This window comes from Candidatus Nitrospira neomarina (assembly GCF_032051675.1).
GTDB classification, from domain to species: Bacteria; Nitrospirota; Nitrospiria; order Nitrospirales; family UBA8639; genus Nitrospira_E; species Nitrospira_E neomarina.
On record NZ_CP116968.1, the window covers coordinates 2,074,989 to 2,132,659 of the forward strand.

Sequence of the window (57,671 nt, forward strand, 5' to 3'; positions counted from 1 at the left end):
CTGGGACAGACCTATGATTTCATCACAGCCACGGAAGTGGCCGAGCATCTTCACCATCCCGGACTGGAATTAGACCAGTTATGGGCCCGACTGAAGGTTGATGGCATCTTGGGAATCATGACCCAATTGGCGCCATCCGATCGACCGTTTCTCGATTGGTATTACATCAAAGACCCCACGCATGTTTGCTTTTTTTCACACGAGACCTGGGGATGGCTGAGTTCACGATGGGGAGCGGAAATCATCTACTTGCAAAAAAATGTCGTCTTGTTTCGTAAACCGTCGGACTCCCAATCCAGATAGATCCACACTCGCTCAAGACGTTGCCTATGCCTTCCGACATCGACATCGCCATTATCGGCGCAGGAGCAGCAGGGCTGGCAGCCGGCATTTTCGCGGCGGAGACAAACCCGCATCTCTCTATTGCCCTTCTGGACAGTGCCAAAACTATCGGTGCCAAGATCCTGGTGTCCGGAGGTGGACGCTGCAATGTCACCAATCAACGTGTCACCGCTTCCGACTTCCACGGGAACAGAAAGCTGATTGACCGGATCCTTCGACGCTTCGACGAACAGGCCACCATTCGATGGTTTAGTTCTTTGGGGATCCCGTTAAAAACCGAAGCCACGGAAAAACTGTTTCCCGTGACCAACAAAGCCCGAACCGTCCTTGATGGGCTCCTCAGACGTTGCGAGGCACTGGGCGTTTCCCTTTTAACTCAACATTTCGTTCAAGATCTGACCAGAAAAGGGGAAGATTTCTCGATCCAACATTCCCAGGGGACACTTCGGGCCAAACGAGTTATTCTCGCGACCGGTGGCCGGTCTCTCCCCAAAACCGGATCCGATGGATCAGGTTGGGATTTAGCCCAACGGTTGGGACATACCGTCACCCCCACCTATCCGGCCTTGGTGCCTTTGCTCCTTGAGCCCGCGTTTTTTCATGCCACCCTTTCGGGTATTTCTCATGACGTAATGCTCACCACTACCCTTGCGGGAAAAACCTTGGATCGATGCACCGGCAGCTTGTTGTGGACACATTTCGGCATCAGTGGGCCGGTGGTCTTGGATGCCAGTCGGGTTTGGGTTGGCGCAGCCGCGCAGGGAAAAGCTGTCCGCCTGCATCTCCATTGCTTCCCTCACCTCTCAAACCAGGATGTGGAGAAATGGCTCATGCAGGCCGCCACCCTCCCCGGGCGAAAACTTGTTTCCACACTGTTAGCCGAGCGGTTACCCACGCGTGTAGCTAGCATGCTGGCCAGCATCCAAGAACCCGGCCTTTCTGACACGCCGATTAACCTCTTGCCCAAAGAGGCTCGCCGGAATCTGATCCGGACACTCACCAATCTTGATCTTCCCGTCATTGGATCACGCGGATGGAACTTTGCCGAAGTCACGGCCGGGGGTGTCCCCCTGGAAGAAATATCTGTCCATTCCATGGGCTCTCGGCACATGCCTGGGCTCTATGTGATTGGAGAAATGTTGGATTGCGATGGCCGCATCGGCGGGTTTAACTTTCAATGGGCCTGGGCAACAGGGTATCTGGCAGGATGCCATGCGGCCCTGGATATCATGAAACAACCAGTAGCAGCAGAGGGACAGCGATGAATCAGTATATATTCGACAACAAATCAGAAGAGCGGGAATTTCAACGACTACAATTGGTTGAAGCCGCGAACGATCCCACTACCATCAGACTGTTGGAGGAAACGGGAATTCAACCGGGTTGGCATTGTCTGGAGGTGGGCGCAGGGGCAGGTTCCATCTTGCGTTGGATGGGAAGTCAGGTGGGACCGACAGGACTGGCGGTGGGTGTCGACAAGAAAATCGCGTATCTTCACAAGGTTGATTCTCCGCCTGTTCGGATATACAAGGGCTCTTTTCTTGATGTCCCCTTAGAACAATCCTTTGATCTCCTTCATAGCCGGTATGTTTTGATTCATAATCAAGAAGAGAGGGCCATACTGGAAAAAATGTATTCTCTCCTCAAGCCAGGAGGCTGGGCACTTTTTGAAGAACCGGACTTCACCTCGGCGACATTGCCAGAACCAGAGCATAAGACCCCCCAGGGAAGGGTGAACCGAGCCATGTGCCAGATGTTCATCAATCTCGGATTAGATCCGGCCTATGGCCTCCGGCTTCCGCACAAACTGCAAGATGCGGGATACCATATCGTCAGAGTTCAATCCCTCATGCATCTCTGTCCTGGAAATTCGCCAATGGCTAAGGTGATGGCGGAATCGGCGATGGTACTCGAACAGGAATATTCAAAGACCGGCCTATGCTCACCCGAAGACATTCAAGCGTATGTCCGACTCTCACAAGACTCCACTCATTGGGCATTGTACCATTCCACCACCTCCGTGATCGCTCAGAAGCCCATCATCTGATCCCACACGGCGTACCCATTCACACACGTGCAATGGACTCGAATACATTTTCTCCGGCTTCTCTGTCTGCTCCATTAGGATTAATGGCTACGATGGGTGCGCAGGTGAATCTTCTGTAGACATCTTCATTGACCGTCCCTTCTTCTTGGTCCTAAACACTCCAATCACTCTTTCCATTTTTCCTATTTATTTTCAGGACTGTTTTCCAAAAGAGTGCCCTATTCCCTTATCAGCCCATTAGGGCACATTGGTTGCAAGATACGGATGGTTATAAACGCTTGATACCATACAGATGAATTCAAAATGTTTCTTTGGGCAGAGATACCATTTCACTGCATACGAGGCTTCAAGGAGGATTGGCTATGAACACGAATTACGTATCAGACACGGCTCAACGAACCGCAGGCATGTTTTCCGGCCAGAGTTATCGGGGCGGAGTCCTGGTCATCGATGATGAAGCCGCCATTTGCAAAGTCGTTCGAATGGCCTTGGAAAAAGACGGCTACTATGTGGTGGACGCGGAAGACGGCGCGCAAGCCATCCGCATCCTCAACGAAGGAGAGCATCCAGTGGTCATTGATGTCATTATCACGGATATTCGGATGCCCAATATCAATGGCATAGAAGCCATAAAATACTTTCAACGGGAATATCCCAGCGTGCCGTTGATCGTATTAACCGGTTTTCCCGATATCGATCTGGCCACACAGCTCATGAAACAAGGAATAACCGATTATCTGGTCAAGCCGGTCGATCGGAAAAAATTACACACCGCTGTGGCCGATGCCATAGCCTCACGACACCTCGACTGGTTTGCTTAAGGATGTTTTTGCAACATTTTTGGTGTTCCCCAAGGAGAGTCTCCCCCTCACTCTTCTGGGCGGATCCAGGATTTCGGAGAGGACGCTTCTTGGCATGGTCTCTTCCTATCATTCTTTTACCAATTTAGCTTTATCCTTCCCGCGAATTCGGGCATAATGCGACATTCTTTATTCGTAACATTATGACCTTCCTTGATCACTTCTTTGATACCCTCCCTATCTTTCTTCCAATTTTATTGGTCCTCGCACTGGTCAGTACCGGGTTATGGGTGGCCCATTGGTTCTTCTTTCGCCGAAATGGCGGCCTGAAGGAGGAAGATCGATTTTCAGCCCGTGTGGGGATGTTACTACTAGTGGGAGCTGGGATTGTTCTCATTCTCCTGGCCCTTCCTGTCGACAAAGAAACTCACAAAGAACTTTTTCAGCTATTGGCGCTATTGATCACCGCCGTCATTACCCTTTCTTCCACGACCTTCGTCTCCAATGCCTTAGCGGGTTTTATGTTGCGGGGCATGCAAAGCTTTCGGTTAGGTGATTTTCTTCGCGTGGAAAATCAATTCGGGCGGGTCACAGAACGAGGATTGTTCCACACGGAAATTCAAACAGAAGAACGCGACCTCACGACTCTTCCTAACTTATTTTTAGTTTCTCACCCGATTACCGTGCTTCGTTCATCCGGCACGATTGTCTCCGCCACGGTGTCGTTAGGATATGACATCTCCCACAAGACCATTGAAAAACTCTTATCGGATGCCGCTCTTGCCGCCAAACTCAAAGACCCGTTTGTCCACATTATGGAACTCGGGGATTATTCCGTGACCTATCGAGTCTCCGGATTTTTAAGTGAGGTCAAACAATTGCTCAGTGCACGGTCGAACCTTCGCGCACAGATGCTCACCACGCTGCATAATGCGGGCATTGAAATTGTATCCCCTGTGGTCATGAATCAACGCCGGCTGGAGGATGGCATTCGAGTCTTGCCGCCCCAACTCTCCGAATTGCCGCATGAAGAAGAAAAGATCGTTGAGTGTAATCCTGAATCACTGATTTTTGACAAAGCCGACGCAATGGCACAGATAGAGGCGCTAAAAGAGCAGCGTGAAGCAATTCGAGAGGAAATTACTGTTTTGGAGGGTCAAGCCAAATCCAAAAAAGAACATATCGGCCCCTGGATTGAACAACGAATAACCCGCATTCGACAGGAAGAGGAGCGTCTCTCCCTCCAGATTCAACAAGCCGAAGCAGCAAAAATTGAGTAAGTTCGTTAGAAATCCCTCATCACCAGTAATCATTTCAGAGGTTTACTACTTTTCTGATTAGGGATGATCAAGCTCACCCATCCTCTTCAGCTATCTTGAGGTCCTTCGCTACTGTTTTAAAATAGGCCAAAAGGTCTCGCACCGATATGATACCGACAATGTCTCCTTTTTCTCCGGTGACGGCCAAGTGGCGAATCTTCCGATCGGCCATGAGATCCCGGGCATAATGAACAGACATATTCCTGTCCACGGTTATGATCGGGCTGGACATCAGCTCCTTCACCTTCAAGCGTTCAATTTGGGCAGGGTGTTCAGCTACTGCGCGCACGACATCCGTTTCCGTCACAATTCCGGAAAATTCAGACTCGTGCTTAACCAACAAGGAACCAATCCGCTGGTTATGCATATGTGTAGCCGCTTCCTGGATGCTGGCATCTTCAGTCACAAAGCTCAGATTCCGTGTCATGAATTGCCCGATCGTGGCCATGTCTCTTCCCTCCTGCTTCTAAATTGAAAAAATCTATTGTGGAGGAAATGCCGGAAAAGATCCAGATTAAAAACCTTTCCGTTTTCCATTAATCTTCAGCCATAACAAGTGAAGCGCTCGCCGCATCAGCGAATTCCACTCTCGTTTTTCTTAAATCCCCAGGCACGGGCCACTCCATTACGATAGCGAAGCCAAAGGAGAAGAGTTTTTTCGATCCCGGCCAGAATTTCATTTGATGGGAACGAGTGCCGTCATAGTGGACCACCATCGCATAGGCATCATGACGATGACCGGCCTCAACCCTTTGATGCGATCGGATAAAATCCAAGGTCTCGGGGATGCTCCTTGGTATCGCACACATAACACCTTTTAGGAAGAAACAATGGAGCCATCGTGCCTGCAAAATTTTCCAAGATGGTTTCCAGAGTTTCGCAGGCACGATCCGCATCCGAAGATTCCTGGAAAATTTACTTTCCTCAAGAATCAGTAACCAAGTACCCTTTTTCATATAGGCAAGCTTGAAAACGTTGATCTTCGGATTGTCCACTTTGATAAAGCGCACCCAATGCCCCAACCAAACCAATCACTTTCCCAACAGATTCTCCAGCTTGGGCTCCAGTGTTGTTATCAGCCTTGGTAACTAAATCAGACATGCTGCCAGCCTCTCGGCCTGCATCCCCAAAAGTCTCTCGGGATTGGTTAATCAGATCTAACGTCTCTTGCATGGACAGAGTTGTTTTTGCCCTACAATAGGCAACAGCCTCGTGCTCGCCCCCCTTAGGAGAATTCTCGGCAAGAGGCTTTACGACAGGGGGATGGCTACAACCCATTATTAGCCCCAGACTCATTGAGGAAATCCATCCCATAAGGAATTTCTTATTCCATGATATGTTAGTGCTGTTTCTCATGGCCGTCCCTCCTTGGTGAATGACCTTTTATCTCCTATAATAAATTTCAATTGCATAACAAATGCCCAGAAATGATGAGTCGAATTGCATGTTACAAAATCACTAATTTCCGTGTGATAAACATTAACAATTATGCGATTGTAAATATGAATAAAATCATTTTTGTGGGCAAAATCTGTAAATATGGAAACTTAGACAGTGTAGATAAAGTGTACATTTCACTCCGATTGGTATGCCAAGCCGGGGAGTTCAATGCGCGAATCTAGTAAAACTTGCGAACAATGGCCAAGATATTATGAAGGCGTGACTACCGTAACCATGATGCCGCCAACCTGAATTTGGAATTAATGATCGTCACGTTACCCAAAAATCTATTTATTTATGTGCGTGACGACAACAGATGATTGACGGAAATATGCAGAGGGAATTGGCGAACGAGAAGCCAGAGTATGGGGCCAGGCCAGAGAGAATCGGCAGGATCGAGGTAGATAAAAGTGTACCGACTATAGTACTCCTAAAGGTTGCTTCGGTTTAGACATAAGGACCAGCGATTCCGTTGCAATGTACAATTTCAAAGAACTCAATCGCAGCCAGGCTAACCTCCCAACCACCCAAACAAAAAATAGATCGATTTACCAATAGCGGGGTCCATAGGTTGAGTGGTTTTAGGGGCAATGCCAGCCTGTATATACGATTTTTCATACCTCACCGTTGTGTCAATCCGCAGGCACGGGCCACTCCATCACGATAGCGAAGCCAAAGGAGAAGTGTTTTTTTGATTGCGGCCAGAATTTCATCTTGATGGGAATGAGTGCCGGCATAGTGGATCACCATCGCATAGGCATCATGACGATGACCGGTCTCAACCATTTGATGCGCTCGGATAAGATCCATGGCTTGGTGCGAGACCCCATGATGCTGAACCAGGGGATGATGTGTAATCTTTTTCTGAATATGCCGGGGAGCTTTGGATTTAACCGGATGGAGGAGTTCCTGACGATCGTTGACGCTGCCTTCGACAAAAATTGTCAAAACGGCGGCGCTTAAGACCCAATCAGAACTATTAGAAATCCGGTCCAACCAGGACCGATAGCGCTGGGTAGCAGGCAATAACCGAATCTTTTCAAATTCGCGTGAGCGAAACCCTAAACCCTCCATCATTCTCATAAAGAGTTCAGGATGTGAAGTCCCCAATGACAGCATCCCGGTATCTTCCTCATAAATATTTTCGGCTAACATTTTTCGGACTTCTAACGGAGGATTTTGCCCGTGAATACGCGCCAGGAAAACGGGGAAGTCCCGGACATACACGGCGTACTCTTGTTGATAATGAATTTTGAGTTGCGCTTTGGAGATGGATGGCCCAACGAATTGAGGCCAGGCCCAATGATGCTTCTGAGTCATGAGATTCAGCAATTTCAGACGAAATTGCGCTGAAGATAATTTCTTGATGGACATCCTGTATTTCTTGTTAATGATTCGGTGAATTACTAATCCATCAATGCTCAAACCAAATTCAACTTACTAACCATTCGGAGTTCAATTGATTTTCTGGAGTCTTTAATGTTTTGCGGGAATTGATAACCACAAATTCAGCCGTTCAAGAATGATTTCTGGCTCATATGAAGATCTTGTCCAGACATTCAGAATAGCAGGATGACTTAAATACGCAACTTAAAGAAGAAATTAAAGAATTCTCTAGAAAGCACGAACACCCCTACCATAACAAAAACAAATAATTACAACTTAAACCGTATCATAATCAGCGTCATTACCCCCATCCTTTTTCTTTCTGGATCAAGGGAATCAAAGACCTAACATAATAAAAATAGCATAAAAAGAAACAAGATCGGAAAAATTTCCCCAGGCAACTATCAATGTGAGGCATCCACCAAAATGTGCCAATTCGCATCAGAACGGAAAGGCCCGTAAATATTTTATTCGTCGAAAAATTTTTTCACGTTCCTGGCGCTTCATCTCAGATGCACTCAAGCCCATCTTGATGTTTTACAATAAATGAATCCATCCGTGCTGATGTAAAAAACAGTGACCGTACTCAGCCATTTCAGGAATCGAGCATGCACAAGTTGGATATTCAGTGATGAAAATTCATTGAATCATCAAGCCTTTAGGTGTCAAATCCTGAGGAAAACGGAATGTGGCAACAGGTTTGCTTTTGTCCTATAAATTAACGGGCAATCGGATTAATGCATTGAAAGTATCAACCGTCAACACACGGAGGGATCAACCAATGATGTATGTGGATAGCCGGTACATAAATCTGGCTCGCAAAAGCGAATTATTACAACATGAGCACGCCATGAACCAATTACGCAGACAGGTGGCGCAACTCTCAAAAGCGGTTGCGTGGGAATTGGAACAACATCACTCTCATCTCATGGAACTTCAACAGGTGGAAGATACTCTTACTGGTAAAAACCAGCCCGCACCCGCTACTCAGCCGAACCCGGAGCCAGCTCCTCCTAGTACCGGCAGATGGACTAAACAGCGAAACCACAATCACCGGTCTTTTCGAAAACCAGTAGCCGAACTCGTCGGATAGTTTTTCCCCGCTCAATGTTCATCACTTGACCCACGGAATTTCCGTGGGTCATCTCTGTTTCTTCCTCAGGTTCCTCCCAAAGCATCATTGACAAAAACTTCAGCCATCCTCCTCACACAGCCCCTCAAACAAGTTATTGCCCACTTTCCCTCCCCTGACGACATGATGAGGTCTCTCGAAACCCCAATGCGCATATTTTCCCATAAGCAAGAGAACCAGAAAAATCCAACTCAATCGGGAGAACTCGGATTGTGCGAACGCAGATTGGGTATTCGCCTATCGCACTGCTGTGCACTAACTACCGGCAACTTCCTCTTTCCCAACGCACGACCTCCCTTTTTCTCAACCTCCAGCCTTTTGTCAAAAATTCAGCCTGTAACCCGGACAACTTGTCCTGATTGGACAAGCACATCCATCAACAACTGGAAACATCCTCGCGCACAATTTATCAAGTTCACCCAGATAAAAATTTACTAACTTGGCTCGCCAATTCATTTTTTCGATCAAATAAACCTGCTCTGTTGTCGCACTTGGCCATACCTGCAGCTTATGAAATCCATAAAACCTTCGTACATTTTTTGCACAATTGTATTTCGAAACACTTGGCTAGGGTGGCTTACGTTCCGTTATCACATGTCCATGCTCTTTTACACACAGACCGGGCCTTTCCATAAGCCAGCGACTTTTCTGGCATCTCTTCTCCAATCAAGAAAGGCCCTGACCTTTCCTCCTGCCGACCCTTGGTTGGGCGCTGATACCACACCTGGTAATTCGCAGCAAATCGAGAAATGGCGAAATCTGGGTCGCCTCCTTCAAAGCTTTCGCCCCCCCTACAAAACCACCCATATTGTCTTCCTGGCCACATTGACTTTTTTAGGCTGGGCGATACTTGAACTGAACACTTCCTGGCTGCAATCCCATCTATTTCATGCAATCTCCGCTCAACTAACATCCGAAGTAAAGCCGGGACCCTCCCCACTCACCGTGTTTCCATCTTCAGGCCCCCTGGACGAACGGCGCGGGTACACCCGACTCCCCGCTATCCTTTCAAAGCTCCCAAAAAAAGGATTTGTCATTCAGGCGCAAGCCCATCCCTCGACTGAACTCACAACTATCTCCAATCTGGGTATCCCTCCCATCTACCGGGTAAAGGCCCAGGGCGGGTTACACATTGTGGATAGTCATGGCCAGGATCTGTTTCTACATATTGACCCCAAGCGAGTATTTCCTAATTTTGAAGCGATTCCCCCTTTATTGGTCCAAACCCTCCTTTTTATTGAAAATCGAGAATTACTTGATCCCTGCTGTCCCTATGCCAATCCGGCCGTGGAATGGGACCGGTTAGGGCAAGCATTCCTCACGCAAGGCATCCGGTTGGTGAAAAACGACCAGAACGTTCCCGGGGGAAGCACTTTGGCCACGCAATTGGAGAAATTCCGGCATTCTCCCGGAGGCCAAACCTCCTCCCTGCTGGAAAAAGCCAAACAGGTAACGGCCGCCAGTCTCCGGATTTATCACGACGACATACGCACGCAAGAAGCTCAAAAACATTTGGTCCTGGATTATATGAATTCATTCCCGCTCGGCGCGTATCCTGGTGCCGGGGAGATCCATGGATTCGGTGATGGACTATCGGCCTGGTTTCACATGGACCTCAACCGGTTTGACCAGATTCTGGCTGACGCTGAAGCGGCATCTTTAGAAAAAATGGCCTTGGCGGCAGCCACCTACAAAAAAGGAGTTAGTCTCCTCCTAGCTCTCAGGCGACCTTCCTACTACCTCACACACATTGATGCCCTGAACGAAAAAACCAATACTTACCTTCGCCTCCTGACACATGCCGGTATTATTTCCCCTGCTTTGCGGGACCTGGCACTTATTTATCCCTTGGTTTTTGCGCCAGCATCATCAACGAATTCAAGCATCACCTCCTTTCAGGATCAAAAAGCCCCAAATTTCATACGCGCCAATTTACAAAATTTATTAGGGCTTCCAAGTCTGTATGCCTTGGATCATCTGGACGCTACCGTGGAAACTACCCTGGACCGCGATCTCCAATTCCGGGCGACCACCCTCCTACAACAACTGGCAGATCCCACCTTTGTGACAGACTCCCAACTGAGTCAACCTCATCTGCTTGCTCAAGGGAACCCGGCGGATATCATTTATAGCCTGACTCTGTATGAGCGAACTCCCCACGGCAATCTCCTTCGAGTTCAAACCGACACCCTCAATCAACCATTGGATATGAATCAGGGCTCAAAGATGGATCTGGGCTCCACGGCCAAACTTCGTACATTGGTCACATATCTGGAAGCCATTGAACGCCTCCATCACGCGTATGCCGGGCAATCCCCGCAAAAGCTCGTGGAGCTCAACCAGCAATCCCTGGACCCACTGAGCCGGTGGGCATTAACCTATCTGCAAACTTCTTCAGACCAATCCCTCTCTGGGATATTAAAAGCCGCCCTCGATCGACAGTATTCCGCGAGCCCAAGCGAACGGTTTTGGACTGGAGGCGGGCTCCACACCTTTGCCAATTTCAACAAAGCCGACAACGGGAAACTGTTTACCGTCCGGGAAGCTTTTCATCACTCAGTGAATTTAGTCTTTATCCGCTTAATGCGGGACCTCGTCCAGTATCACACTCTCGCCATACCCGGATCGACCGCGATGGTCCTCAAGGACCCTCTCAATCCCATACGCCGGCAATATTTACAAAAATTCGCCCAACAGGAAGGTCGGATCTTTCTCTATCGTTTCTACGACAAATACAAAGGACTTTCGCCGGAAGAAGCCTGGCAGCTGGTCCTTTCCCAGACTCGGCTCACACCGCTCCGACTGGCTGTCCTCCTGCGCTCGATCGAACCTGAGAAGGATGTCCGGGCCTTCACCACATCTCTGCGACAGACATTTCCAACCATCAAGCTCTCCCCCGAGCAAGCCGACCGGCTTTTTACACAGACTGATCCCCGCATGCTCAGCCTTGCTGATCGAGGCTATGTGGCCCGCATCCATCCACTCGAATTGTGGACGGTTGCATTCCTCCGGCAACACCCCGATTCCGGCAAATCCGAACTTGCCAACGCCAGTGAGCAGGAGTTGTTGGAGGTGTACGCCTGGTTATTTAAGACTCATCGCAAAGCCGCACAGGATAGTCGGATTCGACTTATTCTGGAACAAGAGGCATTCATGGAAATCCACAAAGCCTGGAAACGGGTTGGCTATCCCTTTGCAACATTAGTCCCGTCGTTAGCTACCGCAATTGGCAGCTCCGCCGACCGCCCGGCGGCTTTGACCGAACTCATGGGTATTCTGGTCAACGAGGGAAGAAAAATTCCCACGGTGACAATTCGACAACTGCACTTTGCGGAAGGAACTCCGTTTGAAACACTTGTCGCGCCTCAAGAACCAGACCAGGAACAAATTTTGAACCCGCTGGTCGCTCAAATTCTCCGTCAGGAACTTATCGAAGTGGTGGAACATGGAACAGCGATCGGCGCAAAAGGCGCCTTGTCACCCATAGAGGGTATGACCATCTCGATCGGTGGGAAAACCGGAACCGGGGATCATCGTCAAAAAGTGTATGAACGAGGCTATCGATTAATTGAATCCCGCCCCATCGCCCGAACAGCCACATTTGTGTTTCTCATTGACAACCGATTTTTTGGAACCATTACCGCCCAGGTATCAGGTCCGCATTCTGGCGATTTCAGCTTCACCAGCAGTTTACCCGTCCGCATCTTTCGCTTATTCGCACCGCATCTCCACGCGTATGTGATGCCTCATGCTTTAGAAGCCGAAGTCTCCCAGCCCTTTCAACCACGGAGTTGATCATTCCGGCCGTTACCTGTTATCAGACTGAACTTCATGCCCGCCTAAGCCTCTCCTCTCCTTCATCACTTGAAATTTTGGATAAGATCTTCGGTTAAAAAGGTGCCCTGTGTATGAGTCCAACGGGCCGCTTCTTCAATACATTGGACCTCTCCCTCAACCAACATCACACCCATCACAAAGCTTTTGTGGGTCCTGACAATTATTTGGTGCTTCGTTTACTGACTTCGTTTAAGAAACGCACGGACAAAGTTTCTTTTCTCAGACATGATGTCCATGGGCACTCACGCATGATTCAGCCCTTTTCCTGATTTTGCATGCAAAAATAGGTCTTTTAGCTGTTCATATTTCTCATCCTCGTCTTTTTGTGGTCACAATCCTTTGGCATCTTCTTTGCTCATTGAATCTCTACTTAAAGAAAAAGCCGCTCAGGAACAGGAAGGGAACGAAAGAACTCACGTCTCTCGTATCGGAAATGTCTTACCCAAACATTCCGCGGATACACCAACGCTGTGCTTTTCAGGCAAGTCAGTGGGATTCGTTAACGAGGGCATGGAATTCGCCCCTTTCACCAACCGTGGGCCAGGCTCGTACAACCATCACCAACGGGGAGGGAATCTCCTCTCTCAATCATAAAGGAGGAAATTGATAAACATGGGAAACGTGATTCAATCATTGAAAACGGGGACTCTCGTATTGCTATTCGGCACCATGCTTATGGCCTGCGCCGAAAAACCCATTCAAGGGACGGACTCGGCCTTGCAAGCCCTTCAGGCTGCCAAGCAAGCCGGTGCGGAGAAATATGCTCCTGAATCCTTGCGTGTTGCGGAGGACGAATATCAAAAAGCCCAGGAAGAAATTGCAGCGCAAGACGATACATTTGTCATGACGCGCAACTATGATACGGCAAATGCCATCTTAGTAAAGGTCGTAGCGGATGCCGAAAAAGCCAAAACCGAGGCCATCGCAAGCAGGCAATTGGTGAAAACCGAAGCGGAAGGAGCCGTGGTACTAGCCAAAACCTCATTAGATGAAGCCAAAAATCAGTTGGCTCAAGCGCCAACGGGCAAGGGAACCCAGGCCGATCTGCAAGCCTTACGTGGCGACCTCCAAGCTGCAGAAACCACATTTGCTGAGATTGACGCCATCATGGCCATGGAAGACTATATAGGAGTCAAGGCTAAAGCCGAATCTGTTCAAGCCTTAGCAGCCCGCGTGAATGAACAGGTCGCGCAGGCCATTCAGAAGACAGGAAAACACAAGAAGGCCTAACACATGCAAGGGTGGGGCTCTGGCCGACAACCAGCCAAACGACCAGCAGTTTGGCTGGCGGCTGGAGCTCTCATCATGCTTTCATTCCTGTTTGTTGCCTGGTGGAAGGCAGAACGCCTTCCCGAAATCTTCCCACCTCAGCTTGAATCGCTCGATCGCCAGGCTTGGAGCCACGGCGCGGAAGCCTATTTCCCGGAACGATATCGCACATTTCACCAGGACATCATCGATCTTCGAACGCAATGGCGGGGAGAACAAGCACGTTGGTGGACAACCACCGACACTTATACACTTCAAGCAACCTACCAACACCTGCTGCAAGAGGGCTCGACCCTTCTGAAGGCCTCCACACACCAAAAATTCACCCGGCACCAGCAACTGACAACCGTTCTGGAGTCTGAACGTCGCCAAGTCACCCGTCTCCGTGCATTAACCGGTATATTTGATGTTCGACGAAACCTACGGACCCTATCGGGAACAGAGGGGCTACTGAACCAGGCAGCATCTCGACTCGCACAAGACAGCGATAAGCAAGCCCTTATTCTCCTCAGACAGGCAAGAGAATCTCTTGTACCCGTCGAGGCTCAAGCCATTTCCCAAATGGAACGGTATGGGACCGTCTCACAACTGGCCACGTGGAACCATTGGGTCACCAACACCCTGGATTGGTCTTCAAAGACAGGTGGCACAGCTATCGTGGTCATTAAAGCCTCCCGCCACCTCGTCGTCTATCGGAATGGAAAACCGCTACGCCGTTTTTCTAGTGATCTCGGCTTTTCAGGACTTCAGGACAAGTTGCAGGAAGGGGATGGCGCGACGCCGGAGGGACAGTTTCGTATTCTGCAAAAGAAAGGACCGGGATCCACCAAATTCCATAAAGCCCTTTTACTCAATTATCCCACCGATGCCCATCGTCAACGCTTCCAGGAGGCCAAGAACAAGGGAGGCGTGGCGGCACACCGCGGCATCGGAGGCCTCATCGAAATTCATGGCCAACAACCCGATGGCAACAGCACAACGAATGGCTGCATCGCCCTCCATAATGCAGATATGGATGTCGTCTTTCATCTTGCGGAAGAAGGGACTCCGGTGACAATCGTCGGGGCCCTACAACCGGACAATTGGGTGGTAAAAACGCTTGGTGACATCACCAACCATGCGCGCCAATGAATTGGTCTCCCTACAGATTCCCTTACCGTCCGACACCGACACGATCATTCGAAGAAAACCTTTTAAGGTGGTGCATTCGACAGGGAATTGTCGGATGACCGCTGCACCCGCTTTATCAACATTTGGGGTTCTACCAGTTCCACATCATTGAGATCACGCAACTTTGCAATACTATTAAGCGCCGTGGCAATATTTCCGTCCCGGCTCCGAAGCCATGCGGCATGAGGTGCATAGGAAAGTGATTCACGAATGGAGAAGCCACACGCTTCAATTTCTTTTTGCCGAACCTCGACAGAAATCTGTGGCCGGAAACGAATAAACACATTGCCGGACGGCACTCCTTGCGGACCATTGGGCTCAAGACGATAGACCGGTGTCACTATCAGGTCGGATGGAAACTCCGACAAGGCCGAAATCTCACCTCGGCACACGTTGATGACCGGATCATTAAAAGAGTACAACACCGAAGTATTCAAGGCCGGAGGCACTGACCCATGAACCGCAAAGCAGTCAGATTCACGAACATAGACACGGGACAAGGCTTGGGCCTCTACCCTCATCCTGAGAGGAAAGGAAGAAAAGAGATCGTTCACAGCCATGAGCCATTCTACGAAGGAATGCGAAGCAAGTCCACGCATCATTGTGTAGTCAAACAGAAGGAGAACACCCATGCTGTCATTTCGTTATGGAGGACAAAACGGGAAAGCGTTCAAACTGAAAACCGATGAAGAGCTCGTGGTGGTGCGAACGGAGAGTCGTCGACCATTGGAAGCCGCCGCTCAGTCAACGCGAGCTCGGCAGGCACTGGACAATCTTGAGCCCGTGCACCGGTTTCACCATGCCGGCGTGGAAATCTTTCGATATCCCCAAGCCGTTCGACGCGCAAGCGCGCGAGGAGCCATCCGCACCACCATACAATCCGTAAAAGACGTCCAATTTGCCGGACGAGTCCTGGTCGACCCTCAATCAAAACAACCTGTTCTGTACACTGAAAATCTTTTCGCAAAATTTGATGATGACCTGGCGGAATCCACTTGTCGGAAAATCCTAAAAGCCTGCGGACTTAGAATCAAACGGGTGTTGGAATATGCTCGCAATACCTTCTTTATCGAAGCGCCAGAGGGCACAGGACAGAAAGTGTTTGCCATAGCCGAGAGTCTCTTGCAGCATAAACATGTGGAGCTCTGCCACCCTGAACTTGTCAGACAAATGGGATGGCGCACAGCGTTCCCACAACAATGGCATTTAAAAAAGACCACGATTGATGGAACGGTCTATGATGCCCATGCCAACGTGGAGGCAGCCTGGGCACTCAGTGAGGGAGAGAATATCACTATCGCAATCATTGATGACGGCATGGATCTTGATCACGAAGAGTTTGCCGGTTCAGGAAAACTTATCGCTCCTCGCGACGTAACTCGCGCCACGGACGATCCTCGACCCGGCAGCCGGGATAATCATGGAACCGCCTGTGCAGGCGTCGCCACCGGCAACGGTTTTCATGGTGCCTCCGGAGTCGCTCCCAAAGCCCGATTAATGGCCATCCGGTATGTATCTCCGTTAGGCTCACAAGCCGAGGCTGATGCATTTATCTGGGCCGCCCAACATGGCGCGGATGTCATTTCCTGTAGCTGGGGTCCGGAGGATGGCGCCTGGTGGGATCCGCGCGACCCGCTCCATCACACCGTCGTGCCCCTACCGGATTCCACTCGTCTTGCTATTGATTGGGCCGTCGCGAATGGACGCAACGGAAAAGGCTGTGTGATCACCTGGGCCGCCGGAAACGGCAACGAAAGTGTCGATAACGATGGTTATGCCAGTTATGAAAAAGTAATTGCCGTGGCCGCCTGCCACGCCAAAGGGAAAAGGAGTGCCTATAGTGATTTCGGCAAGGCAATTTGGTGTACCTTTCCCAGCAACGATACCATTCTCCCCATCCCGGGAATCTGGACCACCGATCGCTCAGCATCAGCAGGATATAATCCCGGACAAGTCAGTCGAGGCGATGCGGCAGGCAATTATGTCAACGATTTTGGCGGCACATCAAGCGCATGTCCCGGTGTCGCCGGGGTGGCCGCCCTCATTCTCGCTCGCAACCCTTCCCTGCGATGGGATGAGGTCAAAGATCTGCTCAAACGCTCGTGTGATCAAATTGATCCAAGCGCTGGCAGATATGACACCAACGGCCATAGCACCTTATATGGGTATGGCCGGATCAATGCCAAACGTGCGGTAGAATTGGCTGCACCGGCCATTCCAACTCCCACCACTGTGCATACCTCAACCGCCATCATTCCCATTCGCGACCTTCAAACGTCACAACTCTCTCTTCAAGTGGCCGAGACCACCCCCCTTACCTCCGTCAAGATCGGAGTGGATATCGAGCATTCGTATATTGGTGATTTGATCATTAAGGTGGTACCCCCCAATTCAACAGGAGTATCGTCCATTGTGCTCCATAATCGAATTGGAGGCGGCACAAATAATATTCACACCACCTATGATGTCACCACGACCCCTGACCTCCTGGCATTCGTCGGCAAAAATCCAAAGGGAAAATGGTCCCTGACGGTTCAGGATAAAGCAAAACTTGATACCGGGCGCATCTTACAGTTTTCAGTGACCCTGATTTTCTGATGGAGCCCTGGCCCGGCCAGTGGCAATAAACTTCGATCACTTTCTGGAGAGGTATTGCCCTTCTTTCAGACAAATTCCGTCTAATCAAGTCACGGGCTGCCGTCGCAAAATCACCCCGGCTATCCAGGCAATCGGGGAATAATGGACAATAGATCGCAAATTATTCGAAATGGGAGAGAGCATATCTTTACTGATTGAATGAGTTTCCCCCTCTATATACGGAGGGAATCTATGCGTCCCGGCTTCACACCCCACGAGCAAAAATTATTTGGTGTTCAAAAAAAGCCGCATTTTCCCTTGTGATTCCAGCCTTCAATACGTAAAATCCAGAGGAAACGAAACATTCACACTTGTGAGGGAATTTTCCTGGATGGAGACAGGAAGGGTTTCTTGGGCATTAATCACAAGTTGGTCTCAAGCCACTCCGGCATGTGAGTCCGGCGTTCCCTCTTAGCGAGCTTCTCCAAATTGTCAGTATTCCGTTGAAGAAATCGCAAAGAGGACTCCTTTGAAAAATATTTTCCTCCCACTTTCCAGCTTCTATCTTTCAAGCACATTCAGCGTTCTTCTGTTGACTGGCGTCCTTATAGCTCCTTACCAATCTTTAGGATTTGAAAAAGTGGAGTACGTCCAAGAATTTCGCGCGGGACTTCAAGAACCCGTCGACGTCGCCCTTGCCGTTAATGGCGATGTGTATGTGTTAGACAAAGAAGCTTCTAAGATCTTTGTCTTTGATGCTTCCGGGAAACCTAAATTCGACTTTGGGAGACCAGGTTCCGACCCCGGCCAATTGGACGAGCCCGAATCACTTGCCATTTCTCCAAAAGGCCAGGTGTTTGTGGCGGACACAGAAAATGACAGGATTCAGGCCTTCGATGCTTCTGGGAAATTTTTATTTCACTTCGGATCCTCCGGCAATCAACCGGGCCAGTTAAATAATCCATCCGGGTTGGCCATCGATCAATTTGGAATGGTCTTCGTAGCCGACCGAAAAAACCAACGGATTCAAAAGTTCAGCTATCGCGGCATTTTTTTGCAGGCCTTTCCACTAGACACTGCCCCAATAGACATTGCCATCGATCCAGAAGGAAATGTATTTGCCTTGGTGCCCGGCAAACCGGAAATTGTCAAAATTTATCCCCATACGCAAAAACGGGAATGGGTCTTTCAATCCGTCCAGAAGCCTGACTTCCTCAGTTCGGGAAGAGGCATGGCCGTAGACATAAAAGGAGATGTGTATATCAGCGAACGATCTGATCACAGCATTAAAAAAGTGGATACAAAAGGTAGCCTGCTGGTGACCTTTGGGTCAGGGGGTGAAGGACGGGGCCAATTCGATGACCCCAGCGGGTTGGCTGCTGATGAACAAGGGAATATCTATATCGCCGATTCCGACAACCATCGGGTGCAAGTGTTTCATGTGGCAGGAAGTCAGAAGCACACCATGATGGTTCAAACCCTATCTCCGCCGATTATCGAATTCGAGTCCCTACTCAAGGCTGAGGAGGCCATCACAGACCTCTTTTATGTCCCAACAAAAGGGCTGCATGTTCTCTCTCAGGAGCGGGATCATATTCTGCGAATCGGCTCCCCAAATCAGGTATACGGAAGGGAAGGAACTAAACCAGGGGAATTTGATGCTCCCATGGCTTTGACAGCCTCTGCAGATGGAATACTGGCGGTAGCGGATACCGGCAATGATCGTGTGCAACTACTCGATCCAGAAGGGGCCTCTTTAAACCATTTTGGCAAATCAGGAGAAAAAACAGGACAATTCGATGAACCGGCCGGCATTGCCATCAGCAAGAAAAATTTAATCTATGTGGCCGATACGGAAAACCATCGAATACAAATTTTTAATTCGGAGGGCATTTTTCTCACGAGTTTTGGCCAGGAAAGTGACAAAATTACACCACAGACACCGGAACATGGAAAATTTAATAATCCAACATCTCTGGCAATCAACTCACAACACCAGGTGTATGTGTTGGATGCCAACAATCACCGAGTGCAACTGTTCGAGGAAGAAGGACAGTTTATCAAGGTGATCGGATCAAAGGGCCGGAACCCAGGCCAATTCCTGGAACCCGTTGATATCACCGTGGACGAACAGGACCATCTCTACGTCGCCGATCGGGGAAATCATCGAATTCAAGTGTTTGATTCCCAAGGCCACCTTATTTTCATGTTTGGTACATCAGCAGCAAAGCAGATATTCGGGTTTTCATTTTGGGCGCATCCAGAGTCCCAACCAGGAAATTTCCCCACGTTGTCTTCGATTGCCGCGTTCCAAGAAAAGGTCTATGTAGCGGATTTTCATTCCGAGCATATCCAGGTTTTCCGGTTTTATCCAACCGGCTTGGTCAAGGAGGAGCGATTTTTTCTAACCAAGTCCGCTTTCCCTCCTCATGAGGGCTCCAAAGATGCGACAGAATCACAACGCTTAGCCCAGGAATCAGCTCTCCAGCAAGCCTTGGAGGAATTGACCGTGAAAACCGGACTAACGAAAATTCAACTAAAAAACGCTCTTCGCATTGAACGGATCGAATCACTTTCCACTGGAGCGATTCAAGTAACGGTCAGCGTACCAAAGCAATTCGTTAGTGGGGACCCGTCTAACAAACCTTCAGATCCGGAAAAAGAAGAGCCCACGAAATCTGAGGAGTTTATTCTGCAATAGGGACAACACTTCTAAACTCCACCTTCTCGGGCTAAGGAGCTGCAGAGAGGAAATGTTTTTCATTTTCCTGAAAAGCCTAAGCCCTAAATTTGGTATGGGAGAAAGTGATGAATAATCAAGGACGGATTGCCACTCGCATAATCGTTGGTCTCTTATTGGTGCTGTTTGGAAGTGGGTGCGGGTCAATAAAGGAGAGCTTCGATGGGGCCACCTCAACCCTCACGGAGGGGATAGACAATGCGACATCAGCAATTGGACTGGGGAATGACGAGGCTTATGAAGAAGGAAAAACTTATTTAGAAGCTCAAGCCTATGATCAGGCTATTTTGAAATTTGAGGAAGCACTAAAAGAGAACCCGGACGACACCAGGATTCAAACTGATTTGGCTCAAGCCAAATCCTTTGCCGCAGCCCAACACTTTGAACGGGGCAAAGCGCTCACAGAGAAGCACGAAATCAACGGGGCCTTAATCGCTTTCGAAAAAGCCACATCTTACCAACCGGCCAACACCACCTACGCCACACGATATCAACAAGAAAAGGAGAAATACGCCAAGTTAAAAGGAGAGATACTCCGGCTTGTCCAGGAAGGGGAGGAGTCGAAACAATGGGATCAGAGTATCAGGGGGCTGGAATCGATGAAACGATACGAGTCCTCATTTCCGGAATTGGCCACCCACATTCAGCATACCCGCCAACAAGCCTCCGAATACCATGAAGGTCGATCTGATGCACATCTTCATCAGCAAGCCTTTCAAGAGGCGGCCCAGGAAATTCAAAAAGCCGCTGAGTATGACCAAAATTCCTCTATCAGTCTCAAGAATAAGGCGCGACATCATTTGTTATTAGCTAAGCAAGCCTGGGACCAGAACAAGTATTTCCTGGGCTACGAAGAAATGCAGAAAAGTCTGGAATTTGAGCCACAGAACCCGGAAATTAAAAAATTCCACGCCCATCTGGTCGACCAGTGGACGGATATCCTTTACAACGAAGCGGTTCAAGATCAGAACACGGGAAACTTACAGGGGGCAAAGGACAAGCTTTCTCGGATTTCCAAGCTCAAGCCGGGATATCTCAATGTGGAATCGCTGTTATCGGAGTTGCAAGGAAATTTAGCGGCGACCTATTACACCAAGGCCGACTCGCTTATGCGGCAAGAGGATCGTACTCGTCTGGGATTGGCCCTAGCCAATTATTTAATCGTTCGTGAACAGCATGATTCCCAATACCAGGACCTAGAGGAGAAAATCGCCCTGGTCAAAAAAATGCTGTTGGAAGAAGTCCAACTGCGGATAGCCGTGCACTTTGACAATAAATCCTCCGAGTCTGGTGCCGGAGGGGTGGTCTACAATCAACTATTAGATCGCTTGCGAAACTCGGAAAGACTGAAAAATTTGACCCTGATTGACCGGGAAGTGATCGATCAAATTCTACAGGAGCAGGCTCTGGGACAGGGATTTTTGGATCCGTCCACCAGTCCACAGGTTAAAAAAATAAAGGGTGCGCATGGAGGAATTTTCGGCGAAGTCCTGAGGGCCAGAGTCAAAGAAACCGGGAGAGATCAACCGACATTCGGCAGCTCCACCTATGTCAGCGGGACCCGATTGGTCCCGAACCCAGAATATGAACCGAGAAGACAGGCAGTCGGCTCGGCTCGACAGGATATGGTCCTTGCCCAACAGGAATTGACCAACGCCGAAGTCCAATCCAAACAGAGTCAAGCCAACATGATGGCAACGCAGCAGCAACTGAACCAATCGCCAGGATCTCAAAAAAGTCAGGCCCCGATAGCCATTGGAAGCATTCTGCAGGGGCTGGGTTCGGTGGCCGGAGTGAAAGCGGCACGTTCGCGGCTTACGAATGCACAAAATCGATTACGATTTTCGGAGGATGAGCTTGCCCGCACCCCTCCCACACTTGAAGAAGAAATCACTGATAGTTTTCGCTATCCCATTTATGATCTCAAATTAGAGGGAGAGGTGATGCTAGCTTATCGCTTTGTGAATTTCACCACCTCTGAAGTGGGAGATTCTAAAACCATTACTAAAACCGATGAAATTTTAGACCGCTACGTACAGGGGGATCCCGGGAAAGGAGTCAATAGCGACCCCAATGAATTGCCCGCCAAAGAAGAATTTCTTCAGAAGCTCCTAGCCCAAGCCATTGAAGGGGCCGCTCAGGCCATCGAGGATAAAATGGCGAATTTTTCGGAGTCCTACTATGAAGAAGGGAAAAAAGCCGAAGAACATGGGTTGGAAGAGGAGGCTATTGAAAATTATATGCGGTATATGTATTCAACCTCCGATCTTAGCGCCTCAACCGTGCAACATGCCAATCAATATATTTATGACAAAATGGGTGTACTCATTATCCGTCGGAAAACGTAGTGGGGATATTCCGGTATGGGTAGAAAGACCAAATGGGTTTCTTCCATTAATGAAAACCCGAGGGACCCACACTCCATGACCGTACACGAACAATGGCATGAACAACCTTGGTCATCCATGAAAGGGATCGTGAGTCTCTCTGCTTTTGTGGTTTTGCTCTCTTTGTACGGGTTAGCCATGGGGGTTGAAACCGAGAAGCCTGGTGAATACACCATTTTGGATGCAGACCGGCACCTTAAGACGATACTAGGGGAATTGCCGATCTATGAACCCACCACCAACACATTTACTCCCGCAGTTCCCCCTTCATCAACGCTTAAACAGGCAGTCACCAATCTCGAACCCGAATGGAATCGACTGTATGACAACAGCGATCTGCACGATGTCCCGCCGCCCGGACGGGCTAACATACTCCAACGCTGTGACGATCTGAAGAAACATCTTACAGGGCCTATTCAGACCAAGCATACATTGGAGACTGAACGGCTCACACTCGAACAGCGGGAACGCTTCGTGGATAGTGCTCGCAAACAAGTCGAATTACGAAATTGGACGGAATTTGTCTTTGCCATGGGCAACCTGGGGAAGGAGGCGTTTAATTCTTTCAAAAAGATCCTTTCCCCTTCTCCGAAAGATGTGAAAAAGCTGTATGAAGCCCTTGCCCTTGTCAAAAAAATGATTCAGAGTGCAAGAAAGCCCACGGTCAAGAATCCCGGGGGCACGGCAATTAACTCGGCAGATGCTATAAAACTTGGCGAGAATGGGAACAAGTATTTTGTTGAAAAGCAAGCCGAGATCACTAAGAGAGTCAATGACTATATCATGAACCGCAAATTCACCGAGAAGGAATTACGAAACCCTGAGCAGATTCAAAAGGAAATTTTCATTCTTATCCGTGATTACCTCAAGTCTCTGGCAGTTGCTGAGCGCGGTGACCTTCGACTACGGATTCAACAAATCGATATAGAATTAAAAAAATACGCACAAATTACCTTGCCTGCGGGAGCCTTTAGTTTTGTTGAGTACGAACCCCTGTGTAAAAAGATTCGTGATCTCAAAGATTGGAATATTCGAACCATAGAAGGGTTGAGAATTGACCCGCCAAAAGTCCGGATCGAAGTAGGAGAAACAACAAAACAGTTTAAGGCCATTGGAAAATATTCTAGTGGAAAAGGAAGAGAGGTGGACGTCACCGACATGGTGAATTGGCCTAAAGGTCATTCCTTTACCGGAAACAAGCCAGGAAAGTTCACTTTAACAGCCGAATATCGGAGTCTCACGAGCACTGCTGAAATTATGGTCGTTCCCTCTACACAGCCGGTGCCTTCCGCAGCCCACCCCACAGGGAAATGTCCCGCGGGAAAAATCGAAGTGCCCTATGTCATACGAATGCAAAAGACGAATGCAGAAGGTGTTGTGAATGGCCTTGGTCTGCGCTTACCGGTCGTAGGGCAAGAGCCGAGCAACCATTTCAATCCTGGTGAGATCACGGACCAGGTTCCGTATGCAGGCGATTGTGTCGACCCGAATACGGAAATTAAGGTCAAACTTGCTTTGGAAGTACCTGACGCACCCGTAGGCCCATTCCGTGCGGAATTGAACTGCGGGAGAGCTATAGAAATAGAGGCCGGGGCTGAGCCTTCAAGGATATGTGGAATCGTCGTGCGGGGATGGAAGCCTGAGGGAAAGGTTTCTGTCACTGTAACACCGATTCCAAAGCGCAGTGGAATACGGATTTTCCCGGGAGACATGTCACAAGAAGCCTTCAATATGCATACCACCGGTCCCTCGGATTTTCATGACAGGTATATTTTCGAACAGCTCATCAGTGCGAAGGGGATTGCTCAGGAAGGAGTGACCACTATCGTTTTTGATGTGAGCCAGGAAGGGTACGGCCGAGTAAGCCTCCCTTTGAATATTTCGGTCTTACCAAGCGGACGGGCTCCAAGTCGCGGCGGAGGCGTGCGACCACCGGTTGAACCGGCAACGGGTTCTTCCGAAGGCCTCTATTGTGTCTGGCGATCCAAGTCATTCGGAGATGGTCCAAACTGCTTTGATATTAATCGCGCTCAATGTGACAATCCGAGGTATGCCGGAAACCCAAAGTATGAGCGGGTAGGTTCAGGCTTGACGCCCATTGAGTCAGCAGCCTTGGCTTCCCGGCTAAGCCCTTATAAAGGCGATGCCTATGGCTGCCGTAGCAACACCTCGGGCAATTCAGATCCAGAAGGAGGCCATGATCCCGGCGGAGGGGCAGGTACTGGTGAGGGACAAGGTGCGGGTGGGACATCAGGCTCTGGCAGTGACGGAGACACCGGAGAGGATGCGGGCACTGGAGACGGTGCAAGCATCGGAGAGGGTGAAGGCACTGGGGAAGGCGAAGGCACTGGAGACGGTGAAGATACCGAAGAGAACCAGGCAGCGAATGGAGGGGAAGAAGATAGCGATTTGTTAGCAGGATTTCCAGACGTACCAGGGGATGCACCACCGACTGATGATGGGCCGATAACCCCCGAACAGGCCGAAGCGGTGGAAGGGTTTGGAGAGAATGGCTCCACCAGTCACTTGCCCCCTTCTGACCCGGATCAGATGGTCAGCGATGATTCAGATGCCACGCCCCCCATGGATATCGCCGCAGTGGCCCAAGCCGACAAAGACCAAGACGAAGCCCGCAATCGCGACCGGGAAGGAATCCAGAGAGAGGCAGACCGACAAGCGGGTAACGATCGCCAAAGGATTAATCAACAAAATGCGCAAGACCGACAAACACAGGACGCGGCGGCCCAGCAAGGAGTGGCACAAGCGCAAGCCCAAGGGCAAGTGATGATCGATCAAACCAACCAGAATGCCGATCCCATTATGAGCGGTCAGGATATGGCCGGAGCCATCAATACAATTCAGCAAGAAGGGGATGACAAGATCCAAGCCATTGATGATCAAATTCGCCAAGGGTTAGGGGGAAGTGGTCAAGGAGCCGGAGGATCGGGATCTACCCGCCAGCCTCTACCACCACCCTCTTCAATGGGAACAGGCCCGGTGGACACCGCCGTAGTCCAGTGTAATACGAAGTATGGTTCAGGAGGTGATAATCCTGGCTTTTTCACGATCGACTTTAATGGAGCAACCGGGGTGGCACAATTTGTATATGATACCGAAAGCATCAAGGATGAAATGGAAGTGAATGCGGGAGGGGCTTCTTTTAATACGACATGCCGTAGTAACGGCGAAAAAGTGCCCATCACGATCCCATCGCCGAACACGCCGGTGACTGTGACGGTGAAGCCCAATTGTGCGTGCAAGAAATCAAAATGTACAGGGACCAGTTGGAGTTTCACCTTTCATTGTCCCAACCAAGCCGGATCGCCAAACGGGGGGCTATTACCGAGAGGAAATCCTACTGGGGGTCTTTTTGGGCAATAACGACAAAAAAAACTTATTCCTTAACAATGGACAAAGGCTTTCCTTGAAAACGAATTGGACTGCCATCGACCTATTATTGGGGTACACCTCCAGTAGAAAACCCATACATGCCTTGTTGTACGTTGTGTTGATGTTGTGGTGTACCTTCCCATACCTTTTTCCACCTACCGTACTCGCTGAAACTTTCACGACATTTTCCGGAAAGGGGTCCGCTATAGTGATTGAGGGCAATCAGTCGCGTGCCCAAGAACTGGCCCACCAATCGGCTTTAAGAAAAGCGATTTCCCAGGCTATAGAAAGTGAAATCCAAAAAGGTACAAAGGAAGAGCTTCAGTACCAGGTTAAGAAAGTCGGCCTGCTGAAAGAACCCTATCCCTACCTGATGACCCAAAAAGTCATTGAGTCCGGAATGGAAGGCAAACTGTTGACGGTGTCCTTGGAAATTCAAGTGGATTCTGAGGCTCTCACCAGATTCCTTGGACAACAGGGAATTCTTGCAGAACGGATGGAGGAACAGAAACGAAAAGAATGGCCGATGATCATGGTCCTAGTCGGAGAGGAAATCAACGGCAAGGAACATCGCCCATCATTTTGTGGCACGATGCTAACGAAAACCTTACTTGGCGAAGGATTCTCTTTGGTTGACGAAGAGGCCATTCAACGAAGCATCCAACATGATCAAGCTGTCCAAAGCCTATTAAGAGGGAATCAGAAAGCCGCCGCGGCCATGGCATTACAATATGGAGCAGGCATTGTCATTTCCGGACGAGCGGTAGTCACCAAGTCCGGATTAAAATCAGGCCCCATGCAAGTGCATGGGGCCAATGTCACCTTACAAGCACTTCATTCTGATTCAGGGGAAATCTTCGCTTCGGCCATCGGGGATGGCTTCTATCCACATGTAAATATGATAACGGGTTCACAGAAAGCCGTAGAGGAGGCCACGCAGAAGGCACTAAAAAGTCTTCTTGAAGACTTTCAACGACAATTAGAAACCTCGGCCTCCACACTCCTGGTTTCCATTAGCGGGATTACCTATGGGCAGCTGGCCTACCTAAAAAAAATTCTTAGAGAAAATTCCCGTTTCCCTAATTTGACCGATATTCAACAAAAAAGTTTTCAGGGGCAAGTAGCTAAACTTCAATTCACCATTACCAACAGCCCACAAGAGTTTACGGATCGTCTCGCCACCTATGATTTTCAGAAATTCGCCCTAAATGTCCTCAGCTATTCTCCACGAAAAGTTGATTTTGCCCTGAACCTGAAGCCCTTTTCCTCCCGGTAAAGAGGTTGAGCCCCATCCGCTTCCCCGTCCCCAGAAAACCTGTGTGTAAAAGAAGAAAAGGTATCTCGTCCATTTTCACGCATGTCTCGTGAGGACGGCCTTTCGGAGATTTTTTCAATCAGGCTTGATCTGCAGAAAACTCTCCCATTATATTTGCCATACCAAGATGGCAATTCTAGTCGATTGTTGTAAAGCTACCTGCTTTCCCATTACTCGCCACAACCGTGCTCATTCCTGCACACTCGTGAACGTTCACTCTCCCCGCTCAACAGCAGTTAACCAACTTGGAATGATGAGTTCTTTTTTATTCTCGGTCGTCACATCCAAGGTCAACGGAAACTGATCTAAAACCAAAAATGTTTTTCCCTGCATGGAGTCGGACACGACCATGTCCCAAACTTGCCGGGAGATCCCGGCGATATGATTAACACTTTTCTCTAAGGAGGTTCCTATGTCCCAATCCCCAACTTCACCGGATTCTCCTCTCGGTTCACCACCGGAAGACATTCCCCATTGGATCGAACACGCATTCGAAATGGGCATTTTTGCCAGCCGATGGATACAAGCACCCTTATATGGTGGATTGATCCTCGCTGAAGTGCTCTATGCATGGAAATTCCTGACCGAACTATGGCACATGGTGCACGACATTGGGGACCTCACCGAAACCGTGTTTATGTTAGGAATCCTCACCCTGGTGGATATCACCATGGTGGCCAATCTGCTCACCATGGTCGTCATCGGAGGATATGCAACATTTGTCAGTAAAATAAGTCTGGAAAGTCATCCTGATCGACCGGATTGGCTCAGCCATATTGACCCGGGCACGATCAAAGTGAAACTCGCAGCCTCGTTGATTGGCATTTCCAGCATTCATTTACTCAAAGCCTTCGTCAACATTGCCAATGTGCCCATTGAACATATTCAATGGCAACTCATTATCCATCTGACCTTTTTAGGCTCAGCCATCTTGTTAGCCTGGACCGATAAAATCATGACCAGGGTGAAACCCCATTAGCGCTATGGCACGGGCTGAAATGGCAAGCAGGCCCTCTCTTCTCTGCCTTCTCTGGCAACCGCCAAAGGGGGCAGAGACCACGGGTCCGCTACACGCCATACCCAGCAGCCAACCAGTCCCCCAATCGGGCTTGAAGCTCTGGAGTGCTCAGGACAGGACAGATGCATTCGAGAAAACAGCTCACAGGAATGCTTTTTCAGCTCACGGTTCTAAGGAGAAACGACAGCGTTTCTTTTTGCCACGATTTCTTCTACAATTTCCATGGAATCTGCTTTCCCGAGAAAGTCGAATCCGTTGTCTCACAGCGTTTCTTTCTATTCGTTAAACAGAGTTCTTCCCCAATAGATTGTCTCATGGAATCTTCTACCCCTCACGAATCCTACAACCTGGATATTCACACCCCTGCCGGACATCTGACGGCGTCGGTTGCGGTACCGACCGGATTCATTCTCATTACCGACATTATCCCCCTCATGCAATCACTTGGAGAACAAGCTCACCAGCTGGCCATCGACAACACCACTCAAACCGGTGCCACCATATCCTGCCAAAAAGGCTGCGCCGCCTGCTGTCGCATGATGATTCCCGTCGCCCCTCCGGAGGCCCTTGCGCTCCTGTCGGTTGTTGAAGCCCTCCCTTCTCCGAAAAAGGAGCGGTTGCTTGAGCGATTTCAGGCGGCTCAAAGGACCTTGCGTGAGGCCGGCCTGGAGGAGGGGTTACAACGATTGGCTTTTTCTGAGGATCAAGGCACCGATGAAGAATTGGAACCTCTTAATCGGGCGTACTATGCGCTGCGAATGCCCTGTCCATTTCTGGAAGATGAAATCTGCTCAATCTATGAACAGCGGCCATCCGCCTGCCGGGAATTGCTGGTCACTTCCCCTGCGGAACTTTGCCAAGACTTGATACGAAACCCCATCCAACTGATTCCTTCCCCGTTTCGAATCGGGACGGTTCTGAGCAAACTTTGGACGGATTGTTACCAGGGCCCGGTTCGTCTCATTCCCCTCCCCTATGCACTGGACTGGGCCACAGTCTATAAAACCCAGAACACCCGAACCTGGGCCGGGCCTGAACTGCTGAGCCGGGCCTTGGATGCCGCGGCGCAATATTTACAACGCCAATCCCCCTAAGAGGCACAAAGCCCCTCCTGTTTCGTACACGAATCAAAGGTCCTTTGTGCGTGCCTACCGAGTATCAACCAGCACCGGCAAAAGAATGGTAAGAGCGGGATCAAACCTCTGCCCTTAAGCCGGAAACCATCCCCGGACCTCCATCGAAACGCCGGAAAATATTTCACGGAGACACTCCAAATCTGAACCAAAATTTTCGGGGAAAATGGACAAGATTTCTTTCCTTGGACAGGATGTCTCTGCGCATGATGTTCTTGCGAGAGATTTCACCGCCTTAACTCAAAAAAATGCAGGAATTCCCCCTGCACAGGAGATCAAAATCTGGCATTACCTTTGCTGATATATTCAAGAGTAGTAAGCCATGACGGCTTACCTAACCTTTAAAGGAGGTGTTACTGTGAACCAATCAAATCCAAAAGACCCCAAAAAGGGTATGCCAATCGGCAAACCGACTGCCGCCCCGAGCCCCGCGAAGCCACAGCAAAACCCGGCCAAAAAGCCAATGGGCAAATAGGTATCCGGACGATACCCGATACCTGCGATTCACGACCTTTTACCATCAAGGAAAAGGCCCCACCTGTTCAGATTTAGATTCGGGCGAAAACAAGAGGGGCCGGAATGGTTCGGCCCCTCTTCCTCCTAAAGAAAAACCGGCCTTCCTGACTGATAAGGATACCCCAATCATCGTGACTGAAAGAATCCAAATCAACGCTGGCTGGAAATCCCTCAACGGGCACATACCTCGAACCCTTGACCTTCCCTGGGGCAGACATGCGCTTTTCCTGACCTGGCTGCTCTTGACCGGTTGCGCAGAACCGCCTATCTCCCAATTGAACGCAGCCACCCAAGCTCTTGAAGACGCGAGAATATCAGAAGCCGAACATTACGCAATCGAGAGATTCGCTGAAGCAGAAACGGCATTTCGACAGGTACAACAAACGCTGGATCGACAGGAAGATCGGATGCCGCTCTTTCGTAATTATGATCCTGTCATCACAATGCTGTCGGAAGTCTTCAACAGCGCAACCCAGGCCAAAATCGAAGCCATTGCCAATAAAAAGGAGTCCAAAGCCAATGCCGAGGTGGCTCTCGCCTTTGCCAAGCAGCATCTTCAAGATGTTCGTGCGCTCCTGGCAGACGTTTCCGCTCACACGCCTGATCACGGGGAGCTGGACCAACTTCTACAAGCGTTTCAGGACACGGAAACCCTCCTCGCTGAAATCGAATCCATTATGGCACAAGAACACTTCATCGACGTGATGACCACCTCCCATTCCGTAGAATCTTTTGCCACTCGAATTCAAGCACAGATTATCTCTGTCAAACGGCTTGCCGCAAAGCAACACGTCTAACAATGGGGAATGTATGATCACTCCGCCAACCAGGTTTCAGTCGGCCTGGCGTCGGCGCTGGATGATCACGCTCATGCTGGTCCTGCTTCCAGCGTTGACGTTTGCCTGGTGGGGCCACACGGACTATCCCGACACGTTTCCTTCACTGGTCGAAGATTTGGACCGACAGGCGTGGGTAAACGGCGCAGAGACCTTGTTTCCTGATCGATATCAACAATTCCATACACAAGTGCTCGAGCTCCGTTCCCAATGGCGGACAGAGGCCAATCACTGGTGGACAACCGGCGACGCAGAACAGTTCAACCAGACCTATCAACAACTGGTGGAAGAAGGCTCTCTGCTGATTGAAGCCTCTCGCCAAAAAATCACTGCCCTGCGCTTGGAGGCCGAGGAGCTCCTTCAGCCTGAACAGGCGCAACTCACACGGTTGCGAGCGCTTTCTCATGATTTCGACCTGGAGGACGACATGCTGGCACTGTCCCAGGCAGAGGGATTGCTTCGAGAAAGTGTGTTGAGATTGGAGCAGGGACAATACATGCAGGCCAGGTCAGCCGGAGAGCAGGCAATTGAACATCTCCGCCGCGTGGAAGCCCATGTCGTCACACAAATGAACCGCTATACAAACGAAGCCCAAATTGCCCGCTGGGAAGAATGGGTCACGCAAACCATACAACGATCAGTGGGCACAGCCGTCATTGTCCTCAAGGCACCCCGTCGCCTTCTCGTCTACCAACACGGCCGGGTCGTTGCGGAGTATCCGGCACGGGTGGGATTTTCAGGATTGGCCGACAAGCTTTACGAGGGAGACGGCGCCACGCCGGAAGGACAGTTTCGCGTGATGCACAAAAAAGAAGGACCGGGGACCATCTATTATAAAGCGTTACTCTTGGACTATCCCACGATAACCCACCAACAACGTTTCGACGAGGCCAAAGCCAATGGCCTGGTACCTCAGAACCGGTCAATCGGCAGCCTGATTGAAATTCATGGCGAAGATCCCAATAACGAAGAAACCACCAACGGGTGCATTGCCTTGGAAAATTCCGCGATGGGTGACGTATTCGAGCGGGTAAAAGTCGGGACGCCTGTCACCATCGTAGGGGCACTGAACCAGGACAATGACGTCGTGACCTCCTTACACCAGCTGGAAGTCCATATTCAGGAACGGTATGTACGGTGGCACAAACCCCGTACGCGTGCCGCCTCCTTCGCCCGCACAGAATAACATGACATCCTTCATGCCCCCCCACTCACGCCAGACACTTCTACTGAGCCTGCTCGTCGTCCTGACAACGGTACTGGCCGCTTCTCCTCCCCAGGCTCCAAAGCGCACCCCAGCCGTGGTCCCGGTGACGATCCACCCCCAGGAAGCACACATCCCGTTTTATCCTTCCGCTCCCGGTCTCCTTGCCACGGCACCCAAGGGCCTCTACCTCGTGGTCGATACGGCTCAAAATCGGGTATCCCTTCGAAAGGGCAATCGAATTCTCTACAGTGCCGTGGCTTCAACCGGCAGCGGGGCACGACTGCAAGATCCCCGCAATCCCGGTAACGGATGGGTGTTTGATACTCCGCGTGGAGTATTTACGATTTCCAGTAAAATTAAAAATCCGGCCTGGAACAAACCCGATTGGGCTTTCATTGAAGAGGGACAACCCATTCCAACCAAACCCCAAGACCGGATTGAAACGGGCGTGCTGGGAGACTATGCCCTTGGTTTCGGCAATGGCTATTTCATCCATGGCACGCTGTATACGCGAACGCTGGGCACCAACGTCACCCATGGCTGCATCAGACTCGGCGATGAACCGCTTAAATATGTCTTTCACCACGTGCCCCTTGGCACCACCCTGATCATCTATTGAATCCTCACAAGCCGTTTTTCATCCACTGGCCACTCCAAACCACCAGCTCCTACCTGGTGTGGATGCTTCTCCTCATGCTTGTCCTGGGAGAAGCCTGTTCTTCCCAGAGCGGGGCTCAACAAAAAACCTTTTCTCCTCCCGTTGAACAAGAGCTGCAAATGGCAAAAACCAAATCTCTCTATTTCATCGTCGATACCGACAAAAACATCGTATTGCTCAAAGCCCGTGGCATCCCCCTGCGGACATTTCCCCTGACCGGCGCCGAGTGGATCGGAGCCCCTCTCACCCACTCAACCGTACTGCACCTCCAGACGAAGGACCCATCGGTCTCCCCCCTGCCCATTTCTCCCCCATCAGATTTATCTCAGGAATCTCCGCCGGAGGATCCCATCACTCCGTTAACCGTCAGCAACATGCCCACTCGCTATGAGCTCACCTTTCAAGAATCCCTGACCATTCTGGTCCAACCCCCTCACCTCCCCTCTTTTTGGGCAAACCTGGGGCATCAAATAGCCGGATGGGGGCGACGGGTCACAGCCAGAATGGCGACCTGGGGCGGATCCCACCAATACCTGGTGCTCTCACTTGATCCTGCCGAAGCACAAGCCTTGTATTGGGCCGCCATCCCACCAATGACGTGCCTGGTGATTCCGGGAAATCCCGCAGACCAATAAAACCCGTTCTCTCATTCAGCGATCAATAGATCGTTTCCTACCAGGGGCTGAAGATTCGCCAACGACATCACCCAAAACATGAAAGCTCAGAATCTACCAACCGCCCTGGGCATGGGACAGGAAAAAAGGAATACTATCCGAAGGATTAAAGATGGCATACAAAATAACAAGGGAGACGGAATGATAAAAAAGCGGCAACCGGAGAACGGGAACTCCAAGCCGGCAGGGAGTACTTCAATCCAAACGGCTGGAGATAAACGGCACCGGGTGGGAAAATCCTTTTCGCTTGGAGCGACACGAAAGTCGAAGGGAGAGAGGATGATGTTACTGAAATGTTTGAAATTCAGACATGTTCTAGGCGAATAAACCGTCTTGCGCTGGAAATGGGGACAACTACTTTTTTAACATGACATACAATTGACCATCCTGGATTTTCATATCCTCAACACCCTTCGAAAATTGATCCCAAAACCCGCCTGAGCCACCAAATTCTTCCACCAGGTTGGTATTCTTAATATCTCCCCACCAGGCACTGGGAAGCGGAATGCCACCGAGACTAATACCCCGCATCGCCACCACAGGCTTCCCATGGGTATAACTGAGTTCCAGGCCAAAATTGAGTTTCAACATCTTTCCACCCACAATGGGCATTTCATGGTTAATCGGGACCACCAGTTGGACACTGACGAGATCGTCCGCCATATCAACAGCCACATGTCTGGCCATATACGAATCCGTGGCAATCAAGGCATTCACTTCCCGCTCGGTTAACTGAATCTCCCGATTTCCATCTGCTTCAGAATACGGCACGGGATCAAGGGCCGCGTCTAGTGTGGACGGGAGAGGTTGAGACACAGATGAAGAAGCGGCATCGGCCGTATGAAGCAAGTGTGCCACTTTGGCATTCAGAACCTGCTGCTCCGACTCACCCAATCGGGTCGGTTGAAACATCGTGGCATACACGTACTGGTTCATCCACCAAACGACACCCAACGTCGTGGCCAACACCGCAAGCCCGACAAAAAGGATAACCTGTTTCCCACTAAACTTTCTCCGTGAAACCACGACTTGGGATGTCTCAATATTCATCGCCTCTCCCTTTCCCAGGTGACCATCATGCAGAAAATACGCATGCCGATTTCAGGATTACCAATGGTAGCCTCTCTTGGCTGGTTTGCAGTAAGCTTTCAAAGTCTCCCCATCTATTCTACCGCAAAATTTTATTAGCGATACCGTTTGATTAAACCCCCGGAGAACACAGACGATGGGATTCGGATTATTTGGGAGAAATAGGGGAATAGGTGGACGCCCCCGTGCCCGCATGAGTTGGAAAATGCGGCTCATCCCGCTCATCTTATTCGCGTTATACGGATTGTATTTTTACGTCTCGAACCAGGAAACCGTACCGTTGACGGGCCGATCGCAATTGGTGGGCATGACCCATGAGCAGGAAATGGCCTTGGGACTTCAGTCCTACCAGGAAATCCTCAGCCAGTCGCAAGTCATTCCGGAAGGACAGGTCGTCGATCTAGTCCGAACCATCGGCCGCCGTCTGGCTCACGCGGCAGCCGATGTGGATCCCGGATTCGAATGGGAATTTAATGTGATTGACTCTCAACAAGCCAATGCCTTTGCCTTACCGGGTGGGAAAACCGCCGTATATACCGGGCTCATTCCGGTGGCCGAAAACCAGAGTGGATTAGCCGTCGTCATGGGCCATGAAATCGCCCATGCCATCGCGCGCCATGGTGCCGAGCGCATGGCGCATCAAAAATTAGTCCAGATGGGTACCATCGCCGCCACGGTGGCCGTCGGCGATATGGATTACGATACACAAAGAATGGTCATGGGCGCATTAGGAGTCGGGGCACAATATGGCGTGCTCCTCCCCTTTTCCCGCGACCACGAGTCGGAAGCCGATTACATGGGTCTGCTGTTTGTCGCCCGGGCCTGTTTCGATCCCACCGAAGCACCAAAACTCTGGGAGCGCATGGGAGAAATGAGTCAAGGCAAACAGCCAGCCGAATTCATGTCCACCCACCCCAGCCACGGGACCCGCATCAAACAATTTCAAGAATGGATGCCCGAAGCTCTCGCCCTCCGCGAGAAGCACTGCAGCACAACCTCCCAGTCTTCATGAAAATTCTCTATCGAAAATATTCACAATCCTAACGACTCGCCATTTTTCCTCCTCCGACGCCTGCTCCCTGGCCCTTGGGCGGACGCTCTCATACACCGGCAGCCCCTGTTCGAGCGCAGCGAGTTGGGCTGCCCTCCCCAAGTTCGCGTCCGCCCTCTCCGATTTTGCCAGGGAGGGCGTCACGGGTTTTGGCTACTTTTGCCCGACCAAAAGTAGCTCGGCTGCCGGGCCGAAACCCGGCAACACTCGAATATGCGAAGTAATACCAGATAAAAAAAAGATGCGTTCAAATCTGTGAGAAATTATTCGGAAATACTATTGGGTGGAGGAAGAACTAGAGCTAAAAATTGAAGAGCCTCTGCAAACCTCCGATACTCTCGTTGATCAATTTTTCCGTTGTCGAGAGGGAGGGACACCCGAGGCAACACGGATTGAATCAAACTTCTGTACGTGGTGAACCACAGGCAAGCTTTCTGATAGGCGTCCTGAACCTCAGGGTGCTTCTGCCACCGCTGGAGGTCAAGTTCATCGTTAAAGAGAATTTCCAGCCAAAGCAACCGTCTAGCCCGGGGGACCTGAAGAATCGCCTCAAAAGTATGCATTCCCGTGTAGGCGGGTAGAAGTTTGAGAGTTGGAGATGAAGGGGGAGATGGAATGTTCTGCATCCCAGCAAGTGTAAGCCAAAGGGGGTTTTTCATCAAGCTCCAACTCTTGTTCCGGTTGCAGAAAGACAACGGTTTTTCTAATTCTTTAATCAATCGCTGGAATAGGAAAAATGTTTGACATCGTAAGGGGTTGTGTCTAAATTCCTATGCACATGCCGCCGCAATCCCCCATGCCGAGTATCGATTCACGTGAGACGGCTTGACCGGCTCCTCTGAGATAGAAACCGGAATGTCCGCCAAGGAAGCCACAGCCCGGATCAAGATCAACAAGCTGCTCGACGCGACGGGCTGGCGTTTTTTCCAGGATGGCCACGCGCCCGCCAACATCCGCCTTGAACCCGGCGTCCCGATCAAGACAACCGATCTCGACGCGCTAGGCGACAATCTCGAGAAGACAACAAAAGGGTTCGTCGACTTTCTCTTGCTCGACGACAGAGACTTCCCGCTTCTCGTACTGGAGGCCAAGGCAGAGGACAAGAACCCGCTCGTTGCCAAAGAGCAGGCCCAGTGTCCGGCTTCGACGGTGCACATGTTAAACTAAAGGCAGAAATGGAGAAGTCAACCTTCTGCAGTCGAAAACCTCCCCACCATCTATCAAGGCATGGTTGTTTCAATTGTCCGATCTCATGATTCCGTCCTCCCTCGTCATTCGCACGGCCTGTCGTGACGACCACTTCAACCCGCAATCTGAATCTGATCTACGCATATGAAGAAAGACCTCTCAGGCCAACTGGTGTTTTCGCCAAGCGATCTTATCCGCTATCTGGCCTCACCGTTCGCATCATGGATGGAACGATATTTTTTGGAGAATCCCGGCGCCGTTGCGCCTGATGAGGAAACCGAGGATGGACGACTGATCGCGCAAACCGGCGCACAGCACGAACGCGCGGTACTTGATGAATTCAAAACATCTGGCGCCAAACTGGCCGAAATTACAAGGACCGATCCTACCGTTGCCCGGACAACGACCCTCTCCGCAATCAATGCAAACGTCCCCATTATCTATCAGGCCTTTTTGGAACATGAACCGTTCGCGGGGTTTGCCGACTTTCTTTTGCTCGATGAAACCGGACGGTATCAGGTGTGGGACACGAAACTGGCCCGCTCACCCAAGTCTTATTATGCGATTCAACTTTGTTGCTATTCGGAGTTACTCGCCGCTGCCACTGAAGCCCCTATGCCGAAAAAGTTCGGACTCATCCTCGGCACCAAAGAACGGGTTGAATTCCGGATCGAAGATTTCATCCATTACTACCGCCGAATAAAAATGAATTTCCTGACCATGCAGAAAGGCTTCACAGGGAACATCACGGATCGCCCGGAGCCTCTACCGCAAGCCGATCACGGCCGGTGGAATTCCCATGCGGAGAAATTCTTCCAGGACACGGACCATCTCGTGCAGGTGGCGGGAATCAGCATGGGCCAGATTAAAAAGCTGAAGAAAGGTGGGATCGCCACGGTAGCCGATCTCTCTGCAGCCTCAGGCGCCTCCATTCGCAAACTGGCTCCCGACTCACTTGCAAAACTTGTCGCCCAGGCACGGCTTCAATGCCAAACGCGGGCCGACCGGGGTGAAAATCCCGATGCCCCTCCGCGCTACGAAATACTGCCTCCAATCGGTGCGAATGGCGAACCGGTGGGCCTGGCCGCTCTTCCTCAAGATCATCCGGCGGATGTCTTCTTCGACATGGAGGGGTACCCGCTGGTTGCCGGGGGACTGGAATATCTGTTTGGAGTCTGCACGCGAACCGGGCGGCCGGATTCATTTGAGTTTATGGACTGGTGGGCACACAACCGGGAGGAAGAACAGCTGGCCTTTGAGGGCTTCGTGGACTGGGCCTTCAATCGATGGCAGCGTAACCCCGGCATGCACATTTACCATTATGCCCCGTATGAGGTCAGCGCGGTGCGCCGATTGAGCACCCGTCACGATACCCGTCAGGACGAGGTGGATGCGCTGCTCCGGAACGAGGTGTTCGTTGATCTTTTTCAGATTGTCCGTCACGGCCTACGCCTCGGCGAGAATAGCTACTCACTCAAGACAGTCGAGCGCCTTTACCGACCGCAACGCGCCACCGAGGTGGCCACTGCGGCTGACTCGATCGTGCAATACGCCAGGTGGATCGAAAGCCAACAGCCGGGTGATTGGAATCACAGCCCCATCCTGAAAGATATCCGCGACTACAACCAGGACGATTGCACATCCACGGCAGAGTTGCTGCAATGGTTACGGAAAGTGGTCGTCGAACATCAGATCACTGCGGTCAGCCTGGATTCCGAAACGGCTCCGTTGGCGCCAAAAGAATTGCCACCGGAGGTCGTGACGCGATTGGAGACCGCTGCACAGCTTCGCAGGCAAGGAGATGCCATCTCCCTGATTCTTGCCGATGTGATCGACTTCCATCGCCGGGAAGAAAAGCCCATGTGGTGGCGCATGTTTGACCGGGCCACGGCGACACCCGAAGAACTCCGGGATGACCCGGCCTGCCTCGAGGGGATCTGCGCCGTGGGACCTCCCATGCCCGAAAAACTTTCACTTGTACAAGAATATCGATTCGATCCCTCTCAGGAATGCAAACTAGCTGCCGGGGATAAATCCAAAGTGCTGTTCACTCATAATCTGAATGCAAAATTCACCCTCTTCGAGCTGGATATATCCACGGGCAGTCTAAGCCTTAAGATCAGTAAGAAAGCTCTGAGCGAGAAATTTTCAGGCGCGTTCCCCTCGCAGGGTTCACTGCTTCCGGACGAGCATGTCCCGGCAACGGCCATTCAGCTTGCGCTTACGGAAGTGGTGACCAGGCACCTCTCACACAACCTCAATGCTCCCGTGGCAGCCCTGTTGAACCGTGTGCCACCCCTCACACCGCTACAACGGAATGGCGAGTCTCCAACCGAAGCCGCCAAACGGGTGACGGAATCGATGGGCGGTGGATGCCTGGTCATCCAGGGGCCTCCCGGAACCGGCAAGACATTCACCGCCTCACAGGTCATCACGTCGCTTCTCGTTTCCGGCAAAAAAGTCGGTGTCGCATCCAACAGCCACAAGGCCGTGATGAATCTTCTCACCGCCTGCGGCGACGCCGCTCAAGAGAGTGGTTCTCGGCTCCAGGGAATAAAAGTCGGAGGGGACGCCGAAGATCCATTGTTTACCTGCAACCCCGGCTTGCAATACCTCAAAGACGCCACCTGCGCGCACCAGGCTTACACCGGCGGAGTTGTCGGCGGAACGGCTTGGCTCTTTACCAGGCCTGAGTGGGAAGGCGCACTCGATTTTTTGTTTATCGATGAAGCCGGACAGGTTGCCCTGGCCAACGCCATCGCGATGGCTCGATGCGCGAAGAACCTTGTGCTCCTGGGTGATCAGATGCAACTTGAACAGCCTGTGCAAGGCTCCCACCCCGGCGATGCAGGTCTTTCCGCCCTTCAATACGCGCTCAAAGACCTGGAAGCCAGCCAGCCCGATTCTCCTATCATGCATGCCGTGATACCTCCGGACTATGGGCTTTTCCTCGGCGAATCCCGCCGTATGCATCCGGCCGTCTGCCGCTTCATCTCGGAGAGCATGTATGAGGGCCGCCTTAAGTCACATGCCGACTGCGCCCGGCAGAAAATTGTGGTCCCGCCCGGTGCAAACAGCCTCATCGCCTGCGAAAGCGGGATCATATTCAGCGGCGTGGAGCACGATGGCAACGTTCAACAGAGTGACGAAGAAATTGAACGGGTCACGGCGATGTATCACGCACTCCAAGGACGTCTCTACACCGACAAGGACGGCGTCACCAGACCCCTGGCATTGGAGGACTTCCTTTTCATCGCCCCCTACAACGCGCAAGTCCGCGCGCTTCAGGTCGCCCTCCCAGACGGGGCACGCGTCGGAAGCGTTGATAAATTTCAAGGACAGGAAGCCCCTGTCTGCATCCTCTCACTCTGCTCCAGTTACGGGGAATACGGTTCACGCGGACTGGCCTTTATCCTTGACCGCAACCGGGTGAATGTGGCCATCTCCCGGGCGCAATGCCTGGCCATCGTGGTTGCTGATCCCCGGATCGCCGACACTCCTCCCGGCTCCCTGGACGACATGAAACTCATCAACCTGTTTTGCAAATTAACCGATACCTCCATATCCACATGAAACGGCATCGCCTCTTCTATCCTTGGAGTAAGTAACGAACCGGCTCCTTATTGAATTCCCTGTCTTCTTATAATTGCATCACGATAGAACCGATGAGAAACCTTCAAGCTCTTCACGCATACCTGTCAGGGATCCAGATGGCAGGACAGGCATACAATGAAATCGCGTCTGAGAGCCTAAAAGCTGGAGAGACACTCCCATTATGAATGGAATTGGATTATCATGGACAGGCTTTAACGCTTAATTCATGCTTTTTTAAAGGAAGACGTGCCCAACACCTTAGCCCACATCGGAGTGCAAGGCTTTCTGAATCAGGCCGTTAAACCGGGGATCGACCCTAAACTGGTGTGCCTGGGGTGTTTGCTTCCGGACATCCCATGGATTTTTCAAAGAGTCCTACTGGGAATCTTGCCGGGAAGCGATCCTTATACCATTCGACTCTACTGTATTGCTCAAGCGTCCTTATTCGTCACATTAATGTTATGCGGGGCTTTGGCCTTCCTTTCAAAAACGCCAAAAGCCGTGTTCATGATTCTCGGGGTCAACGTCCTCATTCATCTCGTGCTTGATGGCCTTCAAACAAAATGGGCGAATGGCGTCCATTTCTTTGCCCCACTGTCATGGGACTTATGGAATGTGGGGTTATTTTGGCCGGAAAGTCTTCCAACCTATATTATGACCGGGGGAGGCTTACTCTATATAGGATGGCAATGGCGAAAGGGCATATCACAGCCGCTCCCATTCTCGCCCTGGTCTCCTTTCAAAGTGGGGATATCGGCGTCGTTACTCCTACTGTACTTTGCGCTGCCTTTGGTTCTCATTGAAGGACCTCGAAACGCCAATAACCATTTCATCCGAACACTTGAAGAAATGGAGGCTCGTCCAGGACGTCATCTGGAATTGGATCGATCTTCCTATGAGAAAACCCCGGCAGGCGATATGCTTGGTCTCTTCAATGGTGAAACAATCAAGAGCTCTCAAGAAATTCTGGATCACTCCGCTATCGTTTCGATTCGTGGACGTTTTGTCACGCCCACCCAACTGGATGTTCTTGAATTTCACGAACATTCCAGTTGGTTCCGTGATACGGGCAGTTACCTGGGTATTCTTCTCCTGTTTGGCATGTGGTTGGGAGCTTTCCTGAAACAAGGCCTGTTCCACTCTTCAAACAAGGCAGGTCATCATTCTAGTTAACAACAGGGAGTGTTGAATAATAAGGATGTTCAAGGGCAAATTGGCCCATGATTAGATTACTCAGCAAAGGCTCCGGGTCGGTTCAAAAAAGCATGCCCTGAGTCTTCCCGAAGGGTCCGTCCAGTCCTGTCCTGAGGCCCCCCGAAGGAAAGGCCGCAACCGTTTTTACGCGCGGAGCGTACGCTTAGTACGTGAACACGGGAAAATGGCGAGAACGCCGCTGGCGGCTTTTTTCAACAGACCCCAACAGGAAAAATCGATCAACCAGACTGATCCTGAAAGGCCACTACTTCTCATTCAGAATATCAGGAGAGGGCACATCTATGGTGAGTTTGACAGGAAAAAGTGTGTGGGTGTCAGAGCGATGTCGAACTTCCTTTAAAAGCGTTTCGATGCGAGGGTTAACCATTTCGTCAAAAGATATCACCCCATTTGTTTCCACGATAATAGGTTTGGAAAAATCTACCAGATCTTGATTCAGAAACAGGGTATAACGGCGAATACGATTGGTGCTTACCACGATCTTGTTGGGAGCCGCGACCCGCGCGTGTAATTTGGCGTACACCCCTCCCGTAATAAATTCATCGCGGCTGTCAATCAGGTTTTCGGTAAAGGCGGCAATCTGATCCGTCATATCGATCCGCACCCACGAGAATGGCGTGAGATGGGTCGCATCCCGAACCAACGAGATAGTCCGTGGTAATGGCTCTCGTTGTTGAGCATCAAACCAGGTCATCAGTTCCGGCAGGGCCTGCCTGGGAAAGAAATGCCCTCCCGCATGGGGATGCGTCCAGGTATGCTCCTGGTACTGATAAGGAATGCCGCGACGCTCCATCTCTTTCACCAGATCGCGACTCAACTGCACAGGCATAACCTGATCTGCCGCGCCGTGAATGACATAGACGGGCGTATGAACTAAATTTTCAACGAAGGGAAACAGCACATCATCAATACCACTGGCCATCGGCGCGATACCCGCAAAGCGATCCGCATGATGCATTCCGATAATCCAGGTTCCAATTCCACCATTGGACATGCCGGAGAGAAAGACCCGATCCGGATCGATATGGTAATCCTTCTGAACCTCCTGTAAGACCATTAACGCCAGATCCTCGCCGTATCTGGTCCACCATGACCCCATGGTCACCGAAGGACAGGCCAGAATATATTTATCACCCAGACGTGGAATCCAGCGATCCAGATAGGCTTCACCCGTAAACCCTGCCCCATGCAAACACAGGATGAATGCCATCGGCTGTTCAGGTGAATAGGAAGGAGGAACATACAAGGCATACTCAGTATCCACTCCTTTCACCCGAATAGAGCGACGGGGTTGGGGCCCAACCGGTTGAGCCTCATACGGGGTCGGCTGCTGAAGAATTTTTGAAATGGAGTCAACATTGGCCTCCGGCATATGTTGAATGTCGGCTAACAGCTCGTTGGCTTTTTCCGGAGAGTCTTCCTCCACATAGGCTTTCACCAATGAGGTCAGACTCACGCCCGAAGCCTCGAAGGCCTCGTTCTTTTCCATTTCCGGCGGGGAATGGGCCAAAATGGGCAAAGCCACCAGGGCCACCATTAAGCCTGAAAGCAGGACAATAAAATTTTTCATGCCGTGTTACCCTAACACTTTTGACAATGAAGCCTTTCAAAGCACTGTAAATTCATTATTTAATCTTCTCATATTTTACCGGACATTCCTATGGGCTCAGTGCCACAGTCGGACCATAAATTCCCGGAAAGCTTCAAAGGAGAATGAAACAAAATCTATGCGGGTTTTTCGTAGAAGATGGAGAGAGTGGAGAAATAGCTGAACTCGAAACAGACTTTTTGGGGATCATACAGAAATAGTGGTTCGATTCCTTCGACGTTGCTCGCAGGGCAAACCCCTCGGCCAAGCGCAGAGCAGGCGCTAGAAGATTTCGCACTTCTCCTTGTCCTCTTGAAAGCAACGAAGGATAAGCCCAGTCCAAGCCGTCCATGGCTTAGCCAGATGCTTCGCGCTGCTCAGCATGACAATGCTGTTGCTGCTGTCTCCCACCTGCGGGGATGACAAAACAGAACGGGACAAATCTAATTCCTGGCGGCAAACTTTCGATAGGCCTCTTGGACGGCCTCTTTGCCATGTGCGCGTTCCAATCGCCGCACGATAAAGTGCCCACGCGCCATATTTTGAAAATGATCCATAAACAGCAAATTGATGGTGGCTCCCCCTGCGGCCCCCAACAACGGGATCGCCTGGGCGGCCGCTTTTTCTGAGACTTGGATACTGTACCGTGAGGCAATTTCAGACAGAAATCTGACCAATGGCGGGGCACCTGCCCCCGTCAACCCACGTTCAAGCAGATACTTGCCCGCTTCGGTCATCGCACCCGCCAACGCGGCCCTCACCGCAAAATATCCCGTTTCCGCCCCGTCATCCGCTTGACTGGTGCCCCCCATGGCGAACACCTCCAAACAGGCCAACTTGCTCCCAGTCTCCATAATGGGTTCTCCCTCACTTCTCGCGATATCGGCGATAGATCGCAACATCAGCGTCGTCGAGATCGGCAATTCTACGCTCAATGCCATGAGCCCCATCGCTCCCCCGATTGCCCCACTGACGGTCGTCAATACTCGGTGAGCCCCATTGGCGGGTTCACCCCGATACCGTTCATCTATACTGGAGACAGCCAGATCCAACGCTTTGCCCAAGGCTTTGTGCGTAGTCGTCAGGAGTTTGTTGGAAAATCCCTCGGGCAGCATGGTGATGGCTCTTTCAACCGGCCCTCCGATGAGATTCGTGACCTTCGCGGCAAAGCTGGGGTTTTCTAAGAGATCTACTGCTAATGCTAAATTCTGCTCGTCGATATGATTGAGAGTGGTCATGAGCGCGATCTCCCTTAGTTTTCTGTTCAGTACACAATTGGCGTTTTATCTCTGGTAATGGTTAGCAGACACCATCACCTTGCTTATTGTCGATGCCTAAGTAAACCCTCACCGTCGTGACTCAATCGTTCCCGTGACGAGCCAATCATTCCCGAGTTTTTTAAGTTGGCAATCAGCGAGTGGCCAGGCCCGATTCAGCGTTTTCGGGGACTGCCCCCCGATGAGGCCGATGGCATCCTGCCCCCCGAGCAGCTTGGGAGTCATATACAATCTTACCTGATTCACCAGTCCCTGTTGAAACGCGGCAGCATTCACCCTACCTCCTCCCTCAATGAGCACCGAGGTGAGACCTTCTTTCCCTAACCGGGATAGACAGGCCTTCAGGGAGACTCTTCCGCCTTGGCCAGGTAATACCCACACCTGAATACCACGTTTTCTCAAACGTGCGATTCTTTGGGGTGGAGCCTGTGTGGTCGTGCACAAAATGGTGGGTTGCTCACCCACCCATTGCAAAACCTTGGCATTGGAGGGAATGCGCAATCGGCTATCGAGAACGACTCTGACCGGTTGCCGTCCCACACGTCTGTTTGTCATCGTTGTTCCCCTGGCCGACAATTCAGGATCGTCGGCGATGACCGTTCCGACGCCAACCAGAATGGCATCCATCTGGTTACGCAAACGATGGACATCCTGACGTGCACGTTCCCCTGTGATCCACCGTGACACACCGGTGGCCGTCGCGATTTTTCCATCCAAGGTCATTGCCCCTTTGAGAGTCACCAACGGGCGTCCGGTCGTGATCCAATAGGCATAGACCGTATTCAAATGCCGTGCAGCCTGTTCACACACCCCAACCGATACCGGAATATTGGCTTGCTTGAGTTGTTGAAGCCCCCGCCCATTAACCTGTGGATTGGGATCGACCATCGCCACGCATATTCGGGCTAAACCGGACTGAATGAGGAGTGGGACACAGGGAGGCGTGCGCTTATTGGTATGGCAACAGGGTTCTAACGTCACATAGAGGACGGCCCCTCGCGCTCGAGGGCCCGCTTGATGGAGAGCGAGAATTTCTGCATGTGATTCGCCGGACTGACGGTGATAGGCTTCTCCTACGATCTGCCTATCTTTGACAATCACCGCCCCGACCATGGGATTGGGACTTGTACGCCCTTTCCCCTTGGCGGCGAGGGAAAGGGCTCGCTTCATGTAGGTGTCATCTGATGGGACGGACGTCACCGCCGTATAGCAGCCGTAGCGCGTTTTTTACGGGAAGGAGACGAAGAAGCCGTTTTCTTGGATGGACTCTTTTTACTCCTTGTCTTCGTCACGGCTTTCTTCTTCACTGCGCTCTTCGCTGCCGGTTTCTTTGTGGCTGGTTTCTTTCCGGCCACGACCTTCCTGCTCGTGACTTTTTTCCCGCTTGTTTTTGTGGATGGTGCCTTTTTAGCCGTTTTGGTGAGACCGGATTTGGCCGCCACCGTTCGGGGGTTACCGCTGTTACCCGACGTTGAGCGAGACTGTCGTTGAGTCTCCTCACGTTCGAGCACCGCCACGGCGGCTTGAGCCGCAGCGAGCCGTGCGATGGCCACACGGTAAGGCGAACAGCTCACATAATTCAGGCCTAATTCATGACAAAAAGCCACGGAACTTGGTTCACCACCATGCTCTCCGCAGATTCCAAGTTTAATTAACGGACGTGTCTTCCGCCCGTCCTGAATCGCCCATTTCATGAGGGCTCCAACCCCTTCTTGATCCAACACGGCAAAGGGATCTGCATCCAAAATATTTTCCGCCTTTTTGTCGATCGTGGCCTTACACATCCGGCACACCATTTTCTTCCAATCCACGTTGGTCCGCTGACAGACCGGACACCGGTCCTGGCGATCCATGTAAAACCCGATATACGGTCCTGCGTCATCACGAGAAAACCCGAACGTCGTTTGCGTCAGATCATTGGTCCCGAAGGAAAAGAATTCCGCATATTCGGCGATTCGTCCTGCCGTCACCGCCGCGCGGGGGAGTTCGATCATGGTGCCGATCAGGTAATTCAGCTTCATGCCATATTCCGCCATGGTCTGTTGCGCCACTTCTTGAATCAGTTCTTTTTGAGCTTTCATCTCCGACGGCATTCCCACCAACGGGATCATGATCTCCGGCACGATCTTCTTCCCTTCGCGGGCGACTTCACAGGCTGCTTCAAAAATCGCCTGAACCTGCATACGGGTAATTTCCGGCATAGTAATCCCAAGGCGACATCCCCGAAGACCCAGCATGGGATTATACTCATGCAGCTCTTCGACACGATCCAGTATCCGTTGTTTCTCCTGAATGACCTGAGGATCTCCATTGGTCACTTCCAACTTCGCAAGTTCCACCAGCAGATGTTCGCGTTTGGGCAAAAATTCATGGAGGGGAGGATCGAGTAGGCGAATTGTGACCGGAAATCCCTTCATTTCACGATAGAGTCCGATAAAGTCCTGCCGTTGAAGTGGCAACAGCTGCTCTAAATACAACTCACGCTCTTCTCTGGAGGATGCCAGGATCATTTGCTGCATGATGGGTACGCGGTCTTCGGCAAAAAACATGTGTTCGGTCCGGCAGAGCCCGATACCTTCGGCCCCGAACCCTCGTGCAATGTGCGCTTGTTCGGGAATGTCCGCATTGGATCGAATCTTCAGCACTCTGAACGCATCGGCCCATTTCAAAATCGTCGAGAAATACTGATACTTTTCAGAATCTTTCTGATCCATTCTTCCCTGAATGACTTGGATCACTTCGGAATCCACCACGGGAATGTCTCCCGCATAGACCTGTCCGGTAAACCCGTTCAAGGAGAGAAAATCTCCTTCAGACAGAATCATGGATCCAAATTGCACCTTTCCATTCGATAGGACTTCCACGGCATCACAGCCGGCAATACAGACTTTTCCCATCTGACGGGCCACCACAGCCGCATGCGAGGTCATCCCACCCTTAGCCGTCAGAAATCCTTCCGCTGCATGCATCCCATGAATATCATCAGGACTCGTCTCATGACGGACCAGGATGGTCCGTTCCCCCCTGGCTTTCATGGCCACGGCTTGATCCGGGGTGAGAGCAATACGGCCAGCCGCAGCTCCCGGACCCGCTGGAAGCCCTTTACCGACTGACTGAAATTTCGCCTCATCACTGCTCTCGAAAATGGGGTACAGATATTGAGAGAGTTGTTCCGGGGCAACCCGCTTCACAGCTTCTCTCCGGTCGATGAGTCCCTGACGAACCATATCTACGGCAATCCGAACCGCAGCAATACCCGTCCGTTTTCCAATCCGGGTTTGCAGCATATATAATTTTCCCTCTTGGATCGTGAATTCCAGATCGAGCATATCCCGATAATGTTTTTCCAGGGTACGCTGGGTCTTGATGAGATCCTTATACGCCTCCGGCAACGTGTCTTGTAACGCAACGACCGGCAGGGGAGTTCGAATACCAGCCACGACATCCTCGCCCTGGGCATTCAACAGGCACTCGCCAAAAAAGACCGGGACCCCGTTCGCGGGATTCCGGGTAAAGGCCACCCCTGTCCCGCTGGTATCGCCCATGTTGCCGAACACCATCGACTGGACATTGACGGCCGTTCCCCATTCATCGGGAATATCGTAGAGCCGGCGATACGTCACGGCACGATCCCCAAACCAGGAATCAAACACCGCATCCACCGCCATCCGAAGTTGTTCAAATGGATCTTGCGGAAAATCCCGCGCGGTTTCGGTTTTGACCAATTCCTGATACTGCTCCACTAACTGCGCCAAGGCGTCTTCAGTCAAATCGGTATCGTGCTTGACCCCTTGTGCATGTTTCATCGCCTCCAGAGTATGTTCAAAGCGCTCACGGGGAATGCCCATCACCACGCTGCCAAACATCGTGATAAACCGACGGTAGGCATCAACGGCAAACCGGTGATTGCCGGTTTTTTTGCCCAAACCCTGAACCGTCTGTTGGTTGAGGCCGAGATTCAATACCGTATCCATCATACCGGGCATCGACGCCCGTGCCCCTGACCGCACCGACACTAGCAAGGGATTGTCCGGATCGCCGAGCCTGGCCTTCATGGTTTTTTCGACCTGCCGCAGGCCATTCAGCGCCTGATCCCACATCCCGGCGGGAAAGCGTTTTTTGGCATGAAAGTATTCCACACAGGCTTCAGTGGTAATCGTGAACCCGGAAGGAACAGAAATTTTCAGGTTGGTCATTTCAGCCAATCCCGACCCTTTCCCTCCTAAGAGCTCCTTCATGTTGCCGGATCCTTCGGCTTTGCCGCCGCCAAAGAAATAGACATATTTTTTGTGCCGCATTTCTTCGCTCTCCTTTACCCGACCCAGCGGCCCTTCGAAAAAAAAGACGTCGTCACAGGAGGAGACTGAATGTCCGACATTCTTCTCCCAACCATTCTCCCCGATGAATGGAGACCCTCACGGGCAACAGACTTTTTTCTCAAAGATGCCTGAGACAGGCGTGGTGTATAAAAATAAATATATGAGCTGGCTGTCAGAACAAAGGTAGGATACACGAGCATTCAGGTTGAATGATGATTTACAGATTGAAGACGGTCCTGATATTTGGCTATCAGCATCTGCTTGGTCCACATGCCGGAAATTATGACAACTATGGCAAAAATCATGAGCGCAATCAATCGGTAATTCTCGGCTGGGTTCCCCGAGACGTACAGGTTCCCATCCGGCCCCATAGCGAGGGTTTTTCCTTCCGGCAACAGATGCGTTTCACCAGAGATATCAGAAAAATCAAGCCATTCGGAGCAGACCTTCACTAACCCATCCGCGCCCACAACCTTTAACCAGGTGACCTGGACACAATGCCCATTCATGGGATCATAGAGTTCCGATTTTGAGAAAATTTTTTCCAAATCAACTCCGCTCACCCAAAGACCTGTCAGGATTAAGGCATTGCAACCGATAATAAGGGCCACCGTGACGACCAGAGTAAAGCGCTTCACCCGTCTTGAAATCTCGGGGCTCTCTCCGCGGTCCGTCCCATCCCCCATCGGATGTTCCTTCCCACTGACCGTCTCGCTTCCACAGGAGCGGCCAGGAATCTTCTTCGATTAACGATTGCTATCCACTTGCCGGTTGCAGACAGGACAAATCGGCTACCGTGAGAAACAGGTCATCCGTCCCCTTTAACAGGGAAAGGCGATTGGCCCGTGTCTGTGGGTCGGAATCATTGACCATCACGGCTCCGAAGAACTCATCAATTGGGCCCTTGAGTTCCAACAACGCCTGAAGAGCCTTTCCGTAATTCCGGTCACTCACTGAACTGCGGACGTGTTGTTGTATCACCCCCAAGGCCTGAAACAGCCGACGCTCCGATTCATGCACAAATTGTTCAGGCAGGGGCTGCGCGTTGGTCCATTGTTCTTTTTCGACAATTCGGTGAGCCCGCTTAAACCCGATCATCAGCGGATCAAAATCCGGTTGAGGCACCATGGCCTCCAAGGCCTGCATGCGTGCGACCAGATCACCCATGTCACAGTCCATCGCATGGGGAATCCGGATGACCGCTTCCATGACATCTTCCCGTAATCCCAGGTGTTGCCTGCCATAAAATCGAAGCCGGTCGACAATAAACGCCACCACTTCTGACCCGGTCTGAGGAGTGGCACGCACCCGCCCACCTTGTCCATCCAAGATCTCCAACGCCCGATTCACCACAGAGGTGATAGCCAGCCGGAGTGGCGTTTCTGCAAATATTCGCACCAACCCATACGCGGCTCGACGTAACCCTAACGGATCTTCCGAGCCAGAGGGGGACATTCCAGCCGCAAAAAATGCCACGATGGAATCACACCGATCGGCCACCGCGAGTAGGACACCAGGGAGTTCAGTCGGCAACTGATCTTCTGGAAATCGGGGGAAATACTGTTCGCCAAGAGCGCGACAGACCTCTGCCGATTCGCCATCGTGCCTGGCATATTCTTCCCCCATCACTCCTTGCAGGGTCGGAAACTCTCCCACCATACCGGTCGTCAAATCCGCCTTGGCCAAAAGAGCGGCGCGTCGGCACACCTCATCCAGATCCTTCCGGCCGATCTGCTCAGCCATCCATCCGACCAGGTGACCCACCCGATCCACTTTTTGACGCACGGTTCCCAGCTTGTGATGAAAGAGGACGCCTTCTAATGCCGGCACTCGTTCATGCAGTGGGCGTTTCGAATCCTCTTTGAAAAAATGTTGAGCGTCACTCAGGCGGGCTGCCAGGACTCGTTCATTCCCTTTGGTCATGAGCGGGGTATTTCCCCACGGCATATTCGTCACCGCAATAAATTTTGGGAGGAGGGCGCCATCCTTTGTCATCAGCGAGAAAAACCCTTGATGCTCTTTCATCGAGGAGATCAGGACCGGCTTGGGAACCGCTAAAAACTCCTTCTGAAACGTTCCGAGAATGGCGTGCGGGTATTCCACACCAAAGACGGCTGCTTCAATCAGCTCATCCCGATACATGGGGTCAACCTGACCCTTAGCAGATTTAGCCAACAGAGAGACTTCTTGCGTAATAAGACGCCGACGCTCTTCCGGATCAACCAGCACTCCCAGTCGCTTCATGGTCTCGATATAGTTGTTGGCGGTGGTGAGTGGAAACGTCTGCCCCCGCTTTTTACCTTTCGCCCGATAAAATCGATGTCCTCTTGTCAGGGCGCTGGATTGAATTCCGGCAAATTCTACGGTGAGCGATTGGTCCCCTAATAACGCGACCACCCAGCGAATCGGACGACCAAATTTCGCCCGCGAGGCATTCCAGCGCATCGCTTTCGGAAAAGCTAATTTACTTAAGATCTGCGGAAGTGCCTCCGTGATCACCCGTTTGGCCGACTGACCCCGTTGGTGTGTTTCGACCGCCATATAGGCCCCCTTTGGGGTTTCTTGAATACGAAGCTGGTCAACAGGCACTCCTTGGGATTTGGCAAACCCCCATGCCGCCTTGGTGGGCTGTCCCGAAGCATCGAAGGCTGCAGAGACGGGCGGGCCCAATATGTTTTGAGTCAGAGAAGCTTGGTGAGGTTCCACCCCTTTGGCCAGCAAGGCTAACCGACGTGGCGTGCCAACGGTCGTCAAGGACTCATACTTCAACCGACTGTCCGCAAAGAGCCGTTGCCCAAGATTTGCCAGATCTTCCAATGCCTGCGGAAGAACAGCCGACGGCAATTCCTCCGTCCCAATTTCCAACAAAAAAGATACAGTCTTGGGCTGAGATTTTGAGACCGCCTTGGCCTTGACATTTTTGCGGGGTGTTCTTGATGTTGCCATAAGCGTATGTGCTACAACCCCGCATCGGGGCATCGATTCAAATAACTTTTTGTTTTCTATGAGGACGGGCGGAAGCCGCCGCGTGGCCTAAGAGTGGAAATCCCATCCGCTCCCGCTGACCAAGATAGGCTTGAGCACATTTCCTGGCAAGATTTCGGACCCGGCCGATATAGCCTGTCCGTTGCGCCACACTGATCGCTCCTCTCGCATCCAACAAGTTAAAGAGGTGGGAACATTTCATACAGCAGTCGTAGGCCGGTAACACCAGTCCCCGAGGATGCTCCAGTAACTGTTGGCATTCCTTTTCGTAGCGATCAAAGCTGGTCTGAATCAAATCCACATCCGCCGCCTCAAAGTTGTAGACGGAAAACTGAACTTCGGATTCATGATAGAGTTCGCCGTATCGAACGTCTTCTGTCCACATCAGGTCATAAACGTTATCGACCTGCTGTAAATACATGGCAATGCGTTCCAACCCGTAAGTTAACTCCACCGTGACCGGATCTAACTCCAACCCCCCGATTTCCTGAAAGTAGGTAAACTGCGTGATCTCCATTCCATCTAACCGGACCTCCCATCCCAACCCCCAAGCCCCTAACGTGGGAGACTCCCAGTCATCCTGAAGAAATTGAATATCATGTTGATAGGGATCTAATCCTAAATGGGCAAGGCTTTGGAGATACAGATCCTGCGAATCCGCAGGAGCCGGCTTCAACACCACCTGATATTGGAAGTAATGCTGAAGGCGATTCGGATTATCTCCATATCGTCCATCGGTTGGTCTTCGACAGGGTTCAATATAGGCCGCACGCCAAGGCTCAGGGCCGATCGCGCGAAGAAATGTCGCCGGATTAAACGTCCCGGCCCCTTTTTCAGTGTCATACGGCTGAGTCAAAATGCAGTGGTGGGATTTCCAAAACTGATGAAGGGAGAGAATAATATCTTGAAAGGTCACAACACTTGACCTTGGCCCCCAGGTTGACCCTGGAACAGCCGAGCAATGAGGTATATCATGAATAATTCCGTACGCACTCTATGCATAGAGAGAAAATTTTACCGTAGCAATAAACCCTATACCAGTCAAGGTAATCAGATTGGAAACAACCCAGACGCGAAAGAGATCAGGAAAGAAGATTTTGACGTCCGCACCTTGTTTTTTTCTGGAGTCTCAAGTATATTTCGCGACTTGTTTATCCATTGAGGAGGGGTTCGACCTATGAAACCATTTTCTACAATGTTCCTTTATGCTTCCTTCGGCCTCGCAACCTTGACCATGGGCTGCGCTGGGATGAATGGCGGCGCAACTGGTGCAAGTGGCTCGGCAGCTTCTCCGGCTTCACCATCGTCAAACGCTGAAGGTAAAGCCGTGACGACTGGACCGACTCGAGTCTCTACCGGCACACAAGGCGACACGCTTGAAGCCTGTCTTTCCCGAATTCCGAGTGATGCGACTTCTGGCCAGAAAATGCTCGCCACGTTGAGTTGCGAACGTGACGCCAAGTCCAGAACCTCCATTGACGCTGTCCCAGGCAAATAAAACATCGCTTGCTGGTGACTGACTGACACCAGCAAGCATTCTGTCAGTCGTCTCCCTTGGCCTTTCCAACATTCTCTAGATAATTGAAGTCCCTCCAGTCTTGGAGGATCTTGAATTTTCGACCTAAGCCAATAAAAAAACCACAGCGTTGCGGTTGTCTGGCGATCTTTTTGTGATTTCCTTGATAAAACATTCATAATTTTGAAGAACGATCTTTGACGAGGATCGTGCCCTTCATGCCCGTGCGCCCTTTTATCCAACAGAGGTCTGTTGAAAAAAGCCGCCAGCCGCGTTCTCGCCATTTTTCCGTGCTCATGTACTCAACGTACGCTCCGCGCGTAAAAACGGCTGCGGCCTTGCTGGACGGACTTTTTTGAACCGACCCTGAGCCTTTGATGAGTAATCTAATCCTGGGCCAATTTGCCCTTGAAAATCTTTATTATTCAACACTCCCAACAGCGAAAGGGATAGAGACCGGCAGACGCGGTGAAAGACAACTCAATCGATTGACCAGGCTGAAGGACAACGGCATTGGCTTCTTGAAGCGCCACCTTTGGCTGATGCCATAGGACGCCAGCCTCCGGTCCGAACAATTCCGGGCTGTGAAACACATGTCTTTCCCGTCCATGATTCCGAATCAGAAGACGAAGAGGCTGGTCGGATACCCATTCAATCCGGGCAGGAGTAAATCGAAACTCTTCAGCCGTCACCATGATTGTGGATGAACCACCCCATTCACAGGAACCCTGCAGAATGACGCAAGAAAGGCCACCGAGGATCCACCCCAATCTCGGGTGAGCCTTGCGGCGAATCCACCGCGGGCGGGAGATCCATTTCCCGAATGTCATCAACACCTCCTGAATGAAACCTCATCCAACCCCTCTGTTTCGGAACACGATTGGAACGACGAATCCCCTCCTTTTAAATATCACATGCACAGGACAAGGCAGTTCTGACATAATGGCTCATGTCCTCATCTATCATTCTCAAAGGAATCCAGTTGTCCGCACGATGCGGGGTGACTGAAACGGAAAGGCAGCAACCTCAACCTCTTCTGGTCGATCTGACCTTCCGATGCCCTAATCAATCGGCCTTTCAGAGTGATCACATTTCCGATACAGTGGATTACGGAACAATCACGCAACGAATTTTAGACATTGGGGAAGGGCAGGCCTTTTCGCTGATTGAAACATTGGCGGAGAGCATCTGCCAAGCCCTGCTTCATGAATTTCCCATTACACGTCTCAAAATATGGGTCAGAAAAATCCGCCCTCCGTTGAAAAGCATTGAGGGGTCTGTCGGGGTCCAATTGATCCGATCGCGCCAACCAATCGCTTCCCTTGATCACAAGCATCTTTCTCCATTTCTAGTAGACCAATTCTCCCGACTTCCTCACGGAACGGTGTTAGATGTGGCAACGGGACGAGGTCGTCATGCCATGTATTTGGCTTCCAAAGGGTTTTCGGTTCATGGCATCGATCGCGATGCCGACGCGCTCAAGGAGCTTCAGGACCAAGCCCAAGAAGCGGCCCTACCCTTGATAACGACCGAATGCATAGACTTAGAAGCGAATCCGCAATATCCGCCGGACTTGGGCACAGCCGTGTACGATGTGATTATCGTCTTCTTCTACTTGTACCGGCCCCTCTTTCCTCAACTGGTTAACGCCCTGAAATCCGGCGGCGTCCTCATGTATGAAACCTTCCTTCTTGACAACCATATTCATCGGCAACACCCACGCCGAAAAGAGTTCTGCCTGGAAACCAATGAATTACTCACACTTCTTCAAGGGCTCAGAATTCTCCATTACGACGAAGGGGATCATGAAAGCTCTTCGGCACGGGCATATACCGCACGCATTTTGGCACGGAAACCATAAAACCCCAACGATCTCATGAGCCGTATCGATCTGCATACTCACACCCATTTCTCGGACGGGAGTGTTTCGCCCACCGCACTCGTGGAACTGGCTCATCAACAAGGCGTGAGTGTCCTGGCCATTACCGACCATGACACGACTGAGGGGCTTCCGGAAGCCATGGAAGCCGCTCATCATCTCCCGATTGAAATCATACCCGGTATTGAATTAAGTACAGAGTTTCAGGGGCGGGAAACGCATATGCTCGGCTATTTCATTGATCTCGCTGATCCTCAGTTTCAAACCAGACTCGAGCAGCTTCGCGCGACACGCGTTGATCGCCTTCACCACATCCTTGACCGTCTTCACACCCTCAAAGTGGAGATTTCTTTCGCTGAAGTGGAGCATGTTGCCGGAGGCGGAACCACGGGTCGCCCACATATCGCGCAAATGTTAATTGAAAAGGGGTACGTAAAGGGGATGAAAGAAGCTTTCGATCGTTTCCTGGGAGTCAGAGGCGCAGCTTATGTTCGGCGAATTGTTCCTGAGGCGGCTGAAATCATGACATGGATTACTGAGGCCGGCGGCATCCCTATCCTTGCTCATCCCTATTGGGAGGGATTAGGTGCCGATAAGACGACGGACTCATGCCGGATGTTGGTGGAGCAGGGATTACGAGGGCTTGAAGTCTTTTATGGAACGTTTTCCGCTCGCCAAATTTCCATCAATCTCAACTTAGCCCGCAAATTCGATTTACTCATGACGGGAGGCAGTGATTTTCACGGCGCCTTCAAGCCTGAAATTTCGGTCGGAACGGGGCGCGGTTCGCTACGGGTTCCTCCCAAGTTGATCGATCACTTACGTCAGGCGGCTGGCCGGGCAGATCCCCAAACAATGAACGAGGTCCCATGACCGCCCAAGGTTGATATTTAATTGTCAGTGGCTTCCACAATGTGATTTTCAAATCGCGTGCAGCCCTCGGCCAGCAGGCGATTGGTTAACAATTCCCCCGGCCATTCAATTGGCAAATCTGCCGTAAACACCCACACATCCGGCGATGTCCAAATCGGTCCATGGTCTTCAGGAAGATCCGGATCAAACAGGTCGGTCCACACAGGCATATACACGCCATTCCCGCATTGGGTATGCAGATGCACCACGGTTCGGCTTCGAACCGGACCTTCCAGATCATGCCACACGGCAGCTGTTTCATCAGCCAATCGATGAAGCCGAACGGCGTTTTGTGCATCATACAAGGCATAGGCCGCGTAATTAGGAGCCTCCAAAAGTTGCGGCGCCTTGGCGACTTCGGGGCATTGACTCACCAGATGATCCATAATGGCCTGACAATCGTCTTCGGAAAGGGCTTCCGGCAACGTCGTATCAGGAACGCCAAGAATTTCAAAAAATAAAAACGCGGTGGCTTCAACGGGTGGATGAAGCCTCGCCGCAATCGTCTGACGTGGCTGTCCTTCAGCAAGGTTGGAAATATGATCGTGAATCTTCTGTAAGCTTAAAAATTCCAATGTGGAATCGGTGAGAAGCCTCGGTTCGACCGTGATCACCGCCCCTGACGGGACATGCAGATGTTTCCGCAACAAATCCGCCGTTTCCACAGGATCAATTTTCAATTTCAATGGATACTCCAAATTGGCTTGGAGTGATAATTCAAACGAGGCAAGGATTCCATACATCTCGCTGTCTTCGCTCTCATCCTCCATCAGACAGGAGCTGGCCGCTTCCGCCAGCAAATCGAATAACCACTCCGCCATATTTTCGTCTAAGGCTGCAAGAACGGTGAGGACCTCATGTTCACGATCCTGATCCAATAAGGCCTGCAACACTTCAATGGCCAAACTTGGATCACCATGTTCATGCCGCCTGGCATTAATGAGATGAATCAGATCCCGAGTGAGGGGATCAGGACGATACCAACTAGACATTGCATTCATGAGTTTTCACGATTCCAGGCGAAGGTAAAAATTTTCCGAGAAGGCAGATCATCAATATTTCCAAAGTATTTTCACATGACTGGAACCCGTTTGCCAACTCACTACTCTCCAATAATCTTCACCAACACCCGCTTGCGACGTCTCCCATCAAATTCCGCGTAAAAAATTTGTTCCCATGGACCAAAGTCCAATCGTCCCTTGGTGATAGCTACAACGACTTCCCTGCCCATGATTTGACGCTTGATATGAGCGTCACCATTGTCCTCTCCCGTTAGATTGTGCCGGTAGGTTCCCGTCTGCGGCACAAGACGCTCAAGGAACTGTTCATAATCCTGCAGCAAACCGGCTTCGTCATCATTAATATAGACACTCGCTGTGATATGCATGGCATTCACCAGGACAAATCCCTCTTGAATCCCACTTTGTTGTACCACACGTTCCACCTGAGACGTAATATTCCGATACTCTCTTCGTTCTTTGGTCTGAAACCAGAGTTCTTCCCGGTACGATTTCATGTTCCCTCCGCAACTTCAGATTCCTTCCGAGATGTATTTTCCATAACGCTGATCCCGATATCAATCCTCATGGCCGGGGACAACAGGTAACTCGAATCATTGTATCCTTAGGAATGGACGGGATCGTTTCATCCTGTGCGCGGTGTTTGCCATATGAAGAGATCATAGTCCCGCATCAATATGCTGGGAAGATTTGACAGGAAATAGAAGGGATGTTAATTACTTCATGAATGGGTATTTCTTCGTACACGACTTGCTGATGTGGCAATTTCATACCACGCCAATCCGGCACTGACACTGCTTGCAGACCTCACGACAAAAAGGAGATAGGCATGATGACCTCGACAAT

Annotated in this window: 44 protein-coding genes and 1 pseudogene (2 of these 45 cut by a window edge); 28 read left to right on the plus strand and 17 right to left on the minus strand. The window is 51.0% G+C overall.

Annotation, left to right across the window (positions count from 1 at the left end):
* The 5 genes from PQG83_RS09085 to PQG83_RS09105 all read left to right on the plus strand — a co-directional run.
* Positions 1–303, plus strand: the 3' end of a protein-coding gene (locus tag PQG83_RS09085) for a class I SAM-dependent methyltransferase (RefSeq protein WP_312748682.1). Its footprint begins 432 nt before the window's first position; the window shows 303 of its 735 coding nt (coding positions 433–735); its start codon lies off the left edge, out of view; it ends in the stop codon at positions 301–303.
* A 26-nt stretch (positions 304–329) separates the two neighbouring features.
* Positions 330–1,607, plus strand: a complete 1,278-nt coding sequence (locus PQG83_RS09090; protein WP_312748684.1) for a BaiN/RdsA family NAD(P)/FAD-dependent oxidoreductase — start codon at positions 330–332, stop codon at positions 1,605–1,607.
* Complete coding sequence (locus PQG83_RS09095; RefSeq protein ID WP_312748685.1) at positions 1,604–2,389, plus strand: methyltransferase domain-containing protein; 786 nt, start codon at positions 1,604–1,606, stop codon at positions 2,387–2,389. The genes PQG83_RS09090 and PQG83_RS09095 overlap by 4 nt, the downstream gene beginning before the upstream one ends.
* Positions 2,390–2,751: 362 nt before the next feature.
* On the plus strand, positions 2,752–3,210 hold the full coding sequence (locus tag PQG83_RS09100; RefSeq protein WP_312748687.1) for a response regulator: 459 nt from the start codon (positions 2,752–2,754) through the stop codon (positions 3,208–3,210).
* Positions 3,211–3,392: 182 nt separating this feature from the next.
* A complete protein-coding gene (locus tag PQG83_RS09105; protein ID WP_312748689.1) occupies positions 3,393–4,469 on the plus strand; it encodes a mechanosensitive ion channel domain-containing protein in 1,077 nt (358 codons plus the stop codon).
* A gap of 73 nt (positions 4,470–4,542) precedes the next feature.
* Here PQG83_RS09105 and PQG83_RS09110 read toward each other — a convergent pair whose 3' ends face one another.
* The 3 genes from PQG83_RS09110 to PQG83_RS09120 form a co-directional block, all read right to left on the minus strand.
* Complete coding sequence (locus PQG83_RS09110; protein WP_312748691.1) at positions 4,543–4,956, minus strand: CBS domain-containing protein; 414 nt, start codon at positions 4,954–4,956, stop codon at positions 4,543–4,545.
* Positions 4,957–5,432: 476 nt separating this feature from the next.
* Entirely contained in the window at positions 5,433–5,864 is a 432-nt protein-coding gene (locus PQG83_RS09115) for a hypothetical protein (protein ID WP_312748692.1), read from the minus strand.
* Between the two features lie 705 nt (positions 5,865–6,569).
* Positions 6,570–7,322: an iron-containing redox enzyme family protein gene (locus tag PQG83_RS09120; protein ID WP_312748694.1), complete on the minus strand. Its 753-nt coding sequence runs from the start codon at positions 7,320–7,322 to the stop codon at positions 6,570–6,572.
* Positions 7,323–8,022: 700 nt separating this feature from the next.
* On the opposite strand from PQG83_RS09120, the gene PQG83_RS09125 reads away from it, so the two are divergent.
* From PQG83_RS09125 to PQG83_RS09140, 4 genes are all read left to right on the plus strand, one after another.
* Positions 8,023–8,427 (plus strand): hypothetical protein, encoded by a 405-nt coding sequence (locus tag PQG83_RS09125; RefSeq protein WP_312748696.1) that lies wholly within the window; start codon positions 8,023–8,025, stop codon positions 8,425–8,427.
* A gap of 633 nt (positions 8,428–9,060) precedes the next feature.
* Entirely contained in the window at positions 9,061–12,261 is a 3,201-nt protein-coding gene (locus tag PQG83_RS09130) for a transglycosylase domain-containing protein (protein WP_312748697.1), read from the plus strand.
* A gap of 654 nt (positions 12,262–12,915) precedes the next feature.
* Positions 12,916–13,533: a DUF4398 domain-containing protein gene (locus PQG83_RS09135; protein ID WP_312748699.1), complete on the plus strand. Its 618-nt coding sequence runs from the start codon at positions 12,916–12,918 to the stop codon at positions 13,531–13,533.
* A 3-nt stretch (positions 13,534–13,536) separates the two neighbouring features.
* The gene (locus tag PQG83_RS09140; RefSeq protein WP_312748700.1) at positions 13,537–14,703 is read left to right on the plus strand and encodes a L,D-transpeptidase family protein; all 1,167 of its coding nucleotides are present in this window, start codon (positions 13,537–13,539) and stop codon (positions 14,701–14,703) included.
* Positions 14,704–14,765: 62 nt separating this feature from the next.
* Here PQG83_RS09140 and PQG83_RS09145 read toward each other — a convergent pair whose 3' ends face one another.
* Positions 14,766–15,374 (minus strand): hypothetical protein, encoded by a 609-nt coding sequence (locus tag PQG83_RS09145; protein ID WP_312748702.1) that lies wholly within the window; start codon positions 15,372–15,374, stop codon positions 14,766–14,768.
* Between PQG83_RS09145 and PQG83_RS09150 the strand changes: the two genes are divergently transcribed.
* The 5 genes from PQG83_RS09150 to PQG83_RS09170 all read left to right on the plus strand — a co-directional run bounded on the left by PQG83_RS09150 (position 15,373) and on the right by PQG83_RS09170 (position 27,112).
* Entirely contained in the window at positions 15,373–17,340 is a 1,968-nt protein-coding gene (locus PQG83_RS09150; RefSeq protein WP_312748703.1) for a S8 family serine peptidase, read from the plus strand. The genes PQG83_RS09145 and PQG83_RS09150 overlap by 2 nt on opposite strands.
* Before the next feature lie 619 nt (positions 17,341–17,959).
* A complete protein-coding gene (locus PQG83_RS09155; RefSeq protein ID WP_312748705.1) occupies positions 17,960–20,020 on the plus strand; it encodes a 6-bladed beta-propeller in 2,061 nt (686 codons plus the stop codon).
* A gap of 107 nt (positions 20,021–20,127) precedes the next feature.
* Positions 20,128–22,407, plus strand: coding sequence for a hypothetical protein (locus tag PQG83_RS09160; RefSeq protein ID WP_312748706.1), 2,280 nt, complete (start codon positions 20,128–20,130; stop codon positions 22,405–22,407).
* 75 nt (positions 22,408–22,482) lie between these two features.
* Positions 22,483–25,827 carry a PASTA domain-containing protein gene (locus PQG83_RS09165; protein ID WP_312748708.1) on the plus strand — a complete coding sequence of 1,115 codons (3,345 nt, stop codon included), beginning with the start codon at positions 22,483–22,485 and terminating at the stop codon, positions 25,825–25,827.
* Positions 25,828–26,044: 217 nt separating this feature from the next.
* A complete protein-coding gene (locus tag PQG83_RS09170) occupies positions 26,045–27,112 on the plus strand; it encodes a hypothetical protein (RefSeq protein ID WP_312748710.1) in 1,068 nt (355 codons plus the stop codon).
* Positions 27,113–27,364: 252 nt separating this feature from the next.
* Here the strand turns inward: PQG83_RS09170 and PQG83_RS09175 are convergent, their stop codons facing one another.
* The gene (locus PQG83_RS09175; RefSeq protein WP_312748712.1) at positions 27,365–27,496 is read right to left on the minus strand and encodes a hypothetical protein; all 132 of its coding nucleotides are present in this window, start codon (positions 27,494–27,496) and stop codon (positions 27,365–27,367) included.
* A gap of 67 nt (positions 27,497–27,563) precedes the next feature.
* On the opposite strand from PQG83_RS09175, the gene PQG83_RS09180 reads away from it, so the two are divergent.
* The 6 genes from PQG83_RS09180 to PQG83_RS09205 all read left to right on the plus strand — a co-directional run bounded on the left by PQG83_RS09180 (position 27,564) and on the right by PQG83_RS09205 (position 33,154).
* Positions 27,564–28,130 (plus strand): TIGR00645 family protein, encoded by a 567-nt coding sequence (locus PQG83_RS09180; RefSeq protein WP_312748714.1) that lies wholly within the window; start codon positions 27,564–27,566, stop codon positions 28,128–28,130.
* Positions 28,131–28,483: 353 nt separating this feature from the next.
* Positions 28,484–29,263 carry a YkgJ family cysteine cluster protein gene (locus PQG83_RS09185; protein ID WP_312748715.1) on the plus strand — a complete coding sequence of 260 codons (780 nt, stop codon included), beginning with the start codon at positions 28,484–28,486 and terminating at the stop codon, positions 29,261–29,263.
* Between the two features lie 686 nt (positions 29,264–29,949).
* A complete protein-coding gene (locus PQG83_RS09190; protein WP_312748717.1) occupies positions 29,950–30,615 on the plus strand; it encodes a hypothetical protein in 666 nt (221 codons plus the stop codon).
* A gap of 13 nt (positions 30,616–30,628) precedes the next feature.
* Complete coding sequence (locus tag PQG83_RS09195; RefSeq protein WP_312748719.1) at positions 30,629–31,840, plus strand: L,D-transpeptidase family protein; 1,212 nt, start codon at positions 30,629–30,631, stop codon at positions 31,838–31,840.
* A 13-nt stretch (positions 31,841–31,853) separates the two neighbouring features.
* Positions 31,854–32,480: a L,D-transpeptidase gene (locus PQG83_RS09200; RefSeq protein WP_312748721.1), complete on the plus strand. Its 627-nt coding sequence runs from the start codon at positions 31,854–31,856 to the stop codon at positions 32,478–32,480.
* A gap of 74 nt (positions 32,481–32,554) precedes the next feature.
* Entirely contained in the window at positions 32,555–33,154 is a 600-nt protein-coding gene (locus PQG83_RS09205) for a hypothetical protein (RefSeq protein ID WP_312748722.1), read from the plus strand.
* 393 nt (positions 33,155–33,547) lie between these two features.
* On the opposite strand, the gene PQG83_RS09210 is transcribed toward PQG83_RS09205, so the two are convergent.
* Positions 33,548–34,243: a hypothetical protein gene (locus PQG83_RS09210; RefSeq protein WP_312748724.1), complete on the minus strand. Its 696-nt coding sequence runs from the start codon at positions 34,241–34,243 to the stop codon at positions 33,548–33,550.
* 232 nt (positions 34,244–34,475) lie between these two features.
* Between PQG83_RS09210 and PQG83_RS09215 the strand changes: the two genes are divergently transcribed.
* A complete protein-coding gene (locus tag PQG83_RS09215) occupies positions 34,476–35,294 on the plus strand; it encodes a M48 family metallopeptidase (protein ID WP_312748725.1) in 819 nt (272 codons plus the stop codon).
* A 302-nt stretch (positions 35,295–35,596) separates the two neighbouring features.
* Here PQG83_RS09215 and PQG83_RS09220 read toward each other — a convergent pair whose 3' ends face one another.
* Positions 35,597–35,992 (minus strand): hypothetical protein, encoded by a 396-nt coding sequence (locus PQG83_RS09220; RefSeq protein WP_312748726.1) that lies wholly within the window; start codon positions 35,990–35,992, stop codon positions 35,597–35,599.
* A gap of 196 nt (positions 35,993–36,188) precedes the next feature.
* On the opposite strand from PQG83_RS09220, the pseudogene PQG83_RS09225 reads away from it, so the two are divergent.
* The 3 genes and pseudogenes from PQG83_RS09225 to PQG83_RS09235 all read left to right on the plus strand — a co-directional run.
* A pseudogene (locus PQG83_RS09225) lies at positions 36,189–36,467 on the plus strand (DEAD/DEAH box helicase family protein); the annotation flags it as partial.
* Between the two features lie 198 nt (positions 36,468–36,665).
* The gene (locus tag PQG83_RS09230) at positions 36,666–40,094 is read left to right on the plus strand and encodes a TM0106 family RecB-like putative nuclease (RefSeq protein WP_312748729.1); all 3,429 of its coding nucleotides are present in this window, start codon (positions 36,666–36,668) and stop codon (positions 40,092–40,094) included.
* Positions 40,095–40,361: 267 nt separating this feature from the next.
* Positions 40,362–41,288: a hypothetical protein gene (locus tag PQG83_RS09235; protein ID WP_312748730.1), complete on the plus strand. Its 927-nt coding sequence runs from the start codon at positions 40,362–40,364 to the stop codon at positions 41,286–41,288.
* A gap of 286 nt (positions 41,289–41,574) precedes the next feature.
* Here the strand turns inward: PQG83_RS09235 and PQG83_RS09240 are convergent, their stop codons facing one another.
* The 7 genes from PQG83_RS09240 to PQG83_RS09270 form a co-directional block, all read right to left on the minus strand.
* Complete coding sequence (locus tag PQG83_RS09240) at positions 41,575–42,900, minus strand: carboxylesterase family protein (RefSeq protein WP_312748731.1); 1,326 nt, start codon at positions 42,898–42,900, stop codon at positions 41,575–41,577.
* 461 nt (positions 42,901–43,361) lie between these two features.
* A complete protein-coding gene (locus tag PQG83_RS09245; protein WP_312748732.1) occupies positions 43,362–44,156 on the minus strand; it encodes an EcsC family protein in 795 nt (264 codons plus the stop codon).
* Positions 44,157–44,264: 108 nt separating this feature from the next.
* Positions 44,265–45,365, minus strand: a complete 1,101-nt coding sequence (gene ribD, locus PQG83_RS09250) for a bifunctional diaminohydroxyphosphoribosylaminopyrimidine deaminase/5-amino-6-(5-phosphoribosylamino)uracil reductase RibD (RefSeq protein WP_312748734.1) — start codon at positions 45,363–45,365, stop codon at positions 44,265–44,267.
* A gap of 26 nt (positions 45,366–45,391) precedes the next feature.
* On the minus strand, positions 45,392–48,493 hold the full coding sequence (ppdK, locus tag PQG83_RS09255) for a pyruvate, phosphate dikinase (RefSeq protein ID WP_312748735.1): 3,102 nt from the start codon (positions 48,491–48,493) through the stop codon (positions 45,392–45,394).
* Positions 48,494–48,714: 221 nt separating this feature from the next.
* Positions 48,715–49,200: a hypothetical protein gene (locus tag PQG83_RS09260; protein WP_312748737.1), complete on the minus strand. Its 486-nt coding sequence runs from the start codon at positions 49,198–49,200 to the stop codon at positions 48,715–48,717.
* Between the two features lie 70 nt (positions 49,201–49,270).
* Complete coding sequence (glyS, locus tag PQG83_RS09265) at positions 49,271–51,460, minus strand: glycine--tRNA ligase subunit beta (RefSeq protein WP_312748738.1); 2,190 nt, start codon at positions 51,458–51,460, stop codon at positions 49,271–49,273.
* Positions 51,461–51,497: 37 nt separating this feature from the next.
* Positions 51,498–52,415 (minus strand): glycine--tRNA ligase subunit alpha, encoded by a 918-nt coding sequence (locus PQG83_RS09270; RefSeq protein ID WP_312748740.1) that lies wholly within the window; start codon positions 52,413–52,415, stop codon positions 51,498–51,500.
* Between the two features lie 261 nt (positions 52,416–52,676).
* Here PQG83_RS09270 and PQG83_RS09275 point away from each other — a divergent pair, with 261 nt between their 5' ends.
* Positions 52,677–52,997 (plus strand): hypothetical protein, encoded by a 321-nt coding sequence (locus PQG83_RS09275; RefSeq protein WP_312748742.1) that lies wholly within the window; start codon positions 52,677–52,679, stop codon positions 52,995–52,997.
* A 443-nt stretch (positions 52,998–53,440) separates the two neighbouring features.
* Here the strand turns inward: PQG83_RS09275 and PQG83_RS09280 are convergent, their stop codons facing one another.
* Positions 53,441–53,845 carry a hypothetical protein gene (locus tag PQG83_RS09280; protein WP_312748744.1) on the minus strand — a complete coding sequence of 135 codons (405 nt, stop codon included), beginning with the start codon at positions 53,843–53,845 and terminating at the stop codon, positions 53,441–53,443.
* Positions 53,846–53,964: 119 nt separating this feature from the next.
* Here PQG83_RS09280 and folB point away from each other — a divergent pair, with 119 nt between their 5' ends.
* Entirely contained in the window at positions 53,965–54,876 is a 912-nt protein-coding gene (folB, locus tag PQG83_RS09285; protein WP_312748745.1) for a dihydroneopterin aldolase, read from the plus strand.
* A 15-nt stretch (positions 54,877–54,891) separates the two neighbouring features.
* Complete coding sequence (locus tag PQG83_RS09290; RefSeq protein ID WP_312748747.1) at positions 54,892–55,767, plus strand: PHP domain-containing protein; 876 nt, start codon at positions 54,892–54,894, stop codon at positions 55,765–55,767.
* 17 nt (positions 55,768–55,784) lie between these two features.
* Here PQG83_RS09290 and PQG83_RS09295 read toward each other — a convergent pair whose 3' ends face one another.
* Positions 55,785–56,807: a hypothetical protein gene (locus tag PQG83_RS09295; protein WP_312748749.1), complete on the minus strand. Its 1,023-nt coding sequence runs from the start codon at positions 56,805–56,807 to the stop codon at positions 55,785–55,787.
* Between the two features lie 101 nt (positions 56,808–56,908).
* Positions 56,909–57,322 (minus strand): secondary thiamine-phosphate synthase enzyme YjbQ, encoded by a 414-nt coding sequence (locus tag PQG83_RS09300; protein ID WP_312748751.1) that lies wholly within the window; start codon positions 57,320–57,322, stop codon positions 56,909–56,911.
* Positions 57,323–57,654: 332 nt separating this feature from the next.
* Between PQG83_RS09300 and PQG83_RS09305 the strand changes: the two genes are divergently transcribed.
* On the plus strand, positions 57,655–57,671 hold the beginning of the coding sequence (locus PQG83_RS09305; protein WP_312748752.1) for an SH3 domain-containing protein. 526 nt of this gene lie beyond the right edge of the window; only the first 17 of its 543 coding nucleotides appear in the window; its start codon is at positions 57,655–57,657; its stop codon lies off the right edge, out of view.

Coding starts and splice junctions, on each gene's coding strand:
- PQG83_RS09100 (WP_312748687.1), top strand. CDS start 2,752: ATGAACACGAATTACGTATCAGACACGGCTCAACGAACCGCAGGCATG.
- PQG83_RS09205 (WP_312748722.1), top strand. CDS start 32,555: ATGCTTGTCCTGGGAGAAGCCTGTTCTTCCCAGAGCGGGGCTCAACAA.
- PQG83_RS09150 (WP_312748703.1), top strand. CDS start 15,373: ATGCTGTCATTTCGTTATGGAGGACAAAACGGGAAAGCGTTCAAACTG.
- PQG83_RS09290 (WP_312748747.1), top strand. CDS start 54,892: ATGAGCCGTATCGATCTGCATACTCACACCCATTTCTCGGACGGGAGT.
- PQG83_RS09280 (WP_312748744.1), bottom strand. CDS start 53,845: ATGACATTCGGGAAATGGATCTCCCGCCCGCGGTGGATTCGCCGCAAG.
- PQG83_RS09240 (WP_312748731.1), bottom strand. CDS start 42,900: ATGAAAAATTTTATTGTCCTGCTTTCAGGCTTAATGGTGGCCCTGGTG.
- PQG83_RS09295 (WP_312748749.1), bottom strand. CDS start 56,807: ATGAATGCAATGTCTAGTTGGTATCGTCCTGATCCCCTCACTCGGGAT.
- folB (WP_312748745.1), top strand. CDS start 53,965: ATGTCCTCATCTATCATTCTCAAAGGAATCCAGTTGTCCGCACGATGC.
- PQG83_RS09105 (WP_312748689.1), top strand. CDS start 3,393: ATGACCTTCCTTGATCACTTCTTTGATACCCTCCCTATCTTTCTTCCA.
- PQG83_RS09140 (WP_312748700.1), top strand. CDS start 13,537: ATGCAAGGGTGGGGCTCTGGCCGACAACCAGCCAAACGACCAGCAGTT.
- PQG83_RS09275 (WP_312748742.1), top strand. CDS start 52,677: ATGAAACCATTTTCTACAATGTTCCTTTATGCTTCCTTCGGCCTCGCA.
- PQG83_RS09145 (WP_312748702.1), bottom strand. CDS start 15,374: ATGGGTGTTCTCCTTCTGTTTGACTACACAATGATGCGTGGACTTGCT.
- PQG83_RS09195 (WP_312748719.1), top strand. CDS start 30,629: ATGATCACTCCGCCAACCAGGTTTCAGTCGGCCTGGCGTCGGCGCTGG.
- PQG83_RS09185 (WP_312748715.1), top strand. CDS start 28,484: ATGGAATCTTCTACCCCTCACGAATCCTACAACCTGGATATTCACACC.
- glyS (WP_312748738.1), bottom strand. CDS start 51,460: ATGGCAACATCAAGAACACCCCGCAAAAATGTCAAGGCCAAGGCGGTC.
- PQG83_RS09210 (WP_312748724.1), bottom strand. CDS start 34,243: ATGAATATTGAGACATCCCAAGTCGTGGTTTCACGGAGAAAGTTTAGT.
- PQG83_RS09090 (WP_312748684.1), top strand. CDS start 330: ATGCCTTCCGACATCGACATCGCCATTATCGGCGCAGGAGCAGCAGGG.
- PQG83_RS09215 (WP_312748725.1), top strand. CDS start 34,476: ATGAGTTGGAAAATGCGGCTCATCCCGCTCATCTTATTCGCGTTATAC.
- PQG83_RS09165 (WP_312748708.1), top strand. CDS start 22,483: ATGACCGTACACGAACAATGGCATGAACAACCTTGGTCATCCATGAAA.
- PQG83_RS09220 (WP_312748726.1), bottom strand. CDS start 35,992: ATGAAAAACCCCCTTTGGCTTACACTTGCTGGGATGCAGAACATTCCA.
- PQG83_RS09115 (WP_312748692.1), bottom strand. CDS start 5,864: ATGAGAAACAGCACTAACATATCATGGAATAAGAAATTCCTTATGGGA.
- PQG83_RS09230 (WP_312748729.1), top strand. CDS start 36,666: ATGAAGAAAGACCTCTCAGGCCAACTGGTGTTTTCGCCAAGCGATCTT.
- ppdK (WP_312748735.1), bottom strand. CDS start 48,493: ATGCGGCACAAAAAATATGTCTATTTCTTTGGCGGCGGCAAAGCCGAA.
- PQG83_RS09110 (WP_312748691.1), bottom strand. CDS start 4,956: ATGGCCACGATCGGGCAATTCATGACACGGAATCTGAGCTTTGTGACT.
- PQG83_RS09160 (WP_312748706.1), top strand. CDS start 20,128: ATGAATAATCAAGGACGGATTGCCACTCGCATAATCGTTGGTCTCTTA.
- PQG83_RS09130 (WP_312748697.1), top strand. CDS start 9,061: ATGTCCATGCTCTTTTACACACAGACCGGGCCTTTCCATAAGCCAGCG.
- PQG83_RS09120 (WP_312748694.1), bottom strand. CDS start 7,322: ATGTCCATCAAGAAATTATCTTCAGCGCAATTTCGTCTGAAATTGCTG.
- PQG83_RS09180 (WP_312748714.1), top strand. CDS start 27,564: ATGTCCCAATCCCCAACTTCACCGGATTCTCCTCTCGGTTCACCACCG.
- PQG83_RS09300 (WP_312748751.1), bottom strand. CDS start 57,322: ATGAAATCGTACCGGGAAGAACTCTGGTTTCAGACCAAAGAACGAAGA.
- PQG83_RS09260 (WP_312748737.1), bottom strand. CDS start 49,200: ATGGGGGATGGGACGGACCGCGGAGAGAGCCCCGAGATTTCAAGACGG.
- PQG83_RS09200 (WP_312748721.1), top strand. CDS start 31,854: ATGCCCCCCCACTCACGCCAGACACTTCTACTGAGCCTGCTCGTCGTC.
- PQG83_RS09135 (WP_312748699.1), top strand. CDS start 12,916: ATGGGAAACGTGATTCAATCATTGAAAACGGGGACTCTCGTATTGCTA.
- PQG83_RS09095 (WP_312748685.1), top strand. CDS start 1,604: ATGAATCAGTATATATTCGACAACAAATCAGAAGAGCGGGAATTTCAA.
- PQG83_RS09245 (WP_312748732.1), bottom strand. CDS start 44,156: ATGACCACTCTCAATCATATCGACGAGCAGAATTTAGCATTAGCAGTA.
- ribD (WP_312748734.1), bottom strand. CDS start 45,365: ATGAAGCGAGCCCTTTCCCTCGCCGCCAAGGGGAAAGGGCGTACAAGT.